Here is a 44,725-nt window from a genome sequence, read left to right on the forward strand (position 1 = left end):
ATCAGTCGATGCCGCAGGCTCGCCCGTGATCACGAGGCGACGGCCTCTTCCGCACTCGCCTTCTTCGTCCTGGCAGCAGCCATGATCCTCGTCAGACGCCTGGCACGAGCGTTATGAAACGGGGTCTCAGACGTACATCGCGATGGCGGATTGCAGCATCTCGTTGACGGTGCCGATGACCTTGGTGTTGGACGTATAGGCCTGCTGGGTCTCGATCATCTTTGAGAACTGATCCGAGATGCTCGCGTTCGACTGCTCGACCGAGCCGGCGGTGACGGTCGCGCCGTTCAGGCCGAAGCTCGGCGCCCCGGTGCTCGCGGTCGCCACGAAGGCGCCGCCGTCGAGCGAGGCGAGGGTGTCCCGCGCGCCGAACTGGGCCAGGGTCAGGGTTCCGAGCGCCTGGGTGCTGCCATCCGACAGGGTGCTGGTGAGGGCGCCGGCGGGCGAGACCGACAGGCTGGAGAGCGCGCTCGTGCCGGTGGGCGGCATCTGGACCGGCGCACCCTTCGAGGATCCGGCGAACAAGTAATACCCGGTCCCGTTGACGAGATACCCGCTGGCATCCGGCGCGAAGTCGCCGCGCCGGGTATAAGCGAGGTCCGACCCGAAGCTCGGCGTCGATGCCGTCCCGAGATTCTGCCGGACGATGAAGTAGCCGTCGCCGCCGATGGCGAGGTTCGTCGCGATGCCGGTCGATCCCACCGTGCCCTGAAGCCCGAGGTTCGACCGCGTGCTGATCGCGACGCCGCCGGCGGGCTGCGTGCCGGCCTCGGTCTGTGCGAGCATGTCGGCGAAGCTCGTATCCGTGTTCTTGAAGCCGGCCGTTGTGCTGTTGGCGATGTTCCCGGAAATGTTGTTCAGCGCGAAGGATTGCGCCGATGTGCCGGTGATGGCGTTCGAGAGCGCATCCATCAGGCTCATCGTAGATCTCCTTCAGGGAACGGCCGCGCCCGATAAGAACACCGACGTCGGCGTGCCGACCGACCGCTCCCGAGCCAACCCTGATTAGAGATTTTATCGTTAATACACGGTGTGTAACGAATTATATCTGATGAATCCATGATGCCGCCCTAGAAACGAAACTCGACATCTTGGAAATATTCAGACACAAAAATATCGGCGGCGACGATACTTCCACACGACGCTCAGGCCTACTCCCATTCCATTCGCGTCACGGCCACGCCGGTCAGCGCCGCGACGATGCGTTCGCGCTCGGCCCGGCTCGGGGCGATGCGCGCGCGTGCCGCCGCCAGCACGGCGGGCGAAGCGGTTTCGGGCGTGCCGGCGTCGAAGGGCGGGGCGGGAGCGTATTCGTGCCCGAGCTGGATCGCCTCGGCGCGCTCACGGCCGACGAGTTCGGCTGCGAGCGTCAGGGCGAAGTCGAGGCCGGCGGTGACGCCGCCGCCGGTCACGAAGCGTCCGTCGCGCACCACGCGCTCGCGCACCGGGATCGCTCCGAAGGCGGACAGCAGATCGTGCGCGGCCCAATGGGTCGTCGCCCGGACGCCGTGAAGCAGGCCCGCGGCTCCGAGCACCATCGCGCCCGTGCAGACCGACGTGACGTAGCGCGCGCCTTCGGCCTGTCGGCGCACGAAAGCGAGGGCCGTGTCGTCCACCATCAACGCGTTCACGCCGACGCCTCCGGGCACGCAGAGCACGTCGAGGGCCGGACAATCGGCGAAGGTCGTGGTCGGCGTCAGGATCAGCCCGGTCGCGCTGCGCACCGGCGCAAGGCTCGCGGCGACGAGGTGAACCTCCGCGCCGGGCACGCCGACGAAGACCTCGTAGGGCGCCGTCAGGTCCAGCTGCTGAACGCCGGGGAAGGCGAGCAATCCGATCTGAAAGGGCATCCAGCGCTCACCTCGGCGGCTCGGCAAGTCGGCCGAATCCGCAGACCCGATCCTATCACCGCGATCGCACCGTGACAAAACAGCATCTTGTGCGCTGCAACATACCTGCCGTGCGCAGGCGCGCCTTGCTGCCAAGCTCGCCGAAGGCCAAGCACAAGTCTCTGTAGAACTTGGCCTTTCGAGAATCATATGTCCGACCGCCTGCATCCCCGGCCCGCTGCCGCGACCGATCCTGCCATCAGCCGCCGCAAGCTGCTGGAGTTCTTCTCTGCCAGCCCGATCCTCGCCTCGGGGGCGGTCGGCGCGCTCGCCACGCTGCTCGAATCAGGCGCCTCGGGGGCGCTCGCCCAGAGCTACGACGTGCTGCGGCAGGCGCCGGTGATGAACGGCGACCTGATCGCCGCGCCGGCCCAGGCGCTCAACGTGTTCGACTTCGAGATGGTAGCCAAGAAGGAGCTGCCGCCGGCCCATTACGGCTACCTCGCCAGCGGCGTCGACGGCGACGAAACCCTGAAGGCGAACCGCGACGGGTTCGAGCACATCCGCATCCGCGCCCGCCGGCTGATCGACGTGCGCAAGATCGACACGAGCGTGAAGATCTTCGGCGAGACCTGGGCGAGCCCGATTGCGCTGGCGCCGGTGAGCAGCCAGGGCGCGTTCCACCCGGACGCCGAGCTGGCGGTGGCGCGGGCCGCCCGGGTGAAGGGCCACCCGATGATCCTGTCGACGGTGGGGTCGTCGGCGATCGAGGACGTGATCAAGGAGCGCGGCGCCCCGGTCTGGTTCATGCTCTACCCCACCGACGACTGGGCGGTGACCGAGGCGCTGGTGAAGCGCGCGGAGAAGGCCGGCGCGCCGGCCATCGTGCTGACGGTGGACCGCCAGGGCGGGCGCAACACCGAGACCCTGTTCCGCGAGCGCCGCACCGACACCCGCACCTGCACCGATTGCCACACGCCCGGCTTCAAGAACGAGGTGAGCCGCAAGCCGATGTTCGACGGGATCGACGTCGATCGCGTGACCAACCTCTACGGGACCGGCATGACCTGGGACTACGTGCGGCGCCTGCGCGGCATCGTGAAGGGCAAGCTCGTGCTCAAGGGCATCGTCACCAAGGAGGACGCGAAGACGGCCCTCGACCACGGCGTCGACGCGCTGATCGTGTCGAACCACGGGGGCCGGGCCGAGGAGAGCCTGCAATCGACCATCGGCGTGCTGCCGGAGGTCGTGGCGGCGGTGAACGGCCGGGTGCCGGTGCTGATCGACGGCGGCTTCCGCCGCGGCACCGACGTGCTCAAGGCGCTGGCGCTGGGCGCCACCGCCGTCTGCGTCGGCCGCCCCTACGTCTGGGGCTTGGCCGCCTTCGGCCAGCCCGGCGTCGAGGCGGTCCTCAACATCCTGCAACGCGAGTTCGAGACGATCATGCGCCAGGCCGGCGCCACCAAGATCGCCGAGATCACCGCCGCCAGCGTCGACCGGGCGTAGCCCGCATCCTGTGACCGGCCCCACGGCTTTGGCGGCGGGGCCGGCATTTGACAATCCCGCCCGCATCATCGACACCGCCGCCCGTCTGGGCATCGACCGAACGACGAGGCCGGTTGCCGGTTCCGGAGCCGCGCATGACCGCCTTCTCGGCTTATCCCCTCCCGTCCGCACGGCGCCCATGACCCCCAGCGAAGCCGCGGGGCGACCCGTCCTTGCCGCGCGGCCCGGCCCCGGCTTCGCGTTCGGCGACTTCCTCCTGAACACCGTGTCGGCGAGCCATGCGCGGGCCTGCGCGTGGCTCCTCGCGCTCTGCCTCGTCTGCTTCCTGCCCGGCCAGATCTCGCTGCAGCCGATGGACCGGGACGAGCCGCGCTTCGCCCAGGCCTCGAAGCAGATGCTCGAGACCGGCGACGGCGTCGACATCCGCTTCCAGGGCGAGGCCCGCCACAAGAAGCCGGTGGGCATCTACTGGGCGCAGGCCGCCGCGGTGGCGGCGGGCGAAGCGCTCGGCGTGCCCGAGGCGCGGACCGCGATCGCGCTCTACCGCATCCCCTCGCTGCTCGGCGCGACCGCCGCCGCGCTGCTGGCCTATTGGGCGGCGCTCGCCTTCCTCGCCCGCCGCGGCGCCTTCCTCGCCAGCGCCCTGTTCGGCGCCTGCTTGATGCTCGCGGCCGAAGCGCACCTCGCCAAGACCGACGCGCTGCTGACCGCGTGCTCGGTCGCCTCGCTCGGCACGCTCGCCCGCGCCTGGCTCGGCCGGTCCGGCCCCGGGCCCTCGACCGCAGGCCGGCTCGCGTTCTGGCTCGGGCTGGCCCTCGGCATCCTGGTGAAGGGCCCGATGGTGCCGCTGTTCGTCGGCCTGCCGATGCTGGCGCTGTCGTGGAAGGCGCGCTCCGGCCGCTGGATCCTGTCGCTGCGCCCGTGGTCCGGCCTCGCGATCGTCGCCCTCATCGTCGCGCCGTGGTTCCTGGCGATCGCCTGGCGCAGCGGCGGCGCCTTCTTCACCGAAGCCGTCGGCCACGACATGCTGGCCAAGGTCGGCAGCGCCAAGGAGAAGCACTGGGCGCCGCCGGGCACCTACGCGCTGGTGTTCTTCGCGACCTTCTGGCCCGGCGCCGCCTTCGCCGCCCTGGCGATCCCGTTCGCGTGGCGCCGCCGCGGGGACGATGCCGTCGCCTTCCTGCTGGCGTCGATCGTCCCGGCTTGGGCGATGTTCGAGGCGGTGCCGACCAAGCTCCCGCACTACGTCCTGCCGCTGATGCCGATGGTGGCGACCCTCGCCGTGCTGGCGCTGCGCGCCGGCGCCCTCGATCCGACGCGGCGCGGCGCGCGCGCGGTGGCGCTGCTCGTGCCGGCGATTCCCGTCGGGTTGACGATCGGCCTCGTCGCGGTCGCGTGGCGCCTCGATCGGGTGCTGCCCGTGCTGTCGCTGCCGCTGCTCGGAACCGCCTGTGCGCTGGCCTGCGCCGCCTGGATGGCCTACGCGCGGGGCGGCCCGGAGCGGGCGATGGTGTTCGCGATCCTCTCCGCCTGCCTGCTCTCGCCCGCGGTGCTCGGGCTGGCGCAGACCGAGATCCCGGCGCTGAAGGTCTCGAATCGGCTCGCCGCGATCGGCGACGCGCTGCCGTGCCGGCCGCAGGTCGCAAGCCTCGGCTACCGCGAGCCGAGTCTGGTGTTCCTGATCGGAACGGACCTCGCCACCCCGAACACCGGCGCCGACGCGCTGGCCTTCCTCAACGCCGGCGGCTGCCGCCTGGTCTTCGTCGAGCAGCGCTCGGCCGCCGACTTCGCCGACGCGTGGCCCGTCGGCGGCGCCGGGCCGAAGGCGGTCGGGCAGGTATCGGGCTTCAACATCAACGCCGGCCGCCGGGTCGACCTCACCGCCTATGCGGTGACGCCCGCGGCTCAGACGGTGGCCCCATGAACCCGACCTCCCCCCGCCTCAGCATCGTGGTGCCGGTGAAGAACGAGGCCGGCAACATCGCGGGCCTCGTCGCCGAGATCGAGGCCGCCTGCGCAGGCTTGGCGCCGTTCGAGCTGATCTACGTCGACGACGGCTCCACCGACGCGACGCCGGCCGCGCTCGAGGCCGCGCGGCAGGGCCGCCCGTGGCTGCGCGTGCTGCGCCACGCCCGCAGCGGCGGCCAGTCGGCTGCCGTGCGCAGCGGCGTCTCGGCGGCGGCCGGCCCGATCGTCGCGACGCTCGACGGCGACGGCCAGAACGACCCGGCCTTCATCCCCGTCCTGGTGGCGGCGCTCGAGCAGGCGGGCGAGGGAGCCGGCCTCGCTCAAGGGCAGCGCAAGGGCCGCAAGGACGGGCGCTTCAAGATGATCCAATCCCGCATCGCCAACGGCGTGCGGGGCAAGATCCTCAACGATTCCACCCGCGACACCGGCTGCGGCCTCAAGGTCTTCCGCCGCGCGGTCTACCTGCGCCTGCCGTACTTCGACGCCCTGCACCGGTTCATGCCGGCGCTCGTGGTCCGCGAGGGCTTCGCCATCGTGCACCGCGACGTGGTCGACCGGCCGCGCTTCACCGGCGTGTCGAATTACGGGCTGTTCGACCGGCTCTGGGTCGGCCTGCTCGATCTCGCCGGCGTCTGGTGGCTGATCCGCCGCAAGCGGCCGACGCCCGCCGTCACCGAGGTCCGGACCTGATGCTGATCCAGTTGGCGAAAGACCTGCCGGACTACTTCTACGACGTGTTCGTGACCCGGTTCGACTTCTGGCTGGTCTTCGGCATCGTCGCGCAGCTCGTGTTCGGGTCGCGCTTCATCCTGCAATGGATCGCGAGCGAGCGGGCGGGCCGGAGCGTGATCCCGCTCTCGTTCTGGTTCCTGTCGATCGCCGGCGGGATCATGACCCTGGTCTACGGCTTCGTGCGCCGCGAGCCGGTGATCATCATCGGCCAAGGCCTCTCGACCGGGATCTACCTGCGCAACCTCGCCCTGATCTTCCGCAACCGGCGCGCGGCCGAGACCAAGGCCGGCTGAGCGGGCGCTCCGCTCGAGCCGACCGGTCCCGGGGACCGCTGTGCGATCAGCGCCGCAGGGACGACGGTCGCGGCAGCGTCCACAGGTCGTCGTGGGCGTCGGAGAACCGGGCGAGATGGCGGTCGGCGTAGAGGCAGAGAAAGCCGAGGGCACAGGGCAGCCCGAACAGCATGGCCATCATCCACGGCATATCGTCGACGTCTCTCTGAGAGCGGAAGCCGCGCGACGCTTGCCGACGCGATGCCGATTCGTAACAAATGATAGGGGTGCGTCAAGGCACGCTAGGACACGCCGCCTAGTTTTTCCGGTTCGGCGTTGCGCGCGCAACGCGGCGACGCCGCGCTTGATCCGGCGCTGCGCCCGTGTTTCGTCTCGACCCGTCCAACCCCCACGCCGCCCGGAGCCCGATGCCACAGGACGATGCCCGCGACCCGCTCCCGGCGTTCCACGCCGACCTGGACGCGGCCTTCGCCGAGCTGTGGCGGCTGCTGGCGGACGGAGTCGCACACGGGCGGAGCGCGTTCCACACGCCGAGCGTCGCGACACTGGACCGTACAGGGCGGCCGCGCAGCCGCACGGTGGTGCTGCGGCAGGCCGACGCCGCCACCGGCATCCTGCGCTTCCACTGCGACCGCCGCTCGGACAAGGCCGCCGAGGTCGCCGCCGGGCGGCATTGCGCCCTCCACGCCTACGATCGCGCCGCCAAGGTCCAGATCCGGATCGAGGGCAGCGCCCACGTCCACCTCGACGACGCCGTGGCCGACGCGGCCTGGGACGGCTCGCGGCCGATGAGCCGGGTCTGCTACGGCATCGCGCCCGCGCCCGGCACCGCGATCGAGGCCGGCGGCGGCTACGCGCTGCCCGACGAAACGGAAGCGCCGCCCGGCCGCCCGAACTTCGCCGCCGTGCTCGTCCGCGCCGAAGCCCTCGACTTCCTCTACCTCGACCGCCGCGGCCACCGCCGCGCCGGCTGGCGGCGCGAAGGGGAGGGGTGGCAGGGCGAATGGCGGGTACCGTGAGGCCGCCTCAGCCCGCTGCCCGCAACCGCGAGAACCCCGCGTCGAGGTCTGCCTTCAGGTCGGCGACGTCCTCGAGCCCGATGTGGAAGCGCAGGGCCGGGCCGCCGGGCGCCCACTGCGTCGCCGTGCGGTAGGGCTTGCAGTCGAAGGGGATCACGAGGCTCTCGAAGCCGCCCCAGGAGAAGCCCATCCCGAACAGCTCCAGGCCGTCGAGCATCGCGGCAAGGGCCGTCTCCGAGACCGGCTTGAGGATGACGCCGAACAGTCCCGACGCGCCGGAGAAGTCGCGTGTCCAGATCGCGTGGCCGGGATCCTCTGGCAGACCCGGATGGAGGACGCGCAGCACCTCCGGCCGCGCCTGGAGCCACCGCGCCATCTCGAGGCCGGCGCGGCCGTGCTCGCGCAGCCGCAGGCTCATCGTGCGCAGGCCGCGGAGCGCCAGGAACATGTCCTCGGGGCCGGCGCAGGGGGCGATCTGGTCGAAGGTCCGCCGCACCGCCGGGAAATGCGTGGCGTTGGCCGAGGTCAGGCCCAGCAGCAGGTCGGAGCCGCCGCTGAGGTACTTGGTCCCGGCCTCGACGGCGATGTCGACGCCGCGCTCGTGGGGCGGGAACAGCAGCGGCGTCGCCCAGGTGTTGTCCATGATGACGGTGCCGCCGCGGGCGTGGACCGCCTCGGCGATCGCCGGCACGTCCTGCATCTCGAAGCTCTGCGAGCCCGGCGCCTCGACGAGCACCGCCTTGGTGTTGTCGCGCATCAGGCCCGCGATGCCGGCGCCGACCAGCGGGTCGTAATAGGTCGTCTCGACGCCGAAGCGGGCGAGCAGCCCGTCGCAGAAGATCCGGGTCGGGCGGTAGGCGGAATCGGCGACGAGCAGGTGGTCGCCGGCCGAGACCGAGGCCATCAGCGCGACGGAAAGCGCGCACAGGCCCGAGGGCGTCGCCACCGTGCCGGCCGCGCCCGCCAACGCGGTCCACGCGTCGGTGAGCGCGTCCATCGTCGGCGTGCCGCTGGTGCCGTAATTGTAGCGCCCGCGCCGGTGCACGATGTCGTCGTAGGTCGGGTACAGCACGGTGGAGCCGCGATAGATCGGCGTGTTGACGAACCCGTGCTGCGCCGACGGATCGCGCCCAGCATGGACGAGGCGCGTCGCGACCCCGAACGACTCGGCGGTCTTGGACGAAGGCTTGGACATGGTCGCCATGGGTTCGGGCTGCGATCGGGCGACGAAGCCCGGCAACCCGGCGGAGGTCAAGCGCCCGACTCGGCAGCCCCCCGGCAAGCTCCTTCGTAAGCCCCTTCGCAAGCCTCTTGGTCAACCGGCGTCCGTGACGGTGGCTTCCTCGTAGGCCTGCAGCCAGGCGGTGCGTTCCTCCGAGCCCTCGGCGTAGGGGCAGTCGTCGATCGGCTTGCCGTAGAGGCGGGCGTTGCGGCCCTGGATGAACGGGCTGTCGCTGGCGGTGGCCTGGGCGTTCGCTTCGGGTTTCATGCGATCTCCTGTCGAGTGTCCCTTCGTTAACGGCCTTGGGCCATCCTCGGCTCCGTCGTCGTTCGCGTTGTCGGAACCCGTCGCTTGCGTATCCTGCGTCTCCTCGCCGCCGGCGTCTCGGCCGGCGCCTCGATCCTCGTGATCGGGTTCGTCTGCGCCGACCGGCTGGCCCACACGGCGCCGAGCCCGGTCGCCCGCATCGTCCTGCCCGAACCGTCGGCGACCGGATCGATCCCGGTGCAGCCCAAACCCGTCGCGGCCGTGAAGCCCGCGCCGGCGAAGATCCCGAACGGGTTCGACACCGAGCGCCTGAACGCCCTGATGCGCGGCGACCCGATCCTGCCCTCGAAGCGCTGACGGCGCGGATGGCTGGCCTGCGCCGCCGGACGTGACGCCCGCCGCCGGCACAGGGTAAGGCTCCGGGGCAGGTCCGCAGCGGATGCCGGCGGACGCGATCGGGACGGACACCGTGGGCCTCGTCTACGCGCTCGGCGCCTATCTGAGCTGGGGCCTCGTCGTCCCGGTCCATTTCCGTCTGCTCTCGGGCTTCTCTCCGAGCCACATCCTGTCGGTTCGCATCCTGTGGTCGTGCCTGTTCGCGATCCTGCTGGTGCTGCTGTGGCGCAACCGGGTACGCACGCCCTTCCCGCTGCGGCCGCGGCACGCGCTGCTCTTCGCCTCGGCCGGGCTGATCGGCGTGAACTGGCTCCTCTACCTGCAAGCGGTGAACAGCGGCCACCTGCTCGATGCAAGCCTCGGCTACTACATCAACCCGCTGGTCAGCGTGGCGCTCGGCGCGCTCGTCCTGCGCGAGCGGCTGCGCCCGCTGCAACTGGTCGCCGTGGGCGTCGCCGCGGCCGGAGTCGGCATCGCCGTGGTGCTCGCCGGCACGCTGCCCCTGGTGGCGCTCGAACTCGCGATCAGCTTCGCCCTCTACGGGCTGGTGCGGAAGGTGGTGGGCGTCGACCCGGCGGTGGGGTTCCTGGCCGAGACCCTGATCCTGACGCCGGCGGCGCTCGCCTGGGCGCTGTCCTCGCCCGAGCCCGTGCTGCCGTCCGACCCGCGGGACTTCGCGCTGCTGGCGCTGACCGGGGTGACGACGGCGCTGCCGCTGATCTGGTTCGCGGCCGCCGCCGAGCGCCTGCGCCTCGCGACCCTCGGCCTGATGCAGTACATCGCGCCGACCTGCCTGCTGGCCTTGAGCGTCCTCGCCTACGGCGAGCACGTGGCACCGCACGCGATCCCGATGTTCGGGCTGATCTGGCTGGCGCTGGCGCTCTACGCCTTCGACCTGCTCCGCGCCGGGCGGGCGGCCCGGGAGCGCGCACCCGGCGAAACCGCCGCGCCGACCCCGCGCGCGATGCGTGTATAACGCGGCCGCGCCCGGCCTTTGCCACGGGAAGCCAGTCCGAGTGTTGCGATGCGTGATCCCGCCGAGCCCGCCACGGTCACCCAGGCCGACTACGAGAACCTCGCCGAGGCGCTGCCGCAGCTCGCCTGGATCGCCACCGCCACGGGCGACATCGTCTGGTATAACCGGCGCTGGTACGACTACACCGGCACGACCCTCGAGACGATGCGCGGCTGGGGCTGGCGTGCGGTCCATCATCCCGACCACGTCGAGGCGGTGACCGAACGCTTCCGCACCGCGATCACCGCGGGCGCGGCATGGGAGGACACCTTCCCCCTGCGCGGCCGGGACGGGAGCTTCCGCTGGTTCCTGTCGCAGGCGATGCCGCACCGGGACGCGGACGGCCGCATCCTGCGCTGGTACGGCACCAACACAGACATCACCCACAAGCAGGAGGCCGAGGACCGGCTGCTGCAATCCGAGGAGCGGTTCCGGGCGCTGGTCGACGCCTCCACCGCCGTCATCTGGAACACCGACGCGGCCGGCGCCCTGCTACCGCCGCAGCCGCGCTGGAGCGCCTATACCGGCCAGTCCGAAGAGGCGTTCCAGGGCTGGGGCTGGATCGACGCGGTCCACCCCGACGACCGGGCGCATGCCGCCGAGGTCTGGGCGGGCTGCATCGAGGCGCGCACGCCCTACGCCGTCGAGTATCGCCTGCGCCGGCACGACGGGCAGTGGCGCGACATGGAGGTGCGCGGCGTGCCGGTGCTGGCCGCCGACGGCGCGTTGCGCGAATGGGTCGGCTCCAACGCCGACGTCACCGAGCGGAAGGAAGCGGAGGCCGAGGTCGAGCGGGCGCGCCAGGCGGCGGAGGCCGCCAACCTCGCCAAGAGCCAGTTCATCGCCAACATGAGCCACGAGCTGCGCACCCCGCTCTCGGCGGTGATCGGCTACTCGGAGATGCTCGGCGAAGAGCTCGAGGATATCGGCCAGGCCGCCCTCCTGCCCGACCTGCGCAAGATCGAGGCGGCGGCCCGCCACCTGCTCTCGCTCATCAACGACGTGCTCGATATCTCGAAGATCGAGGCCGGGCGCATGACCGCCTCGGGCGAAACCTTCGCGGTCGCCGACCTGATCTCGGACGTCTCCGACGCCACCGGCTCGCTCGTCGAGAAGAAGGGCAACCGCTTCGTCCTCGATCTCGCCGACGACCTCGGCACGATGCACCAGGACCAGACCAAGATCCGCCAGTGCCTGCTCAACCTGATCGGCAACGCGGCGAAGTTCACCGAGGGCGGCACGATCACCCTCACGGTCGCACGCCATCGCGAGGCCGGAGCCGACTGGTTCGGATTCTCGGTGACCGACACCGGGATCGGGCTCACCGAGGAGCAGATCGGGCGCCTGTTCGAGCGCTTCGCCCAGGCCGACGAGTCGACCACGCGCCAGTTCGGCGGCACCGGCCTCGGGCTGGCCATCACACGCGCCTTCTGCCGCACCATGGGCGGCGACATCGGCGTGACCAGCGTGCCGGGGGAGGGCTCGACCTTCTCGCTGCGGCTGCCGGCGACGCTCGCGGTGGAGGACGAGGCGCAGGTCGCCGCCGAGCTCGCGATCCCCACCCCGGTGTCCACGCACGAGGAGCACGACGCGGTGCTGCTCGTGGACGACGACCCGGCGGCCCGCGAGCTGCTGCAGCGCTTCCTCGAACGCGAGGGCTTTCGCGTGCGTACCGCCAGCGACGGGCGCGCCGGGCTGACCCTGGCGCGGGCCCTGAAGCCGCGGGCGATCCTGCTCGACGTCGAGATGCCGCGCATGGACGGCTGGGCGGTGCTTCACGCCGTCCGCAACGATCCCGAGCTCGCCGGCATCCCCGTGATCATGACCTCGGTGGTGGCCGAGCAGGGCCTCGGCCAGGCGCTCGGCGCCACCGACTACTTCGTCAAGCCGATCGACTGGGACCGGCTGAAGGGCCTGATGGACCGCTACCGGCCGGAGGGCGTCGAGGCCCGGGTCCTCGTCGTCGACGACGACGCCGACGCCCGCGAGCGCCTGCGCCGGACCCTGGTCCGCGACGGCTGGGGCGTCGACGAGGCCGAGAACGGCCGGGTGGCGTTGGAGCATTTCGAGGCGCAGCGCCCGAACCTGATCCTCCTCGACCTGATGATGCCGGAGATGGACGGGTTCGGGTTCCTCCGGGCGCTGCGGGCGCGGCCGGACGGCGACGTGCCGGTGGTGGTGCTCACCGCCAAGGAGATCACCGACGCCGAACGCCAGAGCCTCCAGGCCCAGGCCGACCGGGTGATCGAGAAGGGCTCCTTGAGCCTCGCCGAGATCGGGCGCCAGCTGCGCGTGCTCTACGCCCGCGAGGCCTCGGCGCCGTTGCCGCAGGGCATGCAGGGGCTGCTCGACGCGCTCGCCGCGCGGGAAGGGTAAAGGGCGCGCGACCATCGGCGCAGGTAGCCCGGCGGGAACCTTCCTCCGGTCCCGCCCCTTGCATTCCCGGCACGCGCTCCGGAAGGCGTGGCCGAGGAGCGCGCCATGAACGCCATCGTCGTCGTCGCCCTGATCTGCGCCTCGTCGGTCCAGGTCCAGGATTGCAGCCGGGAGAACGCCCTCGACGTGGTGACCGGCCCGGCCCACACCCTGCAGGAATGCCTGATCCAGGGTCCCGTGCTGGCTGCCAACGCCGGCCTCGGCAACGCCAAGGACAGCTACGTGAAGACGCGGTGCGAGCCGCGGCGCTAGGAGTCGGACGCAGATGAGCGACGCCGTCGATCCCGAACGGGCCGTGATGATCCGGCTGCGCGCCCGCCTCGCGGTGGTCGAGCGTGCGGCGTGGTTCGGGATGGTCCACGCGATGCGGACCCGGCCCGACGAGGTCGAGGCCTACATCGCGGGCGAGCGCGAAAAATGCGCCGCCGGGTTCGCCGGCCCGAAATGGGCGCGCGACCTCACCGACGCCGAGCGCGCCATGCTCGGCTCCGAGGTCGATGCCGGACTCGCCCAGCTGCTGCAGGACGCCCGCGACGAAGTTTGAGGCTCGCGCTCGCCCTGTTCGGCGTCTAGCCTCGGGTTCCGCCCGCGCCGAACCGGTCCCGCCAAGCCGGAGGGAGGCCGGGCGTCCCGATCCCGTCGAGGCCGGCGGCTGAGAACACGCCGATCGCGATCGCGCGGGCCAGCACCTGTGCCGCCATGTCGCCGAGCCGCGCGAGGTCGCCGACCGGGTCCGCGAGCGGCACCGCCCCCGTCGCGACCGCAAAGACGACATCGCCGTCGAGCGGCGTGTGCACCGGGTGGATCGCCCGTGCGAGGCCGACCTGCGCCGCCACCGCGAGGCGTTTGCACTGCGCCTTGGTCAGCGCCGCATTTGTGGCGACCACCGCCAGCGTCGTCGCGGCGCCGGGAAGGGTGCGGACGGGGAAATCGAGGGCGCCCTCCGGCATCGCGGCGGGCCAGCCGAGGCCGCCGAACTCGGCCCCCCGCTCGAACGGCGCCGCCCAGAAATGCGGGCCGTCACCCACCGTCACCCGGCCGAAGGCGTTCACCGCAGCCAGCGCGCCGACCCGGAAGCCCGTGCCGGGGATGTCGGCCGAGGCCGAGCCGAGGCCGCCCTTCAGGTTGGCCGTGCGGGCGCCGGTGCCGGCCCCGACCGAGCCGAGCGCGACGTCCTCGGAGGCCGCTTGCGCCGCCAGGTAGCCGAGTTCGCGATAGGGCGGATAGCGCCCCCACGCCTTGTCGCCGCCGTTGAGGAGGTCGAACAGGATCGCGCCCGGCACGATCGGCACCCGCATCCCGCCGACGGGAAAGCCGCGCCCGGTCTCGGCGAGCCGCGCGACGACGCCCGCGGCGGCGTCGAGCCCGAAGGCCGAGCCGCCCGACAGCACAATGGCGTCGACGCCCTCCACGGTGCGCTCGGGATCGAGAAGGTCGGTCTCGCGGGTGCCCGGCCCGCCGCCGCGGACGTCCACGGACGCCGTGAACGGCCGGTCGAACATCAGCGCGGTGACGCCGCTGGCGATCCGTGCGTCCGCGGCGTGCCCGACCCGGATGCCGGCGATGTCGGTAATGGCGTTGCGCATGGGCCTGAGCATGCCACGAACGCGGCGGCGCCGCACGGCTTGAGCGGGGAGGCGGGCGGGTGCAGGATCGGCCTCATGCCGCAGGATTTCGTCATCCGCCCCGTCGCCCGCGCCGACCACGCGCAGTGGCTGCCGCTCTGGGAAGGCTACAACCTGTTCTACGAGCGCGTCGGCCCGGCGGCGATCCCGCCCGCGGTGACGCAGGCCAACTGGGACAGATTCTTCGACGCCGACGAGCCGATGCACGCCCTGGTCGCCGAGCGCGCCGGACGGCTGATCGGCCTGACGCACTACCTCTATCACCGCACCACCACGGCCATCGCGCCGTTCTGCTACCTGCAGGACCTGTTCACGACGGAGGAGGCGCGCGGAAGCGGGGCCGGACGTGCGTTGATCGAGGCCGTCTACGCGGACGCCCGCCGCGCCGGCTCGCCGCGGGTCTACTGGCAGACCCACGAGACCAACGCGACGGCGATGCGGCTCTACGATCAGGTCGGCGACCGGTCGGGCTTCGTGGTCTACCGCAAGCCGCTCTGACCCTGTGGCCGCGACCCCACGCCTGTGGATGCGCGGCGTCTCCGCCGCATCCAGGGATGCGCTCGCGTGTTAGTGGGGGCCTTCGGAATTTCCCGTGGCGAGCAACCGGAGCGGCGATGGCGTTCGGCATCGAGATGGGGCTCGGGCTCGACGGGCAGGGCATCGGCCAGCCGGCCCGCCTCGACCTGGAGGAGCTCCTCGCCACCCGCCTGCTGGTCCAGGGTAATTCCGGCTCGGGCAAGTCGCACCTGCTGCGCCGCCTGCTGGAGCAGAGCGCCGGCCATGTGCAGCAGGTGGTGATCGACCCCGAGGGCGACTTCGTCACCCTCGCCGAGGCGCACGGCCACCTCGTCGTCGACGGAAGCCACGGCGAAGGCGACTTGCAGGCGATCGCAGCCCGCGTGCGCGCCCACCGCGTGTCGGTGGTGCTCGACCTCGAGAGCCTCGACATGGAGGCGCAGATGCGCGCGGCCGCCGCCTTCCTCGGCGGGCTGTTCGAGGCCGAGCGGGCGCATTGGTACCCCTGCCTCGTCGTCGTCGACGAGGCGCAGATCTTCGCGCCGGCGGCCGCCGGCGACGTCTCCGACGAGGCGCGCAAGATCGCGCTCGGCGCGATGACCAACCTGATGTGCCGCGGGCGCAAGCGGGGCTTGGCCGGCATCATCGCGACGCAGCGCCTGGCCAAACTCGCCAAGAACGTCGCGGCCGAGGCCACCAACTTCCTGATGGGCCGCACCTTCCTCGACATCGACATGGCGCGCGCCGCCGACCTCCTCGGCCTCGACCGGCGCGGCGCCGAGCGCTTCCGCGACCTGGCGCGGGGCGAGTTCGTGGCGCTCGGGCCTGCCCTCAGCCGCCGGCCGCTCGCGCTTCGGATCGGACCGGTGACCACCTCGTCGCGGGCGGCCTCGCCAACCTTGATCCCGCTGCCCCAGGCGGCGGATGCGGACCTGCGCGCCCAGATCCTGGCGCCGGCCGAGGCCGGCTTCGCCTACCCGACGCGGGCCTCGCGCGCGCCGGCCACGCCCCGCGTCAGCCCCGCCGACCTGATGCGCGAGCTGGCCGCCCACCGGCCCGAGCCGGCGACCGCCCCGCCTGTCCTCGACGAGGCCGAGAACCGCGCCGGCTGCGACGCGATCCTGCGCGGGCTCGTCGCAGAGCCCGAGGCCGGGCGCCAATCCGTCGCCGTGGTCTACCAGGACTTCCTTGTCCGCTGCCGGATGCGCGGGCTCGACGGCGAGCGCGTCGGCCTCCAGGCGTTCCGCCGGTCTCTGAGCGTGGCGCGGGCCGGAATCGACGCGGCGGCGCCCGCCGCGACGGACGGAGACGCGCGCTGGACCCAGGCGCAGGACGCCGCCGCCGGCATGCCGGAGGAGGTCCAGGGCCTGTTCCTGCTGCTGGCGCGGGCGGCGCTCGCGGGCGAGCCGTGCCCGGGCGATGCGGCGCTGGCCCGGGCCATCGGCAGCCGCTCGCCCGGCCGCGCCCGGCGCCTGCTCGGCTACATGGAGAGCCGCAACGCCATCGTCTGCCGCGTGGATTTCTCGAAGAACCGCATCGTCGCCCTGCCGGCACTCGGCTGCGAAACGGCGCCGGGCGACCCGAAGGCGGACGTGGCGGAGGCCGCGCCACCGGAGCAATCCGAAGCGGGGGCCGGATGGGGATTGTTCGCCGCGGAGTGAGGCGTCCCGCGCGGGAGGTCAGGCGGCGCTGAGCCGCATCAGCTCCGCGATCAGGGGCTCCGCCGAGGCCGCGACGCTCAAGCCATCGGTGGCCAGGGTCAAGTCGGGGGCGAGCGGCGCCTCGTAAGGCGCGGAGATCCCGGTGAAATTCGGGATCGCGCCGGTACGCGCCCGGTCGTACAACCCCTTCGGGTCGCGGGCCTCGCAGACCGCCAGCGACGTGTCGATGAAGACCTCCAGGAACGGGATGTCGCCGGCGATCTGCCGCGCCGTCTCGCGCTCGGCGCGGAAGGGCGAGATCAGCGAGACGATCACCACCAGCCCCGCCTCGGCCATCAGCCGCGCGGTCTCGGCCGCCCGCCGGATGTTCTCGACGCGATCCGACGCGGTGAAGCCGAGGTCGCGGTTGAGACCGTGGCGCAGGTTGTCGCCGTCCAGCACCATCGCGTGCCGGCCCGCCTCGGTGAGCGCCCGATCGACAGCGTTGGCGATGCTCGACTTGCCCGCGCCCGACAGCCCGGTGAACCAGGCGATGGCCGGGCGCTGGTTCAGGCTGCGCCAGCGCGTCTCGTGGGGCTGGAGCGTCTGCCAGGTCAGGTTGTCGGATCGCCGGGTGGGGTCGGCGGCGTGCTTCGACGGATCGGGCAACGGCGGGGCTCCTTGAGCCTGCTCACGCGTCCTCCCGCCCCCTCCGGGATCCGCTCGGCTGATTCTTAGCCGGAACCGGGCTGTAACGGAACCCGTCGATCACGCGTCCGTGAGCACCGCCTCAGGCGCGGGCGCGGCCTTGGGGATCGCCCTCGGCCGGCCCTCGTCGTCGATGGCCACGAAAGTGAAGGTCGCCGAAGTCACCTTCTCGCGAAGCTGCGTCCGGAACCGCCGGGCCCAGGCCTCGACCTCGATCTTCATCGAGGTCCGTCCGACATGCCCGATGCGGGTGTAGACGCAGAGCACGTCGCCGATCCGCACCGGGCGGATGAAGGTCATCGCGTCGAGCGCGACGGTGACGACGCGGCCTTCGGCCCGGTCGACGCCGGCGATACCGCCGGCCTGGTCCATCTGCGACAGCACCCAGCCGCCGAAGATGTCGCCGTTGGCGTTGGTGTCGGCCGGCATTGCGATGGTGCGGACCGTCAGGTCGCCCTTCGGTTCCTCGGCGCTGTCCCGGTCCATGCGATCCTCGTCCTTGGCGCTAGGCGCGGCGCCGATTATGCGCGAACGCGGCGGCGTCGAAAGGGGTCAGGGCATCAGGCCGGAGAGTTTCAGGCCGGCCGCCAGAAAGACGGCGACGGCGCAGACGACGCATTCCAGCGGAATCGATTGCCAGAGGTCGCGCGCGACCACCTCGCGCGTGGCGATATCGTCCATGGGGCGTTCCTCCCGGGCGGACCGATCTGATGCCGGCCGTCCCGAAGCGGCGAGCCTACACCAGATCGACGGCCGACGCAGCCCGCTTCCATAGACGACAAAAAACCCGGCGGCCCCATGGGCCGCCGGGTTCTGGACTTCGGTACGGAATGATCTTGCGATCAGTAGAAGAAGCGGCGACGCGGGCCGTAGAAGCGGCGGCCGTAATACGGGCGGCGGTAGAACGGACGCGGGCCGTAGAAGCGGCGGCCGTAATACGGACGACGGTAGAACGGGCGCGGCCCGAAGCGGCGGCGGTAGAAGTATTGCGCCTTCTCGGCAACGGCCGGGGCGGCCTCGGTCTGGAGCGCAAGGCCGGGACCGACCGGGGCGGCGGATGCACCCTGCGGGGCGGCGGCGGCGAAGCCCAGCACCAGCAGGGCGGCCAGCAGGAATTTCCTCATGGCGATCTCAATTCTTTCAAGGACGGGAGACGGACGAGCGCGGATGGAGCCCGAGCCGCTAGAACGCACGAACTGCGGAAAGCGTTTCGTCGCCGCCGCGGCGTTTCCGCCGGGATCAGGCGATCTGCGTCGTCATGTCGACGACCGGTACGGTGCCGCTCTGGCGCACCAGCGCGATACCGTGTTCGCAATCCTCGCGGCGGACGTAGCCCTCGCCCGAATCGGCGACGACGTTGCCGTTCTGGGCCCGCAGGCGCCAGCGCCAATGGCCCGGCGCATCGCGGTAGAGTTCGAATCGCATCGGGGCTGCTCCTATCTCGATGCCGTCGAGATGGGGCGCGACGTCGTGCCCGGCAATGCTCCCGTGCAGCCGGAGGCGACGCGTGCCGGCGCCGAGACGAAGAAGGCCGCCCCGGAGTTCCGGGGCGGCCTTCTTCAGTTGGTCGCGAAGAAGCGGGACGCCTCAGGAGCGCGGGCTGCGGTCGAGCCAGCCGATGGCGCGGCCCTCGTTGCCGCCGTTGCCACCGCCGCCGCCGCGCGGGCGGTTGCCGGTGGGCTGGCGCGGACGGTCGCCGGCGGCGCGCTCGGGGCGCGGGCCGTTGCTCGGGCGCTCGCCCTGCGGGCGGGCGTTGCGGGTGTCGGGTTGGCGGGCGCCGTCGGGACGGCCCGGACCGCGGCCGGGCTCGGCCCCGCGGTTGCCGCCGAACGGGCGACCCTGGCCCGGACGGGCGCCGGGGCGCTGGCCCGGGCGGCCGCCGCCGGGGCGCTGGCCGCGGGTGTCGGGCCGGCGCTCCTCGGCCTGGGCGATCTCGGCCGCCTCCTGGCGCGTGGGCGGGGTGAAGCCCTCGGGGAAGGCGCCGACGGGGATGCGCTGGCGGGTGATGCGCTCGATGTCGCGCAGGTACGCCTTCTCCTCGTCGTTGCAGAACGAGATCGCGAGCCCGTCGGCGCCGGCGCGCGCGGTGCGGCCGATGCGGTGGACGTAGCTCTCGGGCACGTTCGGCAGGTCGAAGTTGACGACGTGGCTCACCGCCTCGACGTCGATGCCGCGGGCGGCGATGTCGGTCGCCACCAGAACCCGGCACTGCCCGTCCTTGAAGGCGGCCAGCGCGCGCTCGCGCTGCGGCTGGGACTTGTTGCCGTGGATGGCGGAGGCTGCGATGCCGACCTTGTCGAGGCCGCGCACGACGCGGTCGGCGCCGTGCTTGGTCCGGGTGAAGACCAGTACGCGCTCGATCTTGGGATCGCGCAGGATGTGGGCGAGCAGCGCCTGCTTGGCGCCGGTATGGGCGAAGATCACCTGCTGCTCGACGCGCTCGGCGGTGGTGGCCACCGGCGTGACGGCGACCTGGACCGGGTCGCGCAGGTACTGGTCGGCGAGGCCGGCGATGTTCTTCGGCATGGTGGCCGAGAAGAAAAGGCTCTGGCGCTTGGCCGGCAGCATCTTCACGATGCGCTTGAGCGCGTGGATGAAGCCGAGGTCGAGCATCTGGTCGGCCTCGTCGAGGACGAGGATCTCGACGCCCTCCAGCGTCAGCGAGCGGCGATCGACGAGGTCGATCAGCCGGCCCGGGGTGGCGACGAGGATGTCGACGCCCGGCGCCAGCGCCCGCTCCTGGCGGCCGATGGTGACGCCGCCGAACACGACGGTGTTGGTCAGCGGCAGGTGCTTCCCGTAGTCGGAGAAGCTCTCGGCGATCTGGTTGGCGAGCTCGCGGGTCGGCGAAAGCACCAGCACGCGGCAGCCGCGACGCGGCGCATGGCGCTTCTCGAGGCTGAGGCGGTGCAGGATCGGCAGCGCGAAGGCGGCGGTCTTGCCGGTGCCCGTCTGGGCGATGCCGCAGAGGTCGCGGCCTTCCATCGCCGGGCGGATCGCCTGCGACTGGATCGGGGTGGGGGTGTGGTAGCCGGCCTCTTCGAGCGCCTTCAGCACGGGCTGGGCGAGGCCGAAATCTGTGAACTGGGTCAAGGTATGACTTCTCAGGCAGCCGGATCGCGGATACGGGCCCGGCTCAAGTCGAGCGGCGCCGCGAAGTACCGTTGAGGTGCGATCCGTAGAGCAGGAGGCAGCCCGCGTGATGGGGCGGCCCGGGTGCATGCACGTTATGAAGAGAGGGGCCGGACATTCGGAGAGGCGCGATCCGCGCCGTCCCTCGTATCCGTCACGCAGCCCTCTCAAGCGGACCCATCTGTCGGCCGCTGACGCTGCCCGTTGGCTATGCGCCTTCGCAGTTGCGAAGTCAACGGCCGGTCGACCGTCGCGGCGATGCGGGATGGACGCCACGGCACGACCGGTGCAGCGTCCGCCCATGCGACCCCGCACACCGTCCCGAGTCGTCCCGCGATGGAGCGGATTAGCCCCATCCCGGGATCGCGGCGCAGCGCGCCTGCACGGCACCTGCGGATGATCACGCACCACACGGCGATCTACGTCGGCTCCCGCGGCTTCGCGGCGGCGATCAACCTCGGTTCGGTCGCGGTGTTCACGCGGCTCGCGCCGCCGGAGAGCTACGGCACCTACCTTTACATCCTGTCGTGGTCGCTGGTGCTCTACGGCGCCACCTGCCAGTGGCCGAAATTCGCGTTCTTCGCCCTCTACGACGAGGCGAGCGAGGGGGCGCAGGTCGGCACCGTCCTGCGCATCCTCCTGTGCACGCTGACGCTGGCGGCGGTGGGCAGCGCGCTCGCGGTGGCGCTTCACATCGTTTCCCCACGCATCGCCGCAGCCATCGTCGCGCTCGCCTTCGGCACCACCCTGTTCGAGGGCGCCACCGAGATCGCGCGCACCCGGCTTAAGGCCGTCGCGGTGGCGATGTCGGTGATCCTGCGCGGAATCCTCATGCTCGGCCTAGGCGGCGCGGTGCTGACGGTCTCGGGCGACGCCGTGCACCTTTCGCTGGCTGTGGCCGCCGCCTACGCGCTGTCGTCGATCCCGGCGGCGGCCACCGTCGTGCCGCTGATGCCGGGGCGCGGCAGCCGTGCGGAAGCCTTGCGCCTCATCGCCTACGGCTGGCCGCTGGTTCTGTCCTTCGGCATCGCGGCCTTGGCCCAGGTGGTCGACCGGCTGATCATCGTGAAGACCATCGGGCCGGAGCATCTCGGCGCCTACGGCGCGATCGCCGACTTCCTCAAGCAGAGCTTCGTCGTGTTCGGCGAGGCGCTCGCCCTGTCGCTGATCTCGATCGCCAAGCGCGAGGCGCGCGCCGGGGGGATGGCGGCGGCAACCGCGGTGCTGTGCGACGCCGCCCGCGCCATGGCGGTGGTCGCGGCCTTCGGGGCCGCGTTCTACCTCAACTTCGACGGGATCGTCGTCTCGATCCTGCTCGGGCCGGATTACCGCGACCAGGCGCGCTCGCTGGCGCCGGTGCTGATCCTGGCCAGCGTCCTGATGATGTTCCGCGCCTACTACTTCGGGCAGATCATCTACTTCACCGACTCGAGCCGGCTCGAAGCCGTCGCCTCCATCGCGACGCTGGCGACGGTGACTGTGCTCTCGCTGGCGCTGATCCCGCATCTCGGGGTCGCCGGGGCGGCGATCGCCTTCGCGGCTGGGCAGGCGGCGGCCTGCCTCGTGTTCGTCCTCGGGGCGAACCGGCGCGGGTCCGGCCTGCCGGCGATGCCGCTGCCGCTGGCCGACGTCGCCGGCATCGCTGCGATCGCGCTCGCGACGGGGCTGGTCCCGACGGCGTTGTCCTGGCTCCCGGGCGGGGAGGGCGCGCCGATCCAGATCCTGCGCTTCGTCGTCCTGACCCTCGGCTTCCTTGCGGCCGTGTGGCGCTACGACGTGGTCGGCGTCGCAGGCGTCGTCCGCCACCGCCTCGGCCGCGTCGCCGGATGAGCGCGGGGCCGACGGCGATGGTGCCCGGCGGCCTGTTCGCCGCCCTGCGCCCGCTCGATCCGGCCTCGCCCGCGTCGGCGGCGTGGCGCGCGCTCGGCGCGGGCGCCTGCGTCCCCAACCCGTTCTACGAGGCCGACTACGCGCTGCCGGCGGCGCGGGCCTTCGGCGACGGGGTCCGGCTGCTCGTCGTCGCCGACCGGCCGCCGGAGGAGCCCGGCGCGCGCTGGCTCGCCCTATGGCCGTTCCGGAGCTCGCGCACCCGCTGGGGCGTGCCGTTGCCGGTGCTGGTCGGCTGGACCCACGGTTTCTGCCCGCTCGGCGTGCCGCTCCTCGACGGTACCGAGCCCGCGCGTGCGCTCCAAGCGCTGTGCGACGCGCCGCGCGCGCTCGGACTGTCGCCGCGGCTCCTGCTGTTGAACGCCCCCGCGGACGGCCCCTTCGCCGAGTTGCTGGCGGCCCGGACGAACCGGCGCGACGCCGCCTACTGGGCGCATGCCCGCGGCGCCCTCGACCTCGCCGGCCTGAAGCCGGCGGGGCGCGCAGGCTACCTCGACCACGTCAGCGGCAAGGGCCGGCGCAAGCTGCGCCTGGGGCGCGAGCGCCTGGAGGCCGGCGGCGCCGTCGCGTTCGAGACCGTCGCCGATCCGGCCGCCCTCGCCGCCGCGCTGGACGACTACGTCGCCCTCGAGACCGCGGGCTGGAAGGGCCGTGCGGGGACGGCGCTCGGCCAGCGCCCGGCGGAGGCCGCGTTCATGCGCGGGATGGTCGCCGGGTTCGGCGCGCAGGGGCGAATCCGGATCGTGCGCCTGCGGCGGAACGGGCGCACGCTCGCCGCCGCGATCCTGCCGCGCAGCGGCACGGAGGCGTTCGTGCTGAAGGTCTCCTACGACGAGGCGGAGGCCGCGGGCGCCCCGGGCGTCCAGCTCGTCCACCGCCTGACCGAGGCCGCGCTTCGCGACGGCGCGATCGACCGGATCGATTCCTGCGCCGCCCCCGACTACCGCCTGGCCGAGATGTTCTGGACCGGGCGTCGCGCCATCGCGCACCGGCTCGTGGAGGCCTCGCCCGACCGGTTCTTCCCGCTCGCCGCGGCCCTGGAGCACGCTCGCGAGCGTTATGCCGGGTGGCAGATGCGCCGACGGGTCCGATAGGGCGTTGCGGAGGCGGCGCATTGCCTCCAGGGTCCTGCAGGCCAGCCGGCCACGCCCGAAGAACGGCCAGCGGCAGACCGATCGCCCGGGAGGATCACATTTCCAACGCCCCCGCCGTCTCGTCCGGACAGCCGGACCGCCACGCCCCGAAGCCGCCGGAGCTGATGTCGCCCTGGCGCACGGACGCGCGCGTCGCGCTCCAGGCCGAGGCCCGCACCTTCGCCCGCGAGGTGGTGATGCCGCTGGCCGACGAACTCGACCCGCAGAAGGCCGAGATGCCGCGCTCGCTGATCGACGCCATGGCGAAGAAGGGCTGGTTCGGCCTGACGATCCCGGCCGAGCACGGCGGGATGGGGCTCGGCGTGTTCGAGTACTGCCTCGTCTCCGAGGAGCTCGCGCGGGCGTGGCTCTCGGTCGGCAGCATCCTGGCGCGGGGGCAGGGGCTCGGCACGCAGGTGCTCGACGACGGGCGGCGCGCCGACCTCCTGGCGCGGTCGGCGCGGGGGCAATGGATCGGCGGCATCGCGCTGTCCGAGCCGGCCGCCGGCTCGGACCTCGCCGGCGTGCAGACGCGAGCGGTGCGCGAAGGCGACCACTGGGTCCTGACCGGCACCAAGCGCTGGGCGGGCTTCGCGCGCGCGGCCGACTTCATCGAGGTGCTGGCCCGGACCCGCGATCCCGAGCCCGGCGAATCGCGTTCGGCGGGGCTGGAGCCGTTCCTCGTGGTCAAGCCGCCGGGGGAATTCCCCGAGGGCATGACCGGCCAGGTCATCGACAAGATCGGCTATCACGGCTTCCTGACGTTCCAGCTCGAACTCGACGGCGTGCGCGTGCCCGAGAGCGACCGGCTCACGGGGCTCTACGGCGACGGCGGGGCGGATGCGGATTCCGGCGGCTTCGCCTCGGTGCAGCGCGGCCTCAACATCGCCCGCGTCCACACCGCGGCCCGCGCCGTCGGCGTCGCGCGCGCGGCGGTCGAGGACACCCAGGCCTACCTGCAGGAGCGCGAGCAGTTCGGCCACCCGATCGGCGACTTCCAGGCGCTGCGCTTCGCGCTTGCCGACATGGCCGCCGAGGTGGCGCAGGCGCGCGCCTTCTGGTGCCAGGTCGCCCACCTCCTCGACCAGGGCGACGCGGCCGAGAGCGAATCCGCGATGGTGAAGCTGCTCGCCACCGAGATGGCGGTGCGCGTCACCAACCAGGCGATGCAGCTCCACGGCGGAAACGGCTACACCACCGAGCGCCGCGTCGAGCGGTATTGGCGCGACGCGCGGCTGACGACGATCTTCGAGGGCACCAGCGAGATCCAGCGCCGCATCATCAGCGACCGGATGCTGCCCAAGGCCTGATTCCCGCCCGGCCGACGCCCGCACGACACAGTCCATTCGAGGCACGATGACCGACGCCAAGGCCGAACACCGGACGCTCGCGCACGCCGCGGGCGAGCTGCCCTCTGTGCACGTGGACGACTACAACATCGAGCTCGCCAACGACGACGGCTTCATCGGCGACCGCGTCTCCAAGGGCGCCTTCCGGGACCTCGTCGAGGACTGGCGCGAGAAGCTGCGGCAAGTCGGCGACGACCCGCTCGGCGACGTGCCGAGCCGCGACGTCGGCAAGAAGCGCCTCGACCGGCTGATGCTGTCGGACGACCCGCTCGCCTCCGGCGTCGTCCTCGGCGCGGTCGAGGATTTCGCGCAGGAGCTGGCCACCGTCGTGCGGCGGTTCCTCCGGCAGAAGGCGTGGCGCGACACCCGCGCGATCGTGGTCGGCGGCGGCTTCAGCGACAGCCAGGCCGGGCGCTTCGCCATCGGCCGCGCCGCGGCGATCCTGCGCGCGGGCGGCGTCGACATCACCTTGCGGCCGATCCGCAACCACCCGGACGAGGCCGGCCTGATCGGCGCGGCGCACCTCGCCCCGTCGTGGATGTTCTCCGGCTACGACAGCCTGCTCGCCGTCGACATCGGCGGCAGCAACATCCGCGCCGGGGTGCTCGTCACCAACAGCCGCAAGGCGCCCGACCTGTCGCGGGCGGCGGTCTGGCGCTCGCAGCTGTGGCGCCACCGGGACGAGGCCCCCCAGCCGAGCCGCGACGAGGCGGTGGCCAAGCTCGTGCGGATGCTGCGCGGCCTGATCGAGCGCGCCGGGCGGGCGCGGCTCAAGCTCGCCCCCTTCGTCGGCGTCGGCTGTCCCGGGCTGATCGAGGCGGACGGCACCATCACCCGCGGCGGCCAGAACCTGCCGGGCAACTGGGAAAGCAGCCGCTTCCACCTGCCGAGCGAGATCGCGGCGGCGATCCCCGAGATCGGCGGCCACGAGACCACGGTGGTGATGCACAACGATGCGGTGGTGCAAGGGCTCAGCGAAGTTCCGAACATGACCGAGCTGGACCACTGGGGGGTGCTCACCGTCGGCACCGGCCTGGGAAACGCCCGCTTCTCCAACCGCTTGCGGGACGACGCTCACGGTTGAGTGCGGCGGCCCGACGCCTCAGTGCTGGGTAGCGGGCGCCCGCTCGCCGGCGCGGGCGCGGGCCAGCGTCCGCCCGAGGCGCTGGGCCATCTGCTCGCGCAGGGCCTCGGCGACCTCGATGTCGACGAGCCGCCAAGTCCAGCCGCGCAGGCGCAGGCGCACGCGGAGCTGGTCCTCCCGCGGCGCGTCGGGCGGGATCACGATCACCGCCGTGCGGAAGCCGCGCATCTCCGAGGCGATCCAGAACGGGAACACCCGCGCGATACGGTCGAGCCGGAGGCCCGCCGGCTTCACGCCGTCCGGTCGCTGGATGTCGAGGCTCTGCGGCCAGCCGTCGTCGAGCAGGTCGAGCACGGTCTCGGCGGTCACCATCGATTCGGCGAGGGCCATCGCCACGCCGACCGCCGCCTCGTTCAGGCGCTGGCGGTCCTTGGGCTCGAGGCCCGGATCGGTGTCCGAGGCGGCGCGCAACGCCGCGGTGGTCTGGCGGACCAGCGACAGGCGCAGCGTGCGGAAGTTGACGTGGCTCTGGACGTAGCCGACGTCGTGCGCCTTCACCGCCTGGGCGAGGTCGTAGAGCGTCCAGAGCGGCGTCAGGGTGAAGGCGAACCAGCCGAGCACCGCGACGAGGGGAATCGCCCACCAGCGCATCGCGCGGCCTATCGCACCGCCGCCGCGCTCACGCGCCGGCCGACCAGGTGCTCAAGGGGGCGAACGCCGCGACCACGCCTTCGTAGACCGGGCGCTTGAACGGCACGATCAGCCCCGGAAGCTCGGGGAAGGGCACCCAGCGCCACGCGTCGAACTCGGCCTTGTGGGCGCCCCCGCCGGGATGCTCGACGTCGATCACGCCGTCGTCGCCGAGGAACGCGAAGGCGAACCAGCGCTGCGTCTGCCCGCGGTAGCGGCCACGCCACGCCTGCTTCCGCACCTCGGGCGGCAGGTCGTAGGACAGCCAGTCCGGCGCTTCGGCGAGCAGGCGGACCGAGGCCGCGTCGACGTTGGTCTCCTCGTGAAGCTCGCGCAGGGCCGCGGCCTGGGGCGCCTCGCCGTCGTCGATCCCGCCCTGGGGCATCTGCCAGGCGAGGTTGCCCGACACGTGCTCGGGGCCGGCCTCCGGCTTGCGGCGGCCGACGAAGACGAGACCGGCCCGGTTGATCAGGGCGACCCCGACGCACGGGCGATAGGGCAGGTCTTCGGCGGAATCGCGGGTTGGGCTGTCGGTCTTCATCGGCGGCGACCATAGGGAGGGCCAACCGGCGCGGCAACGTCGAGACACATGTTATCGGCGCCGCCGGGATCAGTCCGCCTTCGTCACCCGCATCGCCTTGCCGCCGCGGAGCGCCACGCTCGCCGGCACGAGGCGGATGCCGCGGCCCTCGAGTTCGCGGCTCCAGCGGGCGATCCGCTCGATCGTCATCGGCTGGGCGCTGCCCGAGGCGAGGGCGAAGCCGTTGGTGCGGGCCTGCGCCTCGAGCCGGGCCAGCTCCCGGTCGATCGCCTCCGGCCGCGGCACGGCGTCGAGGACGACCTCGGCGCGGGCCGCCGGCACCTTGGCCTTGTCGAGGAGATCCCGGGCGACGCCGCGGGCGTTGGTGCCGTCGTCGAGGAAGCCGAGGCCGCGGGCGGCGATGTCGCGCAGCACCGGCTCGAACGCGGCCGCATCCGCCATGAACTTGGCGCCCATGAAGTTCGTCACGCCGACATAGCCCGAGAACCGGCTCATCGCCCAGGCGAGGCGGTCGGCGTTCTCGGGGGGCTTGGCGGAGGTGAGCAGCCCCTGCGGGCCGGGGTCGCTGTCGGGGAAGTCGAACGGCTCCATCGGCGCCTGGAGCAGGATCTCGTGGCCGAAGGCGCGGGCGCGCGCGGCGCTGCGCTCCGCGTCGTTGCCGTAGGGCGAGAAGGCGAGGCTGACGGCCGGGGGCAGCTTGACGATCGCGCTCGCGGTGGCCGCCTGGCCGACGCCGAGGCCGGTGAGCACGATCGCGATGCGCGGACCGGTGCCGGGCTCCTCGGGCCGGGCGTAGACGTCGAGGGGGCGGATGCGGCCTTCGCCGAGCTTCGGCAGGGTGCCGTGGCGCCCGCGCTCGGTCAGGCGCGGATCGGGGGCGGGGGCGAGCTTGGGTGCGTCGGCCTGCGGCACGCGGATCACCACCGCCTCGGCGGGTGCGGCCGAGCCGCCGGCCCGCACGACGGTGACGCCGGAGGCCGACTCGACCTCGACGGCGCTGCTCTGAAGCTTGGGTGCCGGAGCCGACTCGTTGGCCGCCACCGCGTCCGGCGACGCGGGCCGCCCTGCGACAGGCACGACGTCGCGAACGGTGATGGCGAGCTGGACCCGCGGCTCGCCGGCCTTCGGGTCGCCCAGCAGCAGCACGAGGCCGAGGAGGGTGAGCACGCCGCCGCCGACGCCTGCCGCGACCGCCCGCGGCGACCGGGCGAGGGTCTGCAGCCGGGCGCGCAGGCGCGCCAACCCGGCCCTGGGGCCGGGGGCTGGGACGTCGACCCCGAGGGGGCGCGTCAGGATATCGTCGGACGAGTCGCTCACCGGCCCTCGAGACAAGCGGCGCCGTGGAAGAATCGCCTGACGCGACGATGCGGTGCCCCGGCTCCATTGCCGGCCGCCATGGTTAATTTTTCGTGAGAGCGGATTCCGATCCTCGGCCCGGGGGCATCCGTCCACGAAAAACCCCCGCCCGGCTCGTGCCGGACGGGGGCTTGATGTTCCAACCGATCCAGGAGGATCAGTTCGGCATCGTCGGCTTCTGGGTGTTGGTGGCACCCTTCTGGATGCCGTGGAGGAAGTCGACGGCGGCGGTGATCTGCTTGTCCTTGGCCGGGTCGGACGGCATGTAGGCCGAGGAACCGCCGCGCTCCTCGACGTCCTTCTGCTTGAGGTGGCCCTTCAGGCCGGCCTCGCCCTTGGTCTCGTCCTTGCCCTTGAGTTCGTCGGGCACGTCCTGCACCACCTCGACGTCGGGCTCGATGCCCTTGGCCTGGATCGAGCGGCCCGACGGCGTGTAGTAGCGCGCCGTGGTGAGGCGCAGGGCGCCCGAGCCGCCGAGCGGGATGATCGACTGCACCGAGCCCTTGCCGAACGAGCGCGTGCCCATGATGGTCGCGCGCTTGTGATCCTGCAGGGCGCCGGCGACGATCTCGGAGGCCGAGGCCGCGCCGCCGTTGACGAGCACCACCACCGGCTTACCCTTGGTGATGTCGCCGGCCTTGGCCGAGAACCGCTGGGTCTCGTCCGGGTTGCGGCCGCGGGTCGAGACGATCTCGCCGCGGTCGAGGAAGGCGTCGGAGACCATCACCGCCTGGTCGAGCAGGCCGCCGGGGTTGTTGCGCAGGTCGATCACGTAGCCCTTGATCTTGTCCTGCCCGATCTCGCCCGAGAGCTTGTCCACCGCGGCCTTGAGGCCGTCGTAGGTCTGCTCGTTGAACTGGGTCAGGCGGATGTAGCCGATGTCCGTGCCCTCGACGCGCGAGCGCACCGGCTTGATCTTGATCACGTCGCGATTGAGCGTGACCTCGATCGGGTCCTTCGACTCCTTGCGGGTGATCTTGAGCTTCACCGGCGAGTTCACCGGGCCGCGCATCTTGTCGACCGCCTGGTTGAGGGTCAGGCCCTGCACCTGGTCGTCGTCGATCTGGGTGATGACGTCGTTCGAGAGCAGACCTGCCTTGGAGGCCGGGGTGTCGTCGATCGGGGTCACGACCTTGATCAGGCCGTCCTCCATCGTGACCTCGATGCCGAGGCCGCCGAACTCGCCGCGGGTCGTGGTCTGCATGTCGCGGAACGCCTTGGCGTCCATGTAGCTCGAATGCGGGTCGAGCGAGGTCAGCATGCCGTTGACGGCCGCCTCGATCATCTTCGCCTCGTCCGGCTTCTCGACGTAGTCGGTGCGGACCTTCTCGAACACGTCGCCGAAGAGGCTGAGCTGGCGGTAGGTCTCGGCGGAGGCCGCCACGGCGCGCGGGCCCGACAGGAAGTCGGTCTGCGTCGCGACCATCGACGTGCCTGCTCCCAGGAACGCGCCGAGCATGATGAGGGACGTCTTGCGCATTATCCGCGAACCTTCTCGCTGGGGCTTTTGGCCCACCAAGGCTCCGGATCGATGGAGCCGCCGTCCTTCTTGAATTCCACGTACAGGATCGGATCGCTGCCGTCGCCGCTCATCACCGGCTGGACCGCACTTCCCTCGCCCATGTTACCGACCGGCTCGCCCGCGAGGACGAACTGACCGACCTCGACAGAGATCTGATCCATGCCGGCTAGGAGAAGATAGTAGCCATCGCCGGCGTTGATGATCAAGAGTCGTCCATACGACCGGAACGGCCCCGCGAACTGCACCCACCCGTCGGCGGGAGAGGACACCACGGCCTTCGCGCGGGTCGCGAGCGAAATGCCGCGCGTCATCCCGCCGTTGCCGTCGGGCTGGCCGAAGCCGCGCAGCATGCGGCCGCTGACCGGGCGCGGCACGTCGCCCCGCGCATCGACGAACTTCACCTTCGGGGCGAGCTTGGCCGGGTCGCGGATGCCGGCGGCGGCGAAGCGGTCCTGCGTCGCCTTGGCCTCCCGCTGCTCGGCCGCCTTGGCCTCGTCGGCGGAGCGCTTGGCGGTGGCGACCTCGCCCTCGACGCGGTCGAGGAGGTCCTTCAAGGTCCGGGACTGGCCGGCGAGGTCGGCCGCGCGCGCGCGCTCGGCGGCGAGCCCGGCCTCGGCCTCCGCCTGCCGCGCCTTGCGCGCGGCGACGAGGGCGGCGAGGCGCTGCTGCTCGCGCGCCCAGCCGGCGAGGTCGTTCCGCAGGCCCTGCCGGTCCGCGGCGATCAGCCCGCGCAGGCGCACGAGCTCGGCGAGGTCGGCGGCCAGCGTGTCCACCTCGCCCCGCATCTCGGGCACGATCGCCCCGAGCAGCATCGAGGTGCGGATCACCGCCAGCACGTCCTCGGGGTTGACCAGCACCGCCGGCGGCGGGCGGCGGCCCATGCGCTGGAGCGCCGCCAGGATCTCGGCGATCACACCGCGGCGGGCGTCGAGGGAGCGGCGGATGGCCGTCTCGCTGCCCGAGAGCGTCTTCAGACGCTCCTCCAGGCGGCTCATGCGGTCCTCGGTGGCCTGCGACTGCCGGCCCGCATCGAGCAACGCCGCGTCGAGCTTGGCCCGGTCGCCGCCGATGCTCGCGATCTCCGCCTCGAACTGCGCCTTGGCGCCCACGCTGGCGGAGAGGGCGTCCTGGACCCGCTTGAGGTTGTCGGCGCGGCGGTCGCGCTCGTCGATGGCGCGCTGAATGCGCTCGGCCTCGGTGGCCGGCGCGGCAGCATCCTGCGCCCGAAGGCGGCTCGCGGGCATGGCGGCGAGGCCGGCGGCAAGTGCGGCGGCGAGAGCGCCCGTGGTGACCAGCCTCATGGCGTGCGTTTGCCGGCTCCGTGCATCACCGCCCCTGTCGTCCAGCATTGCGGCGCACGCGAGGCGTTCACCCGTCGGGATCACCGCGATGATACGGGTGCCCCGCCAGGATCGTGAGGGCGCGGTAGAGCTGTTCGAGGGCCAGGACGCGCACGATGCCGTGAGGCAGGGTCGCGGCGCCGAAGGAGAGGGTGAGGTCGGCCCGCGCCCGGACCGCGCCGTCGAGCCCGTCCGCGCCGCCGATGGCGACCACGAGGGCGGGCCGCCCAGCGTCGCGCCAGTCGCGGATGCGCTCGGCCACGCGCTCGCTCGGCAGGTCGGCGCGCCCGCGCTCGTCGTAGGCGACGAGGACGCCGCCGGCGGGCACCTGAGCCAACAGAGCGGTCGCCTCCTCGGCGCAGCGGTCGGGCGCGCGCCGCGCACGGCTCTCGACCATCTCGGCGATGTCGCAGCCGGTGAAGCCGAGGCCGCGCCCGAGCTGCGCCGCGCGTTCGCGGTAGCGCGCGGTCAGGTCGCGCTCGGGCCCGGTCTTGAGGCGCCCGATCGCGGCGACGAGGAGGCGCAAGGCGTCGTCGTTCAGTCGGCGGAGAGGCCCGAGGGGCGGTCGGCCCCCCACATCTTCTCGAGGTTGTAGAAGCCGCGCACCTCAGGCCGGAAGATGTGGACCAGGATGTCGCCGGCATCGATCAGCACCCAGTCGCAGGCGGGCATGCCCTCGACGCGGGCGGTGCCGAAGGACTTGGCCTTCATCTCCTGCGTGATGTGGTCGGCGATCGAGCCGACATGGCGCTGCGACCGTCCGGACGCGATGATCATCGTGTCGGCGATCGAGGTCTTGCCGGCGAGATCGATGGCGATCGTCTCCTCGGCCTTCATCTCGTCGAGACACCCGAGCACGAGCGTCCTCAGGTCTTCGACCCTGGCCAGGGCAGCGGTCTCGGAACCCTGGGTTCCCGTGTGGAGCGACTCGGACAGCGTCCTGATTCCTCGGATAGCGGCAGCGGCGGCGCGCGCGTGCGTAGAACCGCGGACTTTGGCCGGTTCCGGCCGGTAATTCAAGGTTCTCCGCCGCCGCGGCGCGCATCGCGGATCTGCGTCGAGGAGAGATGGGAGCGCGGGCCGTGCAGGAAGACCCAGGCCGGGGGGGGCATATCCGGTAGGGCGGAGGCGTCCGACTCGGGGATCCGGGCGGCGGAGAACCGCCGCGCGGCCCGCGCGCTTGGGGCGCTGAGCGTATGGCCGGGCCGGTCGATCACAGCCACCGGCATCAGCCGCATGATCTCGGCGGAGCCCTTCCACCGGTGGAAGCTCGCCAGCGAGTCGGCCCCCATGATCCAGACGAAGCGGACGCCCGGCCGCCGCCGCGCCAGCCAGCGCAGGGTGTCGCGGGTGAAGCGGGCACCGATCGCCGCCTCGAAGCCGGTCACCGCGATCCGCGGGTCGCCGCGTGCGACGGCGGCAGCCTGCGCGCAGCGCTCGGCCAGCGGCGCGATCGGCCGCCCGCGCTTCAGAGGGTTGCCGGGGGTGACGAGCCACCACAGCCGATCGAGGCGAAGGCGCCGCAGGGCCATGGTGCCGACATGCAGGTGGCCGGCATGGGCCGGGTTGAACGAGCCGCCGTAGAGGCCGATCCGCATCCCCGGCGCGGACGGCGGCAACGCGCCCTCACGCGGGGCCAAGGATCGGGATCGCTATCGCTCCAGAACGCGCGGGCGCGAAACGGCTCACGGGCGCGTCTGGCCGCTGCCGTGGACCCGGTACTTGAAGGTGGTGAGCTGCTCCACGCCGACCGGGCCGCGGGCATGCATGCGGCCGGTGGCGATGCCGATCTCGGCACCGAACCCGAACTCGCCGCCGTCGGCGAACTGGGTCGAGGCGTTGTGCACGACGATCGCCGAATCGACCTCGGCCAGGAAGCGCACGGCCTCGTCCCCATCCTCGGTGACGATCGCGTCGGTGTGGTGCGAGCCGTAGGTCTCGATGTGCTCGATCGCCGCCTCGAGCCCGTCGACCACCCGGACCGAGATGATCGCGTCGAGGTATTCGGTGCGCCAGTCAGCTTCGGTCGCCGCGGTGACGCGGCCGTCGACCGCCTGCACGGCGGCGTCGCCACGCACCGCGCAGCCGGCCTCCAGCAAGGCCGCGACGAGGGGGGCAAGGTGGGTGCCGGCGCAGGCGCGGTCGACCAGCAGGGTCTCGGTGGCGCCGCAGACGCCGGTGCGGCGCATCTTGCTGTTGAGCAGGATGGTCCGCGCCATGTCGAGGTCGGCCGCGGCCGCCACGTAGACGTGGCAGATGCCGTCGAGGTGGGCGAAGACCGGAACCCGCGCCTCGGCGTGGACCCGCTCGACCAGGCCACGCCCGCCGCGGGGCACGATCACGTCGATGCAGCCGTCGAGGCCGGCGAGCATGGCGCCGACCGCTGCGCGGTCCTTCGTCGGCACGATCTGGATCGCGTCCGCGGGCAGGCCGGTGGCTTCGAGCCCGGCGCGCATCGACTCGGCGATGGCCATGGCGCTGCGGTGGCTGTCCGAGCCGGCCCGCAGGATCGCGGCGTTGCCGGCCTTGAGGCAGAGCGCCCCTGCGTCGGCGGTGACGTTGGGGCGGCTCTCGAAGATCACGCCGACGACGCCGAGCGGCACGGCGATGCGCTCGATCAGCAGCCCGTTCGGACGCTCGAAGGCGGCGACCTGGCGCCCGACGGGGTCGGCCAGCGCACCGATCTTCTCGACCGCGTCGGCGATCGCGGCGAGGCGGCCCGCGTCGAGGGTGAGGCGGTCGATCAGCGCCTGGCTCTGCCCGGCCGCCTTCGCGGCGGCGACGTCGCGGGCGTTCTCGCGCAGGATGACGACGCGGTCGGCGCGCAGGCGCTCGGCGATGGCCCGCAGGGCCACGTCCTTGGTCTCGGCCGAGGCCAGCGCGAGCTTGCGGCCGGCGGCGCGGGCGCGCCGGCCGATCCCGTTCATGGTCTCGGCGAGGTCGTCGGCCGACGCGAAGTCGGATCGCATGTTCAGGACTGGCACCGGTACAACCCCAGTTCGGCAGCCCGAAGCGAGCCGCCTACGAAGCTGCGGATTATCTGCATCCTCGGGGACGACGAAACAAGCGCTGGCGCGAAGATCGGAACGTTTCGAAACGGTCACCCGATCTCGGACGACGCAGGAGCGAGCCTAGAACATCGCCAGGTCGTCGCGATGCACCATCCACGCGCGTCCCGGATAGGTGAGGAGGTCGGCGATCTGCGCGCTCGGGCGGCCGAGGATCAGCGCCGCCTCCGTGCTGTCGTAGCCGACGAGGCCGCGGCCCAGCACCCGGCCGGCACGGTCGCGGATCAGCACCGCGTCGCCCCGGCCGAAGCTTCCCTCGACGCCGCAGACGCCCACCGGCAGCAGGCTCGCCCCGCCTTCGAGCGCCCGCGCCGCGCCGTCGTCGATCACCAGGGTGCCGCGCGGCTCGAGCGACCCGGCGATCCAGGTCTTCCGCGCCGCGGTGGGGGTGGAGCCGGACAAGAACCAGGTGCAGCGGCCGCCCGCGACCACGCTGCGCAGCGGGTTCTTCTCGCGGCCGTCGGCGATGATCATGTGGGTCCCGCCCGACACCGCGATCTTGGCGGCCTCGACCTTGGTCCGCATGCCGCCGCGCGACAGCTCCGAGGCGGGCCCGCCGGCCATCGCCTCGATCTCGGGGGTGATCCGCTCGACCACGGCCAGGTGGCGCGCGTCCGGGTCGGCGCTCGGAGGCGCGGTGTAGAGCCCGTCGATGTCGGAGAACAGCACCAGCACGTCGGCGCCGATCATCGTGGCGACGCGGGCCGCGAGCCGGTCGTTGTCGCCGTAGCGGATCTCGGAGGTCGCCACGGTGTCGTTCTCGTTGACGACAGGAACCGCCCGCATCTCCAAGAGCTTGAGCACGGTCGCCCGGGCGTTGAGATAGCGGCGGCGCTCCTCGGTGTCCTGCGGCGTCACCAGGATCTGCCCGGCGACGATGCCGTGGTGCCCGAGCGCCTCGGCCCAGTGCCGCGCCAGGGCGATCTGCCCGACCGAGGCCGCGCCCTGGCTCTCCTCCAGGCGCAGGGCGCCGGGAGCGAAGCCGAGCACGGTGCGCCCGAGCGCGATGCTGCCCGAGGACACCACCAGCACGTCGACGCCGCGGGCATGCAGGTCGGCGATGTCCTCGGCAAGCGCCGCGAGCCACGCATGCCGCAGCCGCCCGCGGGCGCGGTCCACCAGCAGGGCCGAGCCGACCTTGATGACGACGCGGCGGAATTGATCGAGGGAGGGGGTCATGACGCCGGGACGAATGCGGGGACGAAGTCGGTGTGGACGAAGTCGTCGCCGTTGAACAGGAGCGGCACCGCATACGTCCTGGCGACGGCGTAGGTGAAGCAGTCGCGGAAATTCAGCTGGGCCGGATGGCCGCGGCCCTTCCCGGAACGCAGGAAAGCGTCGGCGCCGGCCTCGAACATCGCCGCATCGAAGGCCACGATGTTGATCAAGCTGTCGTCGAGAAACCGATCGACCGCCCTGCGCGCCTGGCCGGGTAGTTTCTGCTCCAGAACCGTGCACGTCTCGATGAGCGTCGACGTTCCGACGATGACATGCTCGCCGAGGATCAAGCGGAGGAAAGCATCCGCTTCCGGTTTCCGCATCAGGATGGCCACGATCGCCGACGTATCAATCGCGATCAACGGGGCGCCTCAGATCGGAAGGCCGTGATCATCGTACAGATCGCGATGGTCCGAGGTCGCCCCCGGCACCTTGCGATCTGCGATCTGCGATCTCACGGACGAAGCCCCGTAACGATTCGTACCGGCGGCGGCGCTCCGGCGTCAGATCTTCCAAGGATGGAACGCGCGGAGGCTGAGGCGACAGGCCTTCGGCCGGCAGGGTTTCGCGAAGCGCGGAGACCACCGCGTCTTCGACCGACGTGCCTGTGCGCTCGGCCAACTCCTTGGCAAGTCCGAGCGCCTCGTCTCGCTCCACGATCAGAGCTTCGATCACCGTCCGCTCCACCAGGACACCGTCCAGCGCGAGACCATAGTCGAGGTCGGGCCGACCGTCATCACGGCTGCCAGGCCGGCTCGGGGACGCGCTCCGCCTCGGCGGCCGCGTCCATCTCGCCCTGGAGCGCGCGCAGGGCCTCCGGCACGCCCTGGCCCGAGGCCGAGGACAGGACCAGCGGCTTGCGCTTGGCGGCGCGCTTCAGGCGGGCGACCTGCTCCTTGAGGGTGTCCGCGTCGATCGCGTCAGCTTTGGAAAGCGCCACGATCTCCGGCTTGCCGGCGAGGTCCTCGCCGTAGGCCTCGAGCTCGCGCCGGATCGTCTTGTAGGCCTTGCCGGCATGCTCGCAGGTGGCGTCGACGAGGTGCAGCAGCACGCGGCAGCGCTCGACGTGGGCCAGGAACTTGTCGCCGAGCCCGACGCCCTCGTGGGCGCCCTCGATCAGGCCGGGGATGTCGGCGAGCACGAACTCGCGGGCGTCCGAGCGCACCACGCCGAGGCCCGGATGCAGGGTGGTGAAGGGGTAGTCCGCGATCTTCGGCTTGGCCGAGGTCACGGTGGCCAGGAAGGTGGACTTGCCGGCGTTCGGCAGCCCGACGAGCCCGGCGTCGGCGATGAGCTTGAGGCGCAGCCAGATCCACTGCTCGGTGCCCTCCAGCCCCGGGTTGGCATGCTTCGGGGCGCGGTTGGTCGAGGTGGTGAAGTAGGCGTTGCCGAAGCCGCCGTTGCCGCCCTTGGCGAGCCGGACCCGCTGGCCGACCTCGGTCATGTCGGCGATCAGGTGCTCGCCGTCGACCGCCAGGATCTGGGTGCCGGCCGGCACCTTCAGCACCACGTCGGCGCCGTTGGCGCCGTGGCGGTTCGAGCCCATGCCGTGCTCGCCCTTCCGCGCCTTGAAGTGCTGCTGGTAGCGGTAGTCGATCAGCGTGTTCAGGCCCTCGACGCACTCGACCCAGACGTCGCCGCCGCGCCCGCCGTCGCCGCCGTTGGGGCCGCCGAACTCAATGAACTTCTCGCGCCGGAACGCGACGCACCCCGCGCCTCCGTCGCCGGAACGGACATAGACCTTGGCTTCGTCGAGGAATTTCACGGTGTCGCTCGTCTCTTGATCGAGGCGGGTGGCGGCCCGCTTCGTCCGTTCACGCCGCTTCGGTGCGGCCCTGTCCGTCCGCGGCCGGGGTCGCACGCCGTGCGAACCCCGCCTCGAACCCTATCGTGTCGCACCGAGATGCCGTCAGGCGGCCCGGTCGCAGGCGACCCGGTCGGCCCGGGCCGACCACGCGGCGCGGTCGAGCCGGAAGCGGTCGGAGGTCATCTCCCAGCCGCGGATCGGGAAATACTCCGTCGCCGTGCCCGTGCGGACGAACCCGACCTTCTCCAGCACCCGGCGCGAAGCCGGGTTCTCGACGCGCGCCTCGGCGGTCAGCGCCGTGCCGCCGGCATAGGCGAAGTAGGCGTGCGCCATGGCCACCGAGGCCTCGGTGGCGAGCCCGCGGCCCCAATGGGGCCGGCCGAGCCAGTAGCCGAGGCGCGCGCCGTCCACCGCGGCATCGGACCGGATTCCGACGAAGCCGACGAGGCCGGCCGGATCGGAGCGGAGCGAGACCGCCATCGCGAGCCCGTCGCCGAGGGCGTTGCAGCGCCGCGCCTCGATCACGAAGGCCTCAGTCTCCGCGCGGTCGATCGGGTGGCGGATCCGCGCCGTCATCTCGGCCACCGCCCGCTCGCCGGCGAGCCGCACGATCGCATCCACGTCCTTGGCGCGCGGCCAGCGCAGCCACAGGCTGCGGGTCTCGATGCGGAAGACGTCGTCGCGGGTCAGATCGGGGAACATCGTTCGGGCTCCTCCGCCGCGATCCTCCGTAGCGGAGAACCGTTGCGCTGAGACGACGAAAGGGAGGATGGCGCCCCATCCTCCCCCGCGTGTTCCGTTCGACTCCGGGCCTCGTGGCCAGGATGCGAGAAACAGGTCCGCCGGTTCGGTGTGGGACACCGGCGGGGCCTGCTTCGCCTGTACGAGGCGCCCGCCGTCTACTCTGCCGCCTGCGCCAGCGGCACCACCGCCACGAAGGCGCGGCCGCGCTTGGTCTGGAACTCCACGCGGCCCTCGGTCAGGGCGAACAGGGTGTGATCCTTGCCCATGCCGACGTTGGTGCCGGGGTGCCACTTGGTGCCGCGCTGGCGCACGATGATGTTGCCCGGGATGACGGCCTCCGAGCCGAACTTCTTCACGCCGAGGCGCTGGCCGGCCGAATCGCGGCCGTTGCGGGACGAGCCGCCTGCTTTCTTGTGTGCCATGGTTCAGTCTTTCGAATGACGTGGGATCGGGACGTGCGGATCGCGTGGGGGCCTCGGCGGCCCTTACGCGCTCTTCGAACCGGCAGTGAGGCCGGTGATGCGCACGACCGTGTGGTGCTGGCGGTGGCCGCGCTTGCGCCGCGAGTTCTGACGGCGGCGCTTCTTGAAGGCGATGACCTTCTTGTCGCGGCCGTGGGAGACGATCTCGCCGGTGACGCTGAAGCCCGACAGGAGCGGCGCGCCGACCTGGGTCGCGTCGCCGTCGGCGAACAGGAGGACCTCGCCGAAGGTCACGGCGGAGCCTTCGTCGCCTTCGAGGCTGGCGATGGTGATGGTGTCGTTCTCGGCAACGCGATACTGCTTGCCGCCCGTCTTGATGACTGCGAACATCGTCTCTCTCGTGGTTCGAACGGCCTCCGGGACGCGCCCTGGACCGACTTCTTATGCGTTCGTCGCGATCTGCCCGGGGGCTGCCGCAACGCGAAACGCACGGCCTTCTGCGAGGAAGCCGCGCGTTGTGCCCGGTGGATAGGGGATCGGCACCTGCCGTGTCAAGGATTCGCTGGCGTTTCCCGCGTCGGGCGGACGCTCCGCCTCAGCGGATCGCCTGGATGATCGCCGGGGTGATGATCACCACGAACAGCACCGGCAGGAAGAACAGGATCATCGGCACGGTGAGCTTCGGCGGCAGCGAGGCGGCCTTCTTCTCGGCGTCGGTCATGCGCTGGTCGCGGCTCTCCTGCGCCAGGATGCGGAGCGCCTGGCCGACCGGGGTGCCGTAGCGCTCCGCCTGGATCAGGGCCGTGACGACCGCCTTCACCGGCTCGAGGCCGACGCGCATCGCGAGGTTCTCGTAGGCCTGCCGGCGGTCCGGCAGGAAGGACATCTCGGCCGTCATCAGGGCCAGTTCCTCGGCCAGCACCACCGATGTGGCGGCGATCTCGGTGCTAACCTTCCGGAAGGCGTGCTCGATCGCCATGCCCGCTTCGACGCAGATCAGCGTCAGGTCGAGGGCGTCGGGCCAGGCCCGCTTGATCTCGGCCTTGCGCTTGTTCGACGTGTTGACGAGGTACAATTCCGGAGCCTTGATGCCCCCGTAGGCGCAGGCGATGACGATGCCGATGCGCATCAGGTAGGGCTGGTCGAGGGCTTCCAGCACGAACAGGTAGAAGATCGATCCCAGCGTCGCCGCGACCGGCATGACGAGGCGGAAGAACAGGAACGTCGTCTCGGATTGCTGGCCGCGATAGCCGGCCATCAAGAGCTTGCGCTTGGCCGTGTCGGTGCCGAGCCAGCGGCGCAGGTCGAACCGCTCGACGATCTGCTTCATGTAGGCCTTGGGCTCGATCCGCAGCGTCGCCTTGGTGTTGAGCCGCTCGCGCTCCCGCCGGCGGATGACCTCGCGCTCGTCGCTGACGAGCTTCATCCGCTTGCCGAGGTTGTCGCTCTCGAGGAAGGGCTGCGCTACGGCGAAGGCGGTGGCCGCCGCCGCGATCGCGGTCAGCGCGATGGCCACGTTGCGCGGGTCGAAGACCTTCTGGGCGATGAGGTCGATCATGGCGACGGGGCTTCCCGAAAGGGCGTCCGGAGGGGGGCGGCGAGCGGAGCCCGCGGGCGTTCAGAAGTCGAACGCGATCATCTTCTTGATGGTCAGGATGCCGAGGCCCATCCAGATCGCCGAGCCCAGCAGGGCGAGCTTGCCGATGTTGGTGGTCCAGAGCAGCGAGATGTAGTCGGGGCTGGTCAGCGAGGTGATGCCGGCGACCACGAAGGGGAGGGCGGCGATGATGCCGGCCGAGGACTTGGCCTCCATGCTCATCGCCTGGATCTTGCCGGCCATCTTCCGGCGCTCGCGCAGCACCCGCGACAGGTTGGAGAGCGCCTCGGAGAGGTTGCCGCCCGACTGCTGCTGGATGTTGATCACGACCGAGAAGAAGTTCACCTCCTGCACCGGCACCCGCTCGTAGAGCCGCGAGACCGCCTCGCCGAGGGACAGGCCCAGCGTCTGGGTCTCGATGATCACCCGGAACTCCGAGCGCACCGGCTCCTCGGCCTCGCGGGAGACCATGCGGAAGCAATCGCCCACCGGGATGCCGGTGCGGATGCCGCGCACCACCACGTCGACGGCGTTGGGCAGCTCCCTCAGGAACTTCGCGATGCGGCGCTTGCGCAGGTGGCGCAGCAGGAACGCCGGCACGCCGAGGCCGCCGACGAAGGCCCCGCCCAGGCCGGCGACCGGATTCGCGCTCACCACGAGCACCAGCAGCCCGACCAACACCGCGAGCCCGGCGGACATCATCCAGTAGGTCCGCTGCGACCACGCCAGGCCGGCCCGCGCGATCTTCAGCTCGAGGGTCACCTTCGCGGCGCCCTTGGCCTTGGCCTCGATCTCGCCCAGCGTCTTGGCGACCTGCTCGCGCCGGTTCACGCTCACGCCGCGGATCGCGCTGCCGGTCGCCGACGCGCTGATGGTCCGGAGCCGCTGGGCCGCGCGCCGCTCGCCCATCATCAGCGGCATCAGGAAGACGTAGCCGAGCGCCAGCGCGGTCACGAAGACGAGCCCGACGGCGAGTTGCAGGTTCCCGCCGTTCACGGGGCGCCCCCCGCCGCCGCGGCGGCATCGAGCGCCTCGCCGAGCTGGCGCTCCAGGCCGTAGTAGCGGGCGCGCTCCCAGAACTTCGGCCGGCCGACGCCGGTGGAGCGATGGCGCCCGATCAGCTTGCCGTTGGCGTCCTCGCCGAGGATGTCGAACAGGAAGATGTCCTGCGTGGTGATGACGTCGCCCTCCATCCCGAGCACTTCGGTGATGTGGGTGATGCGGCGCGAGCCGTCGCGCAGGCGGGTGGCCTGCACCACGACGTCGATCGAGCCGCAGATCATCTCGCGCAGCGTCTTCGAGGGCAGGGTGAAGCCGCCCATCGAGATCATCGACTCGATGCGCGACAGGCACTCGCGCGGCGAGTTGGCGTGGAGCGTTCCCATCGAGCCGTCGTGGCCGGTGTTCATCGCCTGGAGAAGGTCGAAGGCCTCGGGTCCGCGCACCTCGCCGACGATGATCCGTTCGGGCCGCATGCGCAGGCAGTTCTTGACGAGGTCGCGCATGGTGACCTGGCCCTGGCCCTCCATGTTGGGCGGGCGCGTCTCCAGGCGCACCACGTGCGGTTGCTGCAGCTGCAATTCGGCCGCGTCCTCGCAGGTGATGATCCGCTCGTCGTTCTCGATGAAGGCGGTGATGCAGTTGAGCAGGGTCGTCTTGCCCGAGCCGGTGCCGCCGGAGATGACGATGTTGCAGCGCGAGCGGCCGATGATCTTCAGGATCTCGGCCCCCTCCGGCGAGATCGCGCCGAAGCGCACGAGCTGGTCGAGGGTGAGCTTGTCCTTCTTGAACTTTCGGATCGTGAGGGCCGGGCCGTCGATGGCCAGCGGCGGCGCGATGACGTTGACGCGCGAGCCGTCCGGCAGGCGCGCGTCGCAGATCGGCGAGGCGTCGTCGACCCGGCGCCCGACCTGGCTGACGATGCGCTGGCAGATGTTCATCAGCTGCTGGTTGTCGCGGAAGCGCACGTTGGTGAGCTGGATCTTGCCGCTCACTTCGATGAAGGCGCGGTTGGCGCCGTTGATCATGATGTCGGCGATGTCGTCGCGGGCGAGCAGCGGCTCGAGCGGGCCGTAGCCGAGCACGTCGTTGCAGATGTCGTCGAGCAGTTCCTCCTGCTCGGCGATCGACAGCACGATGTTCTTGAGGCCGATGATCTCCGAGACGATGTCGCGGATCTCCTCGCGCGCCGACTCGGGCTCCAGGCGCGAGAGCTGGGCGAGGTCGATCGCCTCGATCAGCGCGCCGAAGATCATGCTCTTGGTGCGGTAGTAGTCTTCAGAGCGCGGGTTGTCCTGCGCGGCGACCGGCGACGACGCATCCATGCGCTTGGCGGCCACGTTCTCCTGCACCAGCACGGGTGCGGTCGCGCGCGCGACGACCGGCGGCGCGGTCGGCGCCGCCGTGGCGCCCTGCCTCCTACCGAACATGGAACGGATCCTCGGATGGCATGGCGGCGCGCGGGCGCGCGGGTGCGCGACCGCGCAGTAGTGCGGGCGGTGCGAAGGTCGGATCGTCCGCCGGGACGGCAGGCCGCGTAAGCGCCGGCATCAGGACGCCTTCCGCCGCGCGAGCTTCGCCAGGAGCGGTTCGAGCAGGTTCGGCCGGGCGCGCTTGGCTTCGGGCCGGCCGAGCAGCGCCGCCGCGAGGTCGGCGAAGATCTCGGCGGGCTTCGAGCCGGCCTGCACCTCGGCGATCATCTGGCCGTTGTTGGCGGCCGTCCCGAACAGGGCCGGCTCGAACGGGATGCTGGCGGCAAGCGGCGCCTCCAGCGCCTTGGCGAACTCGGCGGCCCCGATCTCGGGGCGCTTCGGCACCCCGACGCCGTTCAGGATGACACGGGGCCGGGCGTCGTTGGGCCGGCCCTGCTGCAGCGCGCCGAGCAGGTTCTTGGCGTTGCGTAGGGAGGCGAGGTCGGGGCCGGCGACGATCAGGATCTCGTCGGCCGCGGTCAGCACCCGCTTCGACCAGGCGCACCACTGGTGCGGCACGTCGAGGACGATGCAGGGCACGGCCGCGCGCAGGTGGTCGATCAGCGCATCGAAGGCCGGCTCGGACAGGTCGATCGTCCGGTCGAGGCTCGCCGGCGCCGAGAGCAGGCTGAGCTGGTCGCTGCACTTCGAGAGCAGGCGCTCGACCAGGTTCGAATCGAGGCGCTCGGGGGCGAACACCGCCTCGGCGATGCCCTGGGGCGGATCCTGGTTGAAGTTGAGCGAGGCGGTGCCGAAGGCGATGTCGAGGTCGGCGATCACCGTCTGCGCGCCCTGGCCGCGGGCGATCGACCAGGCGAGGTTGTGGGCGACCGTCGAGGCGCCGATGCCGCCCTTGACGCCGTAGACCGCGATGGTCCGCCCGACCGGCTTCACCCCGGGGGCTGCGAACAGGTCCGAGAGCGAGGCGATCAGCGCCAGCGGCTCGACCGGCGCCATCAGGTAGTCGCTGACGCCGCGCTGAATGAACTGGCGGTACAGCGCCACGTCGTTGACGTGGCCGACGACGATCACCCGGGTGCCGGCGTCGCAGACCTCGGCGAGGGCGTCGAGGCATTCCATCGGCCGGGATTTCGGCCCTTGCGTCTCGATGATGATGACGTTGGGCGTCGGCGCGTGGCGGTAGGCTTCCACCGCCGCCGCGCCGCCGCCCATCTGGACCTTCAGGAGGGCCTTCTGCATGCGTCGGTCGGTCCCGGCGCCCTCGATCATCGCGGCGGTCTCCGCGGTCTCGCAGAACGCCTGGATCGTGATCCGGGGCACCGGGGCGATCATCCGCTCAGATGTCTCGGGGTGGTCCGCCATGACGAGGCCTTCGGGTTCGTGGGAGCGCGGGAACGGTGTGTCGGGGTAGGGGGCGGCGCCGGGTGGCGGCGTCGCCCGCCGGGTCACTCGGCCACGGAGGACTTGACGCTGGTCTTGCCATCCTGCCGCCAGGCGGTTGACGGATCCTTGCCTTCGCGGAGCTGGCCGATGTCCTTGACCCGGCGGATCGTGTCGATGCGGCCCTCGGGGCGCCCGCGCACCAGGTCGATGGGGTCGGCGACCTGCGCGGCGATCGTCGCCTGGGTCGAGCAGCCGAGGTTCCACGACGGCTGGTTGCGGAAGTTCGCGACCGGGCTGCTCTCGCCGAGATCCTGGGGCCACAGCCCGCACTTGTCGGCGACGCGGGCCTCCATGCGGTGGAAGCTGAGGCGGATCGGGCTGGCGAGGCTGGGATCGCCCACCGGATAGTCGGAGAGCACGATCTCGCGGGGGGGGACGCCGCCCTCTGCGCCGAGCCGGCGGATGGCGGCGGCCGTACGCTCGACGCCGGCGCCGACGGCCGGCGCCACGCCGCGCGGCAGGTCCATCACCAGGCTCCCGCGGCCGTAGCGGCGGTATTCCAGCAGGAACGCGTCGACGTCGGCGGCCTGGCGCGGGTCGAGGTGGCCGATCCCGGTGACGAACACGTCGAGGACGCGGCTGCCGTCGGCGAGCACGATCGGGTGGCGCGCGCGATAGTCGGCGGGCACGATCGAGCCGGTGACGCCGCGCTCGGCGTGGCAGGCGCCGAGCGCGGCGCCCAGGGTAGCGAGCATGGCGACGGCCAGGCTACGCCGGGCGGGCGTCCGTCGGGTGAGGGAGGGCAAGCCGGACAACGTCATCGGTTCGGTCCTGGGGCGGGTCGGCGC

General features: G+C 71.8%; 49 protein-coding genes and 1 pseudogene. 17 read left to right on the forward strand and 33 right to left on the reverse strand.

Features of this window, described 5'->3' with window-relative positions; translation table 11 throughout:
* Nucleotides 1-117: pseudogene (locus tag FV234_RS15185) on the forward strand (IS5/IS1182 family transposase); the annotation flags it as partial.
* Nucleotides 118-126: 9 nt separating this feature from the next.
* Here the strand turns inward: FV234_RS15185 and FV234_RS15190 are convergent.
* Nucleotides 127-921, reverse strand: a complete 795-nt coding sequence (locus FV234_RS15190) for a flagellar hook basal-body protein (protein ID WP_147830186.1) — start codon at nucleotides 919-921, stop codon at nucleotides 127-129.
* 230 nt (nucleotides 922-1,151) lie between these two features.
* The gene (locus FV234_RS15195; protein WP_147830188.1) at nucleotides 1,152-1,850 is read right to left on the reverse strand and encodes a DJ-1/PfpI family protein; all 699 of its coding nucleotides are present in this window, start codon (nucleotides 1,848-1,850) and stop codon (nucleotides 1,152-1,154) included.
* A gap of 189 nt (nucleotides 1,851-2,039) precedes the next feature.
* Between FV234_RS15195 and FV234_RS15200 the strand changes: the two genes are divergently transcribed.
* From FV234_RS15200 to FV234_RS15215, 4 genes are all read left to right on the forward strand, one after another.
* Nucleotides 2,040-3,335, forward strand: a complete 1,296-nt coding sequence (locus FV234_RS15200; RefSeq protein WP_147752035.1) for an alpha-hydroxy acid oxidase — start codon at nucleotides 2,040-2,042, stop codon at nucleotides 3,333-3,335.
* 178 nt (nucleotides 3,336-3,513) lie between these two features.
* Nucleotides 3,514-5,259, forward strand: coding sequence for a glycosyltransferase family 39 protein (locus FV234_RS15205; protein ID WP_147830190.1), 1,746 nt, complete (start codon nucleotides 3,514-3,516; stop codon nucleotides 5,257-5,259).
* On the forward strand, nucleotides 5,256-5,993 hold the full coding sequence (locus tag FV234_RS15210) for a glycosyltransferase family 2 protein (RefSeq protein ID WP_147830192.1): 738 nt from the start codon (nucleotides 5,256-5,258) through the stop codon (nucleotides 5,991-5,993). Before FV234_RS15205 ends, FV234_RS15210 begins: the two co-directional genes overlap by 4 nt.
* The gene (locus FV234_RS15215; protein ID WP_147762798.1) at nucleotides 5,993-6,328 is read left to right on the forward strand and encodes a lipid-A-disaccharide synthase N-terminal domain-containing protein; all 336 of its coding nucleotides are present in this window, start codon (nucleotides 5,993-5,995) and stop codon (nucleotides 6,326-6,328) included. Before FV234_RS15210 ends, FV234_RS15215 begins: the two co-directional genes overlap by 1 nt.
* 46 nt (nucleotides 6,329-6,374) lie before the next feature.
* Here the strand turns inward: FV234_RS15215 and FV234_RS26510 are convergent, their stop codons facing one another.
* On the reverse strand, nucleotides 6,375-6,518 hold the full coding sequence (locus tag FV234_RS26510) for a hypothetical protein (protein ID WP_210250911.1): 144 nt from the start codon (nucleotides 6,516-6,518) through the stop codon (nucleotides 6,375-6,377).
* Nucleotides 6,519-6,735: 217 nt separating this feature from the next.
* Here FV234_RS26510 and FV234_RS15220 point away from each other — a divergent pair, with 217 nt between their 5' ends.
* Nucleotides 6,736-7,347 (forward strand): pyridoxamine 5'-phosphate oxidase family protein, encoded by a 612-nt coding sequence (locus tag FV234_RS15220; protein ID WP_147762797.1) that lies wholly within the window; start codon nucleotides 6,736-6,738, stop codon nucleotides 7,345-7,347.
* A gap of 7 nt (nucleotides 7,348-7,354) precedes the next feature.
* Here the strand turns inward: FV234_RS15220 and metC are convergent, their stop codons facing one another.
* On the reverse strand, nucleotides 7,355-8,542 hold the full coding sequence (gene metC, locus FV234_RS15225; RefSeq protein ID WP_147762796.1) for a cystathionine beta-lyase: 1,188 nt from the start codon (nucleotides 8,540-8,542) through the stop codon (nucleotides 7,355-7,357).
* A 120-nt stretch (nucleotides 8,543-8,662) separates the two neighbouring features.
* Nucleotides 8,663-8,836, reverse strand: a complete 174-nt coding sequence (locus tag FV234_RS26245) for an Rmf/CrpP family protein (RefSeq protein WP_187273697.1) — start codon at nucleotides 8,834-8,836, stop codon at nucleotides 8,663-8,665.
* Nucleotides 8,837-8,920: 84 nt separating this feature from the next.
* Between FV234_RS26245 and FV234_RS15230 the strand changes: the two genes are divergently transcribed.
* From FV234_RS15230 to FV234_RS15250, 5 genes are all read left to right on the forward strand, one after another.
* Entirely contained in the window at nucleotides 8,921-9,193 is a 273-nt protein-coding gene (locus FV234_RS15230) for a hypothetical protein (RefSeq protein ID WP_147752030.1), read from the forward strand.
* Between the two features lie 112 nt (nucleotides 9,194-9,305).
* The gene (gene rarD / locus FV234_RS15235) at nucleotides 9,306-10,208 is read left to right on the forward strand and encodes an EamA family transporter RarD (protein WP_147765132.1); all 903 of its coding nucleotides are present in this window, start codon (nucleotides 9,306-9,308) and stop codon (nucleotides 10,206-10,208) included.
* A gap of 48 nt (nucleotides 10,209-10,256) precedes the next feature.
* Nucleotides 10,257-12,623: a PAS domain-containing hybrid sensor histidine kinase/response regulator gene (locus FV234_RS15240; RefSeq protein WP_147752029.1), complete on the forward strand. Its 2,367-nt coding sequence runs from the start codon at nucleotides 10,257-10,259 to the stop codon at nucleotides 12,621-12,623.
* Between the two features lie 105 nt (nucleotides 12,624-12,728).
* A complete protein-coding gene (locus tag FV234_RS15245; protein WP_147752028.1) occupies nucleotides 12,729-12,935 on the forward strand; it encodes a hypothetical protein in 207 nt (68 codons plus the stop codon).
* A 13-nt stretch (nucleotides 12,936-12,948) separates the two neighbouring features.
* A complete protein-coding gene (locus FV234_RS15250; protein WP_147752027.1) occupies nucleotides 12,949-13,227 on the forward strand; it encodes a hypothetical protein in 279 nt (92 codons plus the stop codon).
* Nucleotides 13,228-13,252: 25 nt separating this feature from the next.
* Here the strand turns inward: FV234_RS15250 and FV234_RS15255 are convergent, their stop codons facing one another.
* Nucleotides 13,253-14,281: a P1 family peptidase gene (locus FV234_RS15255; RefSeq protein ID WP_147830194.1), complete on the reverse strand. Its 1,029-nt coding sequence runs from the start codon at nucleotides 14,279-14,281 to the stop codon at nucleotides 13,253-13,255.
* 63 nt (nucleotides 14,282-14,344) lie between these two features.
* On the opposite strand from FV234_RS15255, the gene FV234_RS15260 reads away from it, so the two are divergent.
* Nucleotides 14,345-14,806, forward strand: a complete 462-nt coding sequence (locus FV234_RS15260) for a GNAT family N-acetyltransferase (protein WP_147752025.1) — start codon at nucleotides 14,345-14,347, stop codon at nucleotides 14,804-14,806.
* Nucleotides 14,807-14,922: 116 nt separating this feature from the next.
* Nucleotides 14,923-16,485 carry an ATP-binding protein gene (locus tag FV234_RS15265; RefSeq protein WP_147765130.1) on the forward strand — a complete coding sequence of 521 codons (1,563 nt, stop codon included), beginning with the start codon at nucleotides 14,923-14,925 and terminating at the stop codon, nucleotides 16,483-16,485.
* 18 nt (nucleotides 16,486-16,503) lie between these two features.
* Here FV234_RS15265 and cysC read toward each other — a convergent pair whose 3' ends face one another.
* The 6 genes from cysC to FV234_RS15290 form a co-directional block, all read right to left on the reverse strand.
* Complete coding sequence (cysC, locus tag FV234_RS15270) at nucleotides 16,504-17,133, reverse strand: adenylyl-sulfate kinase (RefSeq protein WP_147830196.1); 630 nt, start codon at nucleotides 17,131-17,133, stop codon at nucleotides 16,504-16,506.
* Nucleotides 17,134-17,232: 99 nt separating this feature from the next.
* Nucleotides 17,233-17,658 carry an acyl-CoA thioesterase gene (locus FV234_RS15275; RefSeq protein WP_147754715.1) on the reverse strand — a complete coding sequence of 142 codons (426 nt, stop codon included), beginning with the start codon at nucleotides 17,656-17,658 and terminating at the stop codon, nucleotides 17,233-17,235.
* Between the two features lie 66 nt (nucleotides 17,659-17,724).
* Nucleotides 17,725-17,853 carry a hypothetical protein gene (locus tag FV234_RS26945; protein ID WP_281406758.1) on the reverse strand — a complete coding sequence of 43 codons (129 nt, stop codon included), beginning with the start codon at nucleotides 17,851-17,853 and terminating at the stop codon, nucleotides 17,725-17,727.
* Between the two features lie 161 nt (nucleotides 17,854-18,014).
* A complete protein-coding gene (locus tag FV234_RS15280) occupies nucleotides 18,015-18,296 on the reverse strand; it encodes a hypothetical protein (protein ID WP_147729335.1) in 282 nt (93 codons plus the stop codon).
* 115 nt (nucleotides 18,297-18,411) lie between these two features.
* Nucleotides 18,412-18,597 (reverse strand): DUF1508 domain-containing protein, encoded by a 186-nt coding sequence (locus tag FV234_RS15285; protein ID WP_147754714.1) that lies wholly within the window; start codon nucleotides 18,595-18,597, stop codon nucleotides 18,412-18,414.
* Between the two features lie 162 nt (nucleotides 18,598-18,759).
* The gene (locus FV234_RS15290) at nucleotides 18,760-20,265 is read right to left on the reverse strand and encodes a DEAD/DEAH box helicase (RefSeq protein ID WP_147830198.1); all 1,506 of its coding nucleotides are present in this window, start codon (nucleotides 20,263-20,265) and stop codon (nucleotides 18,760-18,762) included.
* A 435-nt stretch (nucleotides 20,266-20,700) separates the two neighbouring features.
* Here FV234_RS15290 and FV234_RS15295 point away from each other — a divergent pair, with 435 nt between their 5' ends.
* The 4 genes from FV234_RS15295 (at nucleotide 20,701) to FV234_RS15310 (ending at nucleotide 25,757) form a co-directional block, all read left to right on the forward strand.
* The gene (locus FV234_RS15295; protein WP_147830200.1) at nucleotides 20,701-22,134 is read left to right on the forward strand and encodes a polysaccharide biosynthesis protein; all 1,434 of its coding nucleotides are present in this window, start codon (nucleotides 20,701-20,703) and stop codon (nucleotides 22,132-22,134) included.
* Nucleotides 22,131-23,285 (forward strand): GNAT family N-acetyltransferase, encoded by a 1,155-nt coding sequence (locus tag FV234_RS15300; RefSeq protein WP_147830202.1) that lies wholly within the window; start codon nucleotides 22,131-22,133, stop codon nucleotides 23,283-23,285. The genes FV234_RS15295 and FV234_RS15300 overlap by 4 nt, the downstream gene beginning before the upstream one ends.
* Before the next feature lie 164 nt (nucleotides 23,286-23,449).
* On the forward strand, nucleotides 23,450-24,634 hold the full coding sequence (locus FV234_RS15305) for an acyl-CoA dehydrogenase family protein (protein WP_147830204.1): 1,185 nt from the start codon (nucleotides 23,450-23,452) through the stop codon (nucleotides 24,632-24,634).
* 46 nt (nucleotides 24,635-24,680) lie between these two features.
* A complete protein-coding gene (locus FV234_RS15310) occupies nucleotides 24,681-25,757 on the forward strand; it encodes an ROK family protein (RefSeq protein ID WP_147754230.1) in 1,077 nt (358 codons plus the stop codon).
* An 18-nt stretch (nucleotides 25,758-25,775) separates the two neighbouring features.
* Here the strand turns inward: FV234_RS15310 and FV234_RS15315 are convergent, their stop codons facing one another.
* The 21 genes from FV234_RS15315 to FV234_RS15415 all read right to left on the reverse strand — a co-directional run bounded on the left by FV234_RS15315 (nucleotide 25,776) and on the right by FV234_RS15415 (nucleotide 44,632).
* A complete protein-coding gene (locus tag FV234_RS15315; RefSeq protein ID WP_147830206.1) occupies nucleotides 25,776-26,408 on the reverse strand; it encodes a DUF2939 domain-containing protein in 633 nt (210 codons plus the stop codon).
* 28 nt (nucleotides 26,409-26,436) lie between these two features.
* A complete protein-coding gene (locus tag FV234_RS15320; RefSeq protein WP_147754232.1) occupies nucleotides 26,437-26,988 on the reverse strand; it encodes an RNA pyrophosphohydrolase in 552 nt (183 codons plus the stop codon).
* 69 nt (nucleotides 26,989-27,057) lie between these two features.
* A complete protein-coding gene (locus FV234_RS15325) occupies nucleotides 27,058-28,305 on the reverse strand; it encodes a divergent polysaccharide deacetylase family protein (RefSeq protein WP_147830208.1) in 1,248 nt (415 codons plus the stop codon).
* Between the two features lie 196 nt (nucleotides 28,306-28,501).
* Nucleotides 28,502-29,824, reverse strand: a complete 1,323-nt coding sequence (locus FV234_RS15330) for a S41 family peptidase (protein WP_147754234.1) — start codon at nucleotides 29,822-29,824, stop codon at nucleotides 28,502-28,504.
* A complete protein-coding gene (locus FV234_RS15335) occupies nucleotides 29,824-31,110 on the reverse strand; it encodes a peptidoglycan DD-metalloendopeptidase family protein (RefSeq protein ID WP_238272297.1) in 1,287 nt (428 codons plus the stop codon). The genes FV234_RS15330 and FV234_RS15335 overlap by 1 nt, the downstream gene beginning before the upstream one ends.
* Nucleotides 31,111-31,234: 124 nt before the next feature.
* A complete protein-coding gene (gene rlmH / locus FV234_RS15340) occupies nucleotides 31,235-31,732 on the reverse strand; it encodes a 23S rRNA (pseudouridine(1915)-N(3))-methyltransferase RlmH (protein ID WP_147830212.1) in 498 nt (165 codons plus the stop codon).
* 11 nt (nucleotides 31,733-31,743) lie between these two features.
* On the reverse strand, nucleotides 31,744-32,064 hold the full coding sequence (rsfS, locus tag FV234_RS15345) for a ribosome silencing factor (protein WP_306422424.1): 321 nt from the start codon (nucleotides 32,062-32,064) through the stop codon (nucleotides 31,744-31,746).
* 158 nt (nucleotides 32,065-32,222) lie between these two features.
* The gene (locus FV234_RS15350) at nucleotides 32,223-32,846 is read right to left on the reverse strand and encodes a nicotinate-nucleotide adenylyltransferase (RefSeq protein ID WP_281406733.1); all 624 of its coding nucleotides are present in this window, start codon (nucleotides 32,844-32,846) and stop codon (nucleotides 32,223-32,225) included.
* A gap of 45 nt (nucleotides 32,847-32,891) precedes the next feature.
* The gene (locus FV234_RS15355) at nucleotides 32,892-34,190 is read right to left on the reverse strand and encodes a glutamate-5-semialdehyde dehydrogenase (RefSeq protein WP_147830215.1); all 1,299 of its coding nucleotides are present in this window, start codon (nucleotides 34,188-34,190) and stop codon (nucleotides 32,892-32,894) included.
* 147 nt (nucleotides 34,191-34,337) lie between these two features.
* Nucleotides 34,338-35,453, reverse strand: coding sequence for a glutamate 5-kinase (proB, locus tag FV234_RS15360; RefSeq protein ID WP_147764450.1), 1,116 nt, complete (start codon nucleotides 35,451-35,453; stop codon nucleotides 34,338-34,340).
* The gene (locus FV234_RS15365) at nucleotides 35,450-35,854 is read right to left on the reverse strand and encodes a type II toxin-antitoxin system VapC family toxin (RefSeq protein ID WP_147830229.1); all 405 of its coding nucleotides are present in this window, start codon (nucleotides 35,852-35,854) and stop codon (nucleotides 35,450-35,452) included. The genes proB and FV234_RS15365 overlap by 4 nt, the downstream gene beginning before the upstream one ends.
* Nucleotides 35,855-35,882: 28 nt before the next feature.
* On the reverse strand, nucleotides 35,883-36,167 hold the full coding sequence (locus FV234_RS15370; protein WP_187273698.1) for a type II toxin-antitoxin system VapB family antitoxin: 285 nt from the start codon (nucleotides 36,165-36,167) through the stop codon (nucleotides 35,883-35,885).
* A gap of 61 nt (nucleotides 36,168-36,228) precedes the next feature.
* Nucleotides 36,229-37,257, reverse strand: a complete 1,029-nt coding sequence (gene obgE / locus FV234_RS15375) for a GTPase ObgE (protein WP_147764452.1) — start codon at nucleotides 37,255-37,257, stop codon at nucleotides 36,229-36,231.
* 144 nt (nucleotides 37,258-37,401) lie between these two features.
* Nucleotides 37,402-38,001 carry a GNAT family N-acetyltransferase gene (locus tag FV234_RS15380; protein WP_147830233.1) on the reverse strand — a complete coding sequence of 200 codons (600 nt, stop codon included), beginning with the start codon at nucleotides 37,999-38,001 and terminating at the stop codon, nucleotides 37,402-37,404.
* Between the two features lie 197 nt (nucleotides 38,002-38,198).
* Nucleotides 38,199-38,465, reverse strand: a complete 267-nt coding sequence (gene rpmA, locus FV234_RS15385; protein ID WP_147726605.1) for a 50S ribosomal protein L27 — start codon at nucleotides 38,463-38,465, stop codon at nucleotides 38,199-38,201.
* Between the two features lie 63 nt (nucleotides 38,466-38,528).
* Nucleotides 38,529-38,855: a 50S ribosomal protein L21 gene (gene rplU / locus FV234_RS15390; RefSeq protein ID WP_147753626.1), complete on the reverse strand. Its 327-nt coding sequence runs from the start codon at nucleotides 38,853-38,855 to the stop codon at nucleotides 38,529-38,531.
* 205 nt (nucleotides 38,856-39,060) lie between these two features.
* The gene (locus tag FV234_RS15395) at nucleotides 39,061-40,023 is read right to left on the reverse strand and encodes a type II secretion system F family protein (RefSeq protein ID WP_147830235.1); all 963 of its coding nucleotides are present in this window, start codon (nucleotides 40,021-40,023) and stop codon (nucleotides 39,061-39,063) included.
* Between the two features lie 60 nt (nucleotides 40,024-40,083).
* On the reverse strand, nucleotides 40,084-40,983 hold the full coding sequence (locus FV234_RS15400; protein ID WP_147830239.1) for a type II secretion system F family protein: 900 nt from the start codon (nucleotides 40,981-40,983) through the stop codon (nucleotides 40,084-40,086).
* Between the two features lie 71 nt (nucleotides 40,984-41,054).
* Nucleotides 41,055-42,491 carry a CpaF family protein gene (locus FV234_RS15405; protein WP_147830237.1) on the reverse strand — a complete coding sequence of 479 codons (1,437 nt, stop codon included), beginning with the start codon at nucleotides 42,489-42,491 and terminating at the stop codon, nucleotides 41,055-41,057.
* Between the two features lie 120 nt (nucleotides 42,492-42,611).
* Nucleotides 42,612-43,856, reverse strand: a complete 1,245-nt coding sequence (locus tag FV234_RS15410; RefSeq protein ID WP_147764456.1) for an AAA family ATPase — start codon at nucleotides 43,854-43,856, stop codon at nucleotides 42,612-42,614.
* A gap of 83 nt (nucleotides 43,857-43,939) precedes the next feature.
* Entirely contained in the window at nucleotides 43,940-44,632 is a 693-nt protein-coding gene (locus tag FV234_RS15415; protein WP_147830241.1) for a CpaD family pilus assembly protein, read from the reverse strand.
* Nucleotides 44,633-44,725: the final 93 nt, after the last annotated feature.

Source organism: Methylobacterium sp. WL8, assembly GCF_008040045.1.
GTDB classification, from domain to species: domain Bacteria; phylum Pseudomonadota; class Alphaproteobacteria; order Rhizobiales; family Beijerinckiaceae; genus Methylobacterium; species Methylobacterium cerastii.

Coding starts and splice junctions, on each gene's coding strand:
- FV234_RS15190 (WP_147830186.1), bottom strand. CDS start 921: ATGAGCCTGATGGATGCGCTCTCGAACGCCATCACCGGCACATCGGCG.
- FV234_RS15195 (WP_147830188.1), bottom strand. CDS start 1,850: ATGCCCTTTCAGATCGGATTGCTCGCCTTCCCCGGCGTTCAGCAGCTG.
- FV234_RS15200 (WP_147752035.1), top strand. CDS start 2,040: ATGTCCGACCGCCTGCATCCCCGGCCCGCTGCCGCGACCGATCCTGCC.
- FV234_RS15205 (WP_147830190.1), top strand. CDS start 3,514: ATGACCCCCAGCGAAGCCGCGGGGCGACCCGTCCTTGCCGCGCGGCCC.
- FV234_RS15210 (WP_147830192.1), top strand. CDS start 5,256: ATGAACCCGACCTCCCCCCGCCTCAGCATCGTGGTGCCGGTGAAGAAC.
- FV234_RS15215 (WP_147762798.1), top strand. CDS start 5,993: ATGCTGATCCAGTTGGCGAAAGACCTGCCGGACTACTTCTACGACGTG.
- FV234_RS26510 (WP_210250911.1), bottom strand. CDS start 6,518: ATGCCGTGGATGATGGCCATGCTGTTCGGGCTGCCCTGTGCCCTCGGC.
- FV234_RS15220 (WP_147762797.1), top strand. CDS start 6,736: ATGCCACAGGACGATGCCCGCGACCCGCTCCCGGCGTTCCACGCCGAC.
- metC (WP_147762796.1), bottom strand. CDS start 8,542: ATGTCCAAGCCTTCGTCCAAGACCGCCGAGTCGTTCGGGGTCGCGACG.
- FV234_RS26245 (WP_187273697.1), bottom strand. CDS start 8,836: ATGAAACCCGAAGCGAACGCCCAGGCCACCGCCAGCGACAGCCCGTTC.
- FV234_RS15240 (WP_147752029.1), top strand. CDS start 10,257: ATGCGTGATCCCGCCGAGCCCGCCACGGTCACCCAGGCCGACTACGAG.
- FV234_RS15245 (WP_147752028.1), top strand. CDS start 12,729: ATGAACGCCATCGTCGTCGTCGCCCTGATCTGCGCCTCGTCGGTCCAG.
- FV234_RS15250 (WP_147752027.1), top strand. CDS start 12,949: ATGAGCGACGCCGTCGATCCCGAACGGGCCGTGATGATCCGGCTGCGC.
- FV234_RS15255 (WP_147830194.1), bottom strand. CDS start 14,281: ATGCTCAGGCCCATGCGCAACGCCATTACCGACATCGCCGGCATCCGG.
- FV234_RS15260 (WP_147752025.1), top strand. CDS start 14,345: ATGCCGCAGGATTTCGTCATCCGCCCCGTCGCCCGCGCCGACCACGCG.
- FV234_RS15265 (WP_147765130.1), top strand. CDS start 14,923: ATGGCGTTCGGCATCGAGATGGGGCTCGGGCTCGACGGGCAGGGCATC.
- FV234_RS15275 (WP_147754715.1), bottom strand. CDS start 17,658: ATGGACCGGGACAGCGCCGAGGAACCGAAGGGCGACCTGACGGTCCGC.
- FV234_RS26945 (WP_281406758.1), bottom strand. CDS start 17,853: ATGGACGATATCGCCACGCGCGAGGTGGTCGCGCGCGACCTCTGGCAA.
- FV234_RS15280 (WP_147729335.1), bottom strand. CDS start 18,296: ATGAGGAAATTCCTGCTGGCCGCCCTGCTGGTGCTGGGCTTCGCCGCC.
- FV234_RS15285 (WP_147754714.1), bottom strand. CDS start 18,597: ATGCGATTCGAACTCTACCGCGATGCGCCGGGCCATTGGCGCTGGCGC.
- FV234_RS15295 (WP_147830200.1), top strand. CDS start 20,701: ATGATCACGCACCACACGGCGATCTACGTCGGCTCCCGCGGCTTCGCG.
- FV234_RS15300 (WP_147830202.1), top strand. CDS start 22,131: ATGAGCGCGGGGCCGACGGCGATGGTGCCCGGCGGCCTGTTCGCCGCC.
- FV234_RS15305 (WP_147830204.1), top strand. CDS start 23,450: ATGTCGCCCTGGCGCACGGACGCGCGCGTCGCGCTCCAGGCCGAGGCC.
- FV234_RS15310 (WP_147754230.1), top strand. CDS start 24,681: ATGACCGACGCCAAGGCCGAACACCGGACGCTCGCGCACGCCGCGGGC.
- FV234_RS15315 (WP_147830206.1), bottom strand. CDS start 26,408: ATGCGCTGGTGGGCGATTCCCCTCGTCGCGGTGCTCGGCTGGTTCGCC.
- FV234_RS15320 (WP_147754232.1), bottom strand. CDS start 26,988: ATGAAGACCGACAGCCCAACCCGCGATTCCGCCGAAGACCTGCCCTAT.
- FV234_RS15330 (WP_147754234.1), bottom strand. CDS start 29,824: ATGCGCAAGACGTCCCTCATCATGCTCGGCGCGTTCCTGGGAGCAGGC.
- FV234_RS15335 (WP_238272297.1), bottom strand. CDS start 31,110: ATGCCCGCGAGCCGCCTTCGGGCGCAGGATGCTGCCGCGCCGGCCACC.
- proB (WP_147764450.1), bottom strand. CDS start 35,453: ATGACCCCCTCCCTCGATCAATTCCGCCGCGTCGTCATCAAGGTCGGC.
- FV234_RS15380 (WP_147830233.1), bottom strand. CDS start 38,001: ATGTTCCCCGATCTGACCCGCGACGACGTCTTCCGCATCGAGACCCGC.
- rpmA (WP_147726605.1), bottom strand. CDS start 38,465: ATGGCACACAAGAAAGCAGGCGGCTCGTCCCGCAACGGCCGCGATTCG.
- rplU (WP_147753626.1), bottom strand. CDS start 38,855: ATGTTCGCAGTCATCAAGACGGGCGGCAAGCAGTATCGCGTTGCCGAG.
- FV234_RS15395 (WP_147830235.1), bottom strand. CDS start 40,023: ATGATCGACCTCATCGCCCAGAAGGTCTTCGACCCGCGCAACGTGGCC.
- FV234_RS15400 (WP_147830239.1), bottom strand. CDS start 40,983: ATGCCGCTGATGATGGGCGAGCGGCGCGCGGCCCAGCGGCTCCGGACC.
- FV234_RS15405 (WP_147830237.1), bottom strand. CDS start 42,491: ATGTTCGGTAGGAGGCAGGGCGCCACGGCGGCGCCGACCGCGCCGCCG.
- FV234_RS15410 (WP_147764456.1), bottom strand. CDS start 43,856: ATGGCGGACCACCCCGAGACATCTGAGCGGATGATCGCCCCGGTGCCC.
- FV234_RS15415 (WP_147830241.1), bottom strand. CDS start 44,632: ATGCTCGCTACCCTGGGCGCCGCGCTCGGCGCCTGCCACGCCGAGCGC.